Origin of the sequence: Variovorax sp. SRS16 (genome assembly GCF_901827165.1) — a bacterium.
GTDB lineage: Bacteria > Pseudomonadota > Gammaproteobacteria > Burkholderiales > Burkholderiaceae_C > Variovorax.
In genome coordinates, this window is the sequence record NZ_LR594668.1 from 114,274 (window position 1) to 169,733 (window position 55,460).

General features: G+C 61.3%; 56 protein-coding genes and 8 pseudogenes (2 of these 64 only partly in view). 24 read left to right on the forward strand and 40 right to left on the reverse strand.

Going from position 1 to position 55,460, the window contains the following annotated elements:
• The 3 genes in view from E5P2_RS32700 to E5P2_RS32710 are tightly spaced (at most 13 nt apart) and all read left to right on the forward strand, a layout consistent with a single transcriptional unit that may run on beyond the window.
• Positions 1–568 carry the 3' portion of an SMP-30/gluconolactonase/LRE family protein gene (locus tag E5P2_RS32700; protein ID WP_162571244.1) on the forward strand. It extends 407 nt beyond the left edge of the window, so the window shows 568 of its 975 coding nt (coding positions 408–975); the start codon falls outside the window, past its left edge; its stop codon occupies positions 566–568.
• Between the two features lie 13 nt (positions 569–581).
• Positions 582–1,679 carry an amidohydrolase family protein gene (locus E5P2_RS32705; RefSeq protein ID WP_162571245.1) on the forward strand — a complete coding sequence of 366 codons (1,098 nt, stop codon included), beginning with the start codon at positions 582–584 and terminating at the stop codon, positions 1,677–1,679.
• On the forward strand, positions 1,680–2,801 hold the full coding sequence (locus tag E5P2_RS32710) for a CaiB/BaiF CoA transferase family protein (protein WP_162571246.1): 1,122 nt from the start codon (positions 1,680–1,682) through the stop codon (positions 2,799–2,801).
• Positions 2,802–2,810: 9 nt separating this feature from the next.
• Here the strand turns inward: E5P2_RS32710 and E5P2_RS32715 are convergent, their stop codons facing one another.
• The 9 genes from E5P2_RS32715 to E5P2_RS32750 all read right to left on the reverse strand — a co-directional run bounded on the left by E5P2_RS32715 (position 2,811) and on the right by E5P2_RS32750 (position 10,369).
• Positions 2,811–4,127, reverse strand: coding sequence for a CaiB/BaiF CoA transferase family protein (locus E5P2_RS32715; RefSeq protein WP_332107574.1), 1,317 nt, complete (start codon positions 4,125–4,127; stop codon positions 2,811–2,813).
• Positions 4,018–4,851: an enoyl-CoA hydratase gene (locus E5P2_RS32720; RefSeq protein WP_162571248.1), complete on the reverse strand. Its 834-nt coding sequence runs from the start codon at positions 4,849–4,851 to the stop codon at positions 4,018–4,020. Before E5P2_RS32720 ends, E5P2_RS32715 begins: the two co-directional genes overlap by 110 nt.
• Positions 4,848–5,783: a Bug family tripartite tricarboxylate transporter substrate binding protein gene (locus E5P2_RS32725; protein WP_232080961.1), complete on the reverse strand. Its 936-nt coding sequence runs from the start codon at positions 5,781–5,783 to the stop codon at positions 4,848–4,850. Before E5P2_RS32725 ends, E5P2_RS32720 begins: the two co-directional genes overlap by 4 nt.
• 312 nt (positions 5,784–6,095) lie before the next feature.
• Positions 6,096–7,079, reverse strand: a complete 984-nt coding sequence (locus E5P2_RS32730) for an aldo/keto reductase (RefSeq protein ID WP_162571250.1) — start codon at positions 7,077–7,079, stop codon at positions 6,096–6,098.
• 110 nt (positions 7,080–7,189) lie between these two features.
• On the reverse strand, positions 7,190–8,014 hold the full coding sequence (locus tag E5P2_RS32735; RefSeq protein WP_162571251.1) for an amidohydrolase family protein: 825 nt from the start codon (positions 8,012–8,014) through the stop codon (positions 7,190–7,192).
• 45 nt (positions 8,015–8,059) lie between these two features.
• Positions 8,060–8,350 (reverse strand): DUF1330 domain-containing protein, encoded by a 291-nt coding sequence (locus tag E5P2_RS32740; RefSeq protein ID WP_162571252.1) that lies wholly within the window; start codon positions 8,348–8,350, stop codon positions 8,060–8,062.
• A gap of 13 nt (positions 8,351–8,363) precedes the next feature.
• Positions 8,364–8,489, reverse strand: a complete 126-nt coding sequence (locus tag E5P2_RS38235; RefSeq protein WP_269475713.1) for a hypothetical protein — start codon at positions 8,487–8,489, stop codon at positions 8,364–8,366.
• A gap of 42 nt (positions 8,490–8,531) precedes the next feature.
• Complete coding sequence (locus tag E5P2_RS32745; RefSeq protein WP_162571253.1) at positions 8,532–9,341, reverse strand: SDR family NAD(P)-dependent oxidoreductase; 810 nt, start codon at positions 9,339–9,341, stop codon at positions 8,532–8,534.
• 17 nt (positions 9,342–9,358) lie between these two features.
• Positions 9,359–10,369 carry a TauD/TfdA family dioxygenase gene (locus tag E5P2_RS32750; protein WP_162571254.1) on the reverse strand — a complete coding sequence of 337 codons (1,011 nt, stop codon included), beginning with the start codon at positions 10,367–10,369 and terminating at the stop codon, positions 9,359–9,361.
• 192 nt (positions 10,370–10,561) lie between these two features.
• Between E5P2_RS32750 and E5P2_RS32755 the strand changes: the two genes are divergently transcribed.
• From E5P2_RS32755 to E5P2_RS32780, 6 genes are all read left to right on the forward strand, one after another.
• Positions 10,562–11,320 carry an HpcH/HpaI aldolase family protein gene (locus E5P2_RS32755; RefSeq protein ID WP_232080962.1) on the forward strand — a complete coding sequence of 253 codons (759 nt, stop codon included), beginning with the start codon at positions 10,562–10,564 and terminating at the stop codon, positions 11,318–11,320.
• Between the two features lie 4 nt (positions 11,321–11,324).
• On the forward strand, positions 11,325–12,083 hold the full coding sequence (locus tag E5P2_RS32760; protein WP_162571256.1) for a GntR family transcriptional regulator: 759 nt from the start codon (positions 11,325–11,327) through the stop codon (positions 12,081–12,083).
• A gap of 24 nt (positions 12,084–12,107) precedes the next feature.
• Positions 12,108–13,244, forward strand: a complete 1,137-nt coding sequence (locus tag E5P2_RS32765; RefSeq protein ID WP_162571257.1) for an iron-containing alcohol dehydrogenase — start codon at positions 12,108–12,110, stop codon at positions 13,242–13,244.
• 34 nt (positions 13,245–13,278) lie between these two features.
• Positions 13,279–13,887, forward strand: coding sequence for a nuclear transport factor 2 family protein (locus E5P2_RS32770; protein WP_162571258.1), 609 nt, complete (start codon positions 13,279–13,281; stop codon positions 13,885–13,887).
• 51 nt (positions 13,888–13,938) lie between these two features.
• The gene (locus tag E5P2_RS32775) at positions 13,939–14,709 is read left to right on the forward strand and encodes an SDR family NAD(P)-dependent oxidoreductase (protein ID WP_162571259.1); all 771 of its coding nucleotides are present in this window, start codon (positions 13,939–13,941) and stop codon (positions 14,707–14,709) included.
• Between the two features lie 158 nt (positions 14,710–14,867).
• Entirely contained in the window at positions 14,868–15,842 is a 975-nt protein-coding gene (locus tag E5P2_RS32780) for a Bug family tripartite tricarboxylate transporter substrate binding protein (protein WP_162571260.1), read from the forward strand.
• Between the two features lie 113 nt (positions 15,843–15,955).
• Here the strand turns inward: E5P2_RS32780 and E5P2_RS37990 are convergent.
• From E5P2_RS37990 to E5P2_RS32805, 6 genes and pseudogenes are all read right to left on the reverse strand, one after another.
• Positions 15,956–16,069: pseudogene (locus E5P2_RS37990) on the reverse strand ((R)-mandelonitrile lyase); the annotation flags it as partial.
• Entirely contained in the window at positions 16,060–16,887 is an 828-nt protein-coding gene (locus E5P2_RS32785; RefSeq protein WP_162571261.1) for an SDR family oxidoreductase, read from the reverse strand. The pseudogene E5P2_RS37990 and the gene E5P2_RS32785, both read right to left, overlap by 10 nt.
• A 79-nt stretch (positions 16,888–16,966) precedes the next feature.
• Positions 16,967–17,962 carry an aldo/keto reductase gene (locus E5P2_RS32790; RefSeq protein WP_162571630.1) on the reverse strand — a complete coding sequence of 332 codons (996 nt, stop codon included), beginning with the start codon at positions 17,960–17,962 and terminating at the stop codon, positions 16,967–16,969.
• Positions 17,963–18,035: 73 nt separating this feature from the next.
• Positions 18,036–19,019 (reverse strand): aldo/keto reductase, encoded by a 984-nt coding sequence (locus tag E5P2_RS32795; protein ID WP_162571262.1) that lies wholly within the window; start codon positions 19,017–19,019, stop codon positions 18,036–18,038.
• Positions 19,020–19,052: 33 nt separating this feature from the next.
• On the reverse strand, positions 19,053–19,634 hold the full coding sequence (locus E5P2_RS32800) for an NAD(P)H-binding protein (protein ID WP_162571263.1): 582 nt from the start codon (positions 19,632–19,634) through the stop codon (positions 19,053–19,055).
• A 10-nt stretch (positions 19,635–19,644) separates the two neighbouring features.
• On the reverse strand, positions 19,645–20,637 hold the full coding sequence (locus tag E5P2_RS32805) for an aldo/keto reductase (RefSeq protein ID WP_162571631.1): 993 nt from the start codon (positions 20,635–20,637) through the stop codon (positions 19,645–19,647).
• Between the two features lie 102 nt (positions 20,638–20,739).
• Between E5P2_RS32805 and E5P2_RS32810 the strand changes: the two genes are divergently transcribed.
• Positions 20,740–21,648, forward strand: a complete 909-nt coding sequence (locus E5P2_RS32810) for a LysR family transcriptional regulator (RefSeq protein WP_162571264.1) — start codon at positions 20,740–20,742, stop codon at positions 21,646–21,648.
• A gap of 720 nt (positions 21,649–22,368) precedes the next feature.
• Here the strand turns inward: E5P2_RS32810 and E5P2_RS32815 are convergent.
• From E5P2_RS32815 to E5P2_RS32835, 5 genes and pseudogenes are all read right to left on the reverse strand, one after another.
• A pseudogene (locus E5P2_RS32815) lies at positions 22,369–23,306 on the reverse strand (AAA family ATPase).
• 107 nt (positions 23,307–23,413) lie between these two features.
• Positions 23,414–25,360, reverse strand: a complete 1,947-nt coding sequence (locus E5P2_RS32820; protein ID WP_162571265.1) for an integrase — start codon at positions 25,358–25,360, stop codon at positions 23,414–23,416.
• On the reverse strand, positions 25,357–25,965 hold the full coding sequence (locus tag E5P2_RS32825; protein ID WP_162571266.1) for a hypothetical protein: 609 nt from the start codon (positions 25,963–25,965) through the stop codon (positions 25,357–25,359). Before E5P2_RS32825 ends, E5P2_RS32820 begins: the two co-directional genes overlap by 4 nt.
• 179 nt (positions 25,966–26,144) lie before the next feature.
• A pseudogene (locus E5P2_RS32830) lies at positions 26,145–26,375 on the reverse strand (IS6 family transposase); the annotation flags it as partial.
• 18 nt (positions 26,376–26,393) lie between these two features.
• Positions 26,394–26,506, reverse strand: a pseudogene (locus E5P2_RS32835) (transposase); the annotation flags it as partial.
• A 54-nt stretch (positions 26,507–26,560) separates the two neighbouring features.
• Between E5P2_RS32835 and E5P2_RS32840 the strand changes: the two are divergent.
• On the forward strand, positions 26,561–27,583 hold the full coding sequence (locus tag E5P2_RS32840; protein WP_162571267.1) for an IS110 family transposase: 1,023 nt from the start codon (positions 26,561–26,563) through the stop codon (positions 27,581–27,583).
• Between the two features lie 293 nt (positions 27,584–27,876).
• On the opposite strand, the pseudogene E5P2_RS32845 reads toward E5P2_RS32840, so the two are convergent.
• Both E5P2_RS32845 and E5P2_RS32850 read right to left on the reverse strand, forming a co-directional pair.
• Positions 27,877–28,095: pseudogene (locus E5P2_RS32845) on the reverse strand (hypothetical protein); the annotation flags it as partial.
• Positions 28,096–28,139: 44 nt separating this feature from the next.
• Positions 28,140–28,583 (reverse strand): universal stress protein, encoded by a 444-nt coding sequence (locus tag E5P2_RS32850; RefSeq protein WP_162571268.1) that lies wholly within the window; start codon positions 28,581–28,583, stop codon positions 28,140–28,142.
• Positions 28,584–28,710: 127 nt separating this feature from the next.
• On the opposite strand from E5P2_RS32850, the gene E5P2_RS32855 reads away from it, so the two are divergent.
• Positions 28,711–29,808, forward strand: a complete 1,098-nt coding sequence (locus tag E5P2_RS32855; RefSeq protein WP_162571269.1) for an IS5 family transposase — start codon at positions 28,711–28,713, stop codon at positions 29,806–29,808.
• Positions 29,809–29,952: 144 nt separating this feature from the next.
• Here E5P2_RS32855 and E5P2_RS32860 read toward each other — a convergent pair whose 3' ends face one another.
• Together E5P2_RS32860 and E5P2_RS32865 are read right to left on the reverse strand one after the other, a co-directional pair.
• A complete protein-coding gene (locus E5P2_RS32860) occupies positions 29,953–30,657 on the reverse strand; it encodes a CBS domain-containing protein (RefSeq protein WP_162571270.1) in 705 nt (234 codons plus the stop codon).
• Positions 30,654–31,136 carry a DUF488 domain-containing protein gene (locus tag E5P2_RS32865; RefSeq protein ID WP_332107575.1) on the reverse strand — a complete coding sequence of 161 codons (483 nt, stop codon included), beginning with the start codon at positions 31,134–31,136 and terminating at the stop codon, positions 30,654–30,656. The genes E5P2_RS32860 and E5P2_RS32865 overlap by 4 nt, the downstream gene beginning before the upstream one ends.
• A 184-nt stretch (positions 31,137–31,320) precedes the next feature.
• Here E5P2_RS32865 and E5P2_RS32870 point away from each other — a divergent pair, with 184 nt between their 5' ends.
• Positions 31,321–32,211 (forward strand): LysR family transcriptional regulator, encoded by an 891-nt coding sequence (locus E5P2_RS32870; RefSeq protein ID WP_162571272.1) that lies wholly within the window; start codon positions 31,321–31,323, stop codon positions 32,209–32,211.
• A 520-nt stretch (positions 32,212–32,731) separates the two neighbouring features.
• Positions 32,732–33,601: a universal stress protein gene (locus E5P2_RS38440; RefSeq protein WP_443083579.1), complete on the forward strand. Its 870-nt coding sequence runs from the start codon at positions 32,732–32,734 to the stop codon at positions 33,599–33,601.
• 207 nt (positions 33,602–33,808) lie between these two features.
• Here the strand turns inward: E5P2_RS38440 and E5P2_RS32880 are convergent.
• Positions 33,809–33,985: pseudogene (locus E5P2_RS32880) on the reverse strand (IS6 family transposase); the annotation flags it as partial.
• 78 nt (positions 33,986–34,063) lie between these two features.
• On the opposite strand from E5P2_RS32880, the pseudogene E5P2_RS32885 reads away from it, so the two are divergent.
• The 3 genes and pseudogenes from E5P2_RS32885 to E5P2_RS32895 all read left to right on the forward strand — a co-directional run.
• A pseudogene (locus E5P2_RS32885) lies at positions 34,064–34,411 on the forward strand (IS110 family transposase); the annotation flags it as partial.
• A pseudogene (locus E5P2_RS32890) lies at positions 34,411–34,665 on the forward strand (DDE-type integrase/transposase/recombinase); the annotation flags it as partial. The pseudogenes E5P2_RS32885 and E5P2_RS32890, both read left to right, overlap by 1 nt.
• Positions 34,666–35,026: 361 nt before the next feature.
• Positions 35,027–36,150 (forward strand): IS3 family transposase gene (locus tag E5P2_RS32895; protein WP_443083571.1). Its coding sequence is split into 2 segments (ribosomal slippage): positions 35,027–35,282 and positions 35,282–36,150, totalling 1,125 coding nucleotides; the frame shifts between segments, so codons are not numbered across the junction.
• A 78-nt stretch (positions 36,151–36,228) separates the two neighbouring features.
• On the opposite strand, the gene E5P2_RS32900 is transcribed toward E5P2_RS32895, so the two are convergent.
• Positions 36,229–36,549, reverse strand: a complete 321-nt coding sequence (locus E5P2_RS32900; RefSeq protein WP_162571275.1) for a type II toxin-antitoxin system PemK/MazF family toxin — start codon at positions 36,547–36,549, stop codon at positions 36,229–36,231.
• Positions 36,543–36,797 carry an AbrB/MazE/SpoVT family DNA-binding domain-containing protein gene (locus E5P2_RS32905; protein WP_162571276.1) on the reverse strand — a complete coding sequence of 85 codons (255 nt, stop codon included), beginning with the start codon at positions 36,795–36,797 and terminating at the stop codon, positions 36,543–36,545. The genes E5P2_RS32900 and E5P2_RS32905 overlap by 7 nt, the downstream gene beginning before the upstream one ends.
• 273 nt (positions 36,798–37,070) lie before the next feature.
• Here E5P2_RS32905 and E5P2_RS32910 point away from each other — a divergent pair, with 273 nt between their 5' ends.
• On the forward strand, positions 37,071–37,214 hold the full coding sequence (locus E5P2_RS32910; protein WP_162571277.1) for a hypothetical protein: 144 nt from the start codon (positions 37,071–37,073) through the stop codon (positions 37,212–37,214).
• A 48-nt stretch (positions 37,215–37,262) separates the two neighbouring features.
• On the opposite strand, the gene E5P2_RS32915 is transcribed toward E5P2_RS32910, so the two are convergent.
• The 5 genes from E5P2_RS32915 to E5P2_RS32935 all read right to left on the reverse strand — a co-directional run bounded on the left by E5P2_RS32915 (position 37,263) and on the right by E5P2_RS32935 (position 39,879).
• On the reverse strand, positions 37,263–37,634 hold the full coding sequence (locus E5P2_RS32915) for a type II toxin-antitoxin system VapC family toxin (RefSeq protein WP_162571278.1): 372 nt from the start codon (positions 37,632–37,634) through the stop codon (positions 37,263–37,265).
• Positions 37,621–37,830: a type II toxin-antitoxin system VapB family antitoxin gene (locus E5P2_RS32920; RefSeq protein WP_162571279.1), complete on the reverse strand. Its 210-nt coding sequence runs from the start codon at positions 37,828–37,830 to the stop codon at positions 37,621–37,623. Before E5P2_RS32920 ends, E5P2_RS32915 begins: the two co-directional genes overlap by 14 nt.
• 249 nt (positions 37,831–38,079) lie before the next feature.
• Positions 38,080–38,346 carry a BrnA antitoxin family protein gene (locus tag E5P2_RS32925; RefSeq protein WP_162571280.1) on the reverse strand — a complete coding sequence of 89 codons (267 nt, stop codon included), beginning with the start codon at positions 38,344–38,346 and terminating at the stop codon, positions 38,080–38,082.
• Positions 38,330–38,629 carry a BrnT family toxin gene (locus tag E5P2_RS32930; protein ID WP_162571281.1) on the reverse strand — a complete coding sequence of 100 codons (300 nt, stop codon included), beginning with the start codon at positions 38,627–38,629 and terminating at the stop codon, positions 38,330–38,332. Before E5P2_RS32930 ends, E5P2_RS32925 begins: the two co-directional genes overlap by 17 nt.
• Positions 38,630–38,727: 98 nt before the next feature.
• Entirely contained in the window at positions 38,728–39,879 is a 1,152-nt protein-coding gene (locus E5P2_RS32935; RefSeq protein WP_162571282.1) for a site-specific integrase, read from the reverse strand.
• A 126-nt stretch (positions 39,880–40,005) separates the two neighbouring features.
• Between E5P2_RS32935 and E5P2_RS32940 the strand changes: the two genes are divergently transcribed.
• From E5P2_RS32940 to E5P2_RS32960, 5 genes are all read left to right on the forward strand, one after another.
• Complete coding sequence (locus E5P2_RS32940) at positions 40,006–41,049, forward strand: DNA-binding protein (RefSeq protein ID WP_162571283.1); 1,044 nt, start codon at positions 40,006–40,008, stop codon at positions 41,047–41,049.
• A 404-nt stretch (positions 41,050–41,453) separates the two neighbouring features.
• Positions 41,454–41,837, forward strand: a complete 384-nt coding sequence (locus tag E5P2_RS32945) for a hypothetical protein (RefSeq protein ID WP_232080966.1) — start codon at positions 41,454–41,456, stop codon at positions 41,835–41,837.
• Positions 41,838–42,019: 182 nt separating this feature from the next.
• Positions 42,020–42,586, forward strand: a complete 567-nt coding sequence (locus E5P2_RS32950) for a DUF6998 domain-containing protein (protein ID WP_162571285.1) — start codon at positions 42,020–42,022, stop codon at positions 42,584–42,586.
• An 8-nt stretch (positions 42,587–42,594) separates the two neighbouring features.
• On the forward strand, positions 42,595–43,458 hold the full coding sequence (locus E5P2_RS32955; protein ID WP_162571286.1) for a DUF2971 domain-containing protein: 864 nt from the start codon (positions 42,595–42,597) through the stop codon (positions 43,456–43,458).
• Positions 43,459–43,628: 170 nt separating this feature from the next.
• The gene (locus tag E5P2_RS32960) at positions 43,629–44,828 is read left to right on the forward strand and encodes an IS256 family transposase (RefSeq protein WP_162571287.1); all 1,200 of its coding nucleotides are present in this window, start codon (positions 43,629–43,631) and stop codon (positions 44,826–44,828) included.
• A gap of 185 nt (positions 44,829–45,013) precedes the next feature.
• Here the strand turns inward: E5P2_RS32960 and E5P2_RS32965 are convergent, their stop codons facing one another.
• From E5P2_RS32965 to E5P2_RS32985, 5 genes are all read right to left on the reverse strand, one after another.
• Positions 45,014–46,372 (reverse strand): MFS transporter, encoded by a 1,359-nt coding sequence (locus tag E5P2_RS32965; RefSeq protein ID WP_162571288.1) that lies wholly within the window; start codon positions 46,370–46,372, stop codon positions 45,014–45,016.
• 303 nt (positions 46,373–46,675) lie between these two features.
• The gene (locus E5P2_RS32970; RefSeq protein WP_162571228.1) at positions 46,676–47,725 is read right to left on the reverse strand and encodes an IS110 family transposase; all 1,050 of its coding nucleotides are present in this window, start codon (positions 47,723–47,725) and stop codon (positions 46,676–46,678) included.
• A 172-nt stretch (positions 47,726–47,897) separates the two neighbouring features.
• Positions 47,898–48,677 carry a transporter substrate-binding domain-containing protein gene (locus E5P2_RS32975; RefSeq protein ID WP_162571289.1) on the reverse strand — a complete coding sequence of 260 codons (780 nt, stop codon included), beginning with the start codon at positions 48,675–48,677 and terminating at the stop codon, positions 47,898–47,900.
• Positions 48,622–49,371: an alpha/beta fold hydrolase gene (locus tag E5P2_RS32980; protein ID WP_162571290.1), complete on the reverse strand. Its 750-nt coding sequence runs from the start codon at positions 49,369–49,371 to the stop codon at positions 48,622–48,624. The genes E5P2_RS32975 and E5P2_RS32980 overlap by 56 nt, the downstream gene beginning before the upstream one ends.
• Positions 49,372–49,391: 20 nt before the next feature.
• Complete coding sequence (locus E5P2_RS32985) at positions 49,392–50,417, reverse strand: dipeptidase (protein WP_162571291.1); 1,026 nt, start codon at positions 50,415–50,417, stop codon at positions 49,392–49,394.
• 138 nt (positions 50,418–50,555) lie between these two features.
• On the opposite strand from E5P2_RS32985, the gene E5P2_RS32990 reads away from it, so the two are divergent.
• Positions 50,556–51,476 (forward strand): LysR family transcriptional regulator, encoded by a 921-nt coding sequence (locus E5P2_RS32990; RefSeq protein WP_162571292.1) that lies wholly within the window; start codon positions 50,556–50,558, stop codon positions 51,474–51,476.
• Positions 51,477–51,652: 176 nt separating this feature from the next.
• Here E5P2_RS32990 and herA read toward each other — a convergent pair whose 3' ends face one another.
• The 3 genes from herA to E5P2_RS33005 all read right to left on the reverse strand — a co-directional run.
• Complete coding sequence (gene herA / locus E5P2_RS32995) at positions 51,653–53,422, reverse strand: anti-phage-associated helicase HerA (protein ID WP_162571293.1); 1,770 nt, start codon at positions 53,420–53,422, stop codon at positions 51,653–51,655.
• On the reverse strand, positions 53,419–54,654 hold the full coding sequence (locus E5P2_RS33000; RefSeq protein WP_162571294.1) for a DUF4297 family anti-phage-associated protein: 1,236 nt from the start codon (positions 54,652–54,654) through the stop codon (positions 53,419–53,421). Before E5P2_RS33000 ends, herA begins: the two co-directional genes overlap by 4 nt.
• Positions 54,655–54,850: 196 nt before the next feature.
• Positions 54,851–55,460 carry the 3' portion of a hypothetical protein gene (locus tag E5P2_RS33005; protein ID WP_162571295.1) on the reverse strand. It continues 269 nt past the right edge of the window, so 610 of the gene's 879 nt are visible here — the last part of the coding sequence; its start codon lies off the right edge, out of view; its stop codon occupies positions 54,851–54,853.

Below are 55,460 nucleotides of genomic sequence, written 5' to 3' on the forward strand. Positions count from 1 at the left end.
CCTGCCGGACGACCTCGTCTTCGACCGCGACGGAGGCTTCTACTTCACCGACTTCAAGGGCACCTCGACCACCCCCGCGGGCGGTGTCTACTACGTTGCACCCGACTTCGCGACGATTACCGCAGTGCTGCCGAACATGTCCGCGGCGAATGGTGTCGCACTCAGCCCTGACGGCAAGGTCTTGTGGGCTACCGAGTTCTCTGCCGGCCGTCTGCACCGCGCCGATCTGCACGACGCAGTCACCCTTGCACACTTCGGCTCCACGATTCCCTACCATTTCGTGGGCTCCGCGCCCGATTCGATGCGCAGCGATGCCGACGGCAATGTCTACGTTGCCATGTACCACCAGGGGCGGGTGCTGGCGTTCAGTGCTTACGGCATCCCCATCGGGCAGATTCTGCTGCCGGGGCGCGAGGACAACCATTTCCTCGAAAGCACAAGCCTGGCTTTCGTGCCGGGCTCCCGCGACCTCGTGATCGTTGCCAGAGATGAGTCGGGAGGACGCGGATCCATGATATTTCGTGCGCAGGGACTGTCTCCCGGTGCCATCCTGTTTTCCCACCAGTGAGGGTCCGCGACTCATGAACGCCGGAGTGCGCGATGAAAACCCAGGCTTTCGGGGCAACCGGCCGAGAAGTGTGCTCGAACTGCGGGACTGGCATCGCCGCTCTCTCAGTGAGCCAGCGCTGGATCCGGAACTACCCATCGTCGATGCACATCATCATCTCTACGGCGTAGTGACGGACGGCCAACACTATCGGGTCGAAGATCTGGCGCAGGACCTGGCCTCGGGGCACCGCGTGATCGGTACCGTCTATGTCGAGGCCTTCGGGTCCGGATGGTATCCCGGCGGGCCGCCATCACGGCGATCGATCGGCGAAGTCGAGATGATCGTGCGCGAGAGTGCAAACCCGGTGCGCTGCGAGCACGGCGCCTGCCAGCTCGCCGCGGCCATCGTGTCGAATGTCGATCTGACCCTTGGTGACGAGGTTGCCGCCCTGTTGGAAGCCCATGTGCTGGCTGGACAGGGGCGAATGCGAGGCGTGCGTCATCACGCGACGCGCGATGAGGGCTGGATTGGCAGGTTCACGCACAACGCACCCAGGCACCTGCTTGCCGACAAACACTTTCGGCAGGGCTTTGCTTGGCTCGAAAGATCGGGTCTGAGCTTCGATGCACTTGTCTTTCACACGCAGCTTGCGGAGCTTGCGGACTTGGCCGATGCGTTCCCGTACACGCCAATCATTCTGAACCACGTCGGGACCCTCATTGGTGTCCCGGAGTACGGGGTTTCCCGCGCGACGCTTCTTGCCGAGTGGGAGAGGGGACTGCGGGCATTGGCCGCTCGGCCCAATGTCAGCGTCAAGATCGGAGGGATGGGGATGCCCCTCTTTGGATTCGGATTCGAGAACGCTGACAAGCCGGCGAATTCCGGCGAATTGGCGCAGGCATGGCAACCGTTTATCGAGGTCTGTGTCGATGCGTTCGGACCGCAGCGGTGCATGTTCGAAGGCAACTTCCCCATCGATAAGCAGTCGTGCGGCTACACCGAACTCTGGAACGCGTTCAAGCTGAGCACTCGAGGCTGCTCGCACGACGAGCGCAGCGCATTGTTCTATCGAACTGCGTGCAGAGCCTATCGCCTGCCGGAGCTGGAATGTCTCGGCGACGAACGCTGAATGACGAATCCGGACAGTTCACATGACCGCCCAGCTGCAGCTTCCGGCCCGCTGACTGGCGTTCGCATCGTCGAATTCGCCGCCATCGGCCCCGGACCCTTTGCCTGCATGATGCTGTCTGACATGGGCGCCGACGTGGTGACGATCGACCGGCCTGGCCGCAAGCCGGGCGACTCCACCCAGATCGTTGCGCGTGGCCGCACCGTGGTCACAGCCGATCTGAAAAATTCCGTCGACCGCGAGTCCGTACTTTCTTTGCTGGAAAAGGCCGACGTGCTCATCGAAGGCTACCGGCCTGGCGTGATGGAACGGCTGGGCCTCGGGCCCACCGAGGTCGCCAGGCGCAATCCACGACTCGTCTACGGTCGCATGACAGGCTGGGGCCAGGAGGGGCCGCTGGCGTCATCGGCGGGACATGACATCAACTTCATCGCCATCACAGGGGCGCTGCATGCGATCGGCACGGCGGACAGCGGCCCGGTGCCGCCCCTGAACCTGGTCGGCGACTACGGTGGCGGCAGCCTCTATCTGCTCGTGGGCGTGCTGGCCGCGCTGCATGAAGCGCAGAAGTCCGGTCGGGGACAAGTGGTGGATGCGGCCATCACGGACGGTGTGATCAACATGATGAGCAACTGCGTGGGCCGCAGCCTGCGCGGAAGCTTCAGCGAGCAGCGCGGCGAGAACATGCTGGATGGCGGGCATCCCTATTACGGCGTGTATGAAACGTCGGATGGCAGCCATGTGGCGCTCGGCGCCATCGAGCCGCAGTTTTTCGCAGAGTTCTGCCGCCGCAGCGGGGTGCCCGAGGCGTTGCACGACGCGCAACACGACGCCGCGCGTTGGCCCCAGTTGCGCGATGCCCTGGTCCGCATCTTCAAGTCTCGCACGCAGGTGGAGTGGGCCCGCCAGCTGTCGGGAACCGACGCCTGCCTTGCGCCCGTGCTGCCGCTCAGTGAAGCGGCGAGGCACCCGCACAACGTGGCCCGGCACGCTTTCGTAGAGGTCGGTGGCGTGGCCCACCCGGCGCCAGCGCCGCGCTTTTCGCGCACCCCCTCTGCGATCCAGGGCGCCGCGCCGATCGACGCGGTGCCCTTGGTCGACATCGCGAAACGGTGGACCTGAAGCAAAAGGTCAGTCGGCCGGGGCAAGCAGGTGTGAGCCGGAATCGCGCAGCGCCTTCATGATCTCCGGCGCGTGCTGCCCAAGCAGCGGGGCACAGCTGCGTATGCTGCCAGGCGTCTCCGAGAGTTTCACCGGTACGCCCAGCGTCCGGATAGGCCCGGCCTTCGGATGTTGAACAGTCTCCACCATTCGGCGATGCACCATCTGGGGATGGTTGAACAACTGCTCGTGGTTAAGCACCGGACCGCAAGGAATGCCCAGCTTGTCGAGCGCGCTGACCCACCACTCCATCGTGTGCCTGCGTGTGGCCGCTGACAGCAGTTCGATCAGTGCGTCATTGTTCGTCACGCGGTCCGGGACCGTTGCGAAGCGGGAGTCCGTCAGAAGCTCGGGAATCTCCGCCAGGTTGCAGAACATTTCGAAGAAGCGCTGGTTGGCCACGCCGATGGTCATGTAGCCATCCGCGGAAGCGACCATCTGGTAGGGCGACATGCCGCGATGCGCCTGGCCCAGGCGGGGCGGGTTCGTTCCGATGGTGAAATAGTGAGCCGCCTCGTAGACCTGCAGTGCGGCGGCCGCCTCGAGCAAAGACGTCTCGACGTACTGTCCCTTGCCCGTGCGATGGCGTGCCTCGACCGCAGCCAGGATTCCGATGGTCAGATACAGACCCGCGGCGAGATCGCAGATCGGGATGGGAAGCCGGTGCGGTGGCCCGTCGCGTGGCCCGTTGATCGACATGAGGCCGGAGATCCCTTGGGCGATCACGTCGAAACCGCCGAGTCTCGAAGAGGGGCCCGTCTGCCCATAGCCTGAGACGGATCCGTAGATCAACTGCGGGAACCTGGCCTTGAGATCGTCCCAGCCCAGGCCCAGTCGTGTCATGACACCGGGGCGATACCCTTCCAGAAGAATGTCGGCTTCGGCGATCAACTCGAGCAGCGTCGCAAGGTCGGCCGGATCCTTGAGGTTCAACGTGAGGCTCCGCTTGTTCCGGTTGACCATCATCCAGGAAGCGCTTTCGCCTTCGACGATGGGCGGGACACGCCGAAAATCCTCGCCCTGCGGCGGCTCGATCTTGATGACATCCGCGCCATGATCGGCGAGGTTCATCGAGCACAGGGGACCTGCCAACATCTGGGTCAGGTCGATCACTCGCATTCCTTCTAGCGCACCGGCCATGGTTGGCTCCTGTTCAGTGTTCGGTGATTCATGAGGGCTAGCGGCCTTGAAAGACCGGTGCGCGCTTTTCCAGGAACGCGCGGCGGCCCTCGACGTAGTCCTGGCTTTCAATGCAGGCCTGCTCGCGTTCCACGCATGCAGCGCCATGGCTTTGGGACGCTTCGCTGAAGACCGTCTCTACCGCGTGCTTGGCGGCCGCAACCGTGAGCGGCGCATTTGCGGCGATGCCGGCAGCCATGTCCCTGACCGCCGAACGCAGCTGGTCCGCGTCGACCAGCTCATCGATGAGGCCGAAGCGCAGCGCGTCCTGCCCTGGAAACCGGTCCGCGGTGAAGAGGATCCGCTTCGCCGTGGACGGTCCGACCAGACCGGCGAGACGCTCGACCACGCTGTGAAAGCATGCCAGCCCCAGCTTGGCCGCCGGGATCCCGAACCGTGAGCCGACAGCCGCGATCCGCAGGTCGCAGGCGATCGCGAGCGCCAAGCCACCGCCGAGGCAGTGGCCCCTGACCATGGCGATCGTCGGCTTGGGAAATGCCTGCACCTTGCGCAGCGCATCGATGATGAGGTGGTCCTGGTCCTGGGCCGAGTCGCTCTGTGGTCTGCCTTTTTCCGAGATGTCCGCGCCGGCGCAGAAGGCCTTTACTCCGTGCCCAGTGATGACGACACAGCGAAGTCCGGGATCGCTCTCGAAGTTCGCAAGCGCATCGGTCAGATCGCGCCACATGCCGAGCGAGATGGCATTCAGCTTCGACGGGTTGTCGAGCTCGATCCAGCCGACCTTGTCTTCGATCGACACGTTGATCCGACCCAGCGCACCAGTGCTCTCTTTCACAGCCGACTCGGTTGCTGCTTCGATGGACTGCCTCATTCCACGCTGATCTTTCCTGATCGAACGACCTCGGTCCAACGCTTGGTTTCCTCGCGAACGAGATTGGCCAGCTCTGCAGGCTTCATGGCCGATCCTTCGACCCCCTGTGCGTCCAGCGCCTCCTTCGTTGCGGGGTCCTTGAGGATGTTGACGACCTGCTGATACAGGAAGTCCACTGTAGGACCCGGAGTGCCCTTGGGTGCCATCAGCCCATACCAGAAATAAGTTGCGACATTCACTCCTTGCTCGACCATCGTTGGAACGCGCTCGGCCCCCGGCCAGCGGTTCTCGGAGGTCGTGGCGAGTACGACGATCAATCCGTTCTTCATCTGACCCACGATCGTCGGGATTCCCGTCACCACAATATCCACGTTGTTCCCCATCACCGCCGCGAGCGCGTCGCTTCCTCCCTTGTAGGGAACGTGGGTCAGCGTCACCTTGGCTTCGCGCTGGATGGCCTCCATCACGAAGTGGCCCAGCGTTCCCGTCCCCGGGGAGCCGTAGGTCACCTTGCCGGGATTGGCCCGTGCGTATGCCAGCAGCGCAGGCAGCGTCTTGAAGCGGGACTGGGGGTTCGTGACGATCGCGAATGGCGCCCTTGCGAACGTCGTGACGGGAACCAGGTCGTTGGCATGGTCCCACGGAAGCTTCGGATACAGCGCACCGAGCACCGCGTATCCGGGATCGCCGGCGACGAGCGTGTAACCGTCGCCGCGACTCTTGGCGACGTAGTCGTAGCCGATCCGTCCACCTGCACCGGTCTTGTTTTCAACGATGAAACGCTGGCCGGTACGCTCGGAGAGCTTCTGCGCGAACAAGCGCTGCAGCGTGTCGACAGAGCCGCCCACTGCGAACGGATTGACGATCTTGACGGGGCGCTCCGGATACTGGGCCAGAACAGCGCTGCTGGTCGCGAGGAGCAGTGCGCCCATCAAACAGTGAGACATCAACCTGCGAATGTCTCGCGAGCCAAACCTGCTGAACAAGTTGCGCCGGGCAGCGGAGACGGTAACTGTCGTCGTTTGGAAGAATGCGGTTCTCACTTTGTCTCTTTCCATGGATCACTACCGAAACTGAGGCATGCGTACTCGATGGCAACGCAGTTTAGGAAGTACTCTGTCCAGGCGTCCATGGCGATTTTCGGGATGCCGTGTCGTTGTTTTCCGAATGCAGTAGAAACCTGAGAACCCTGGCGCTGATATGCGTCGCTACCCGTCGCTGCGTTGGCTCCCGCGCTTTGACGCTTACCGCCCGATCATCTTTTGTCGATCTGCCGGGTAGCGAGCGCCCTGAATCGTGACGCCGGAGACACCCGCTTCGATTTCCTTCAAATCTTCGGGCGATAGCATGACCTGGGCGGCGCCCGTGTTCTCTTCGAGGCGGTTCAGTTTGGTCGTGCCGGGAATCGGCACGATCCACGGCCTTTGAGCAAGCAGCCAGGCCAGCGCGAGCTGGGCCTGCGTAATCTGCTTGCGTTCGGCGATGCTTGCGAGAACATCGACGAGGGCGCGGTTCGCCTGGCGCGCCTCCGGGGCGAAACGGGGCGACGTGTTGCGGAAGTCCGTCGCGCTGAACGATGTCCGCGCATCGATCGTCCCCGTGAGGAAGCCTTTGCCGAGCGGGCTGAACGGCACAAAGCCGATGCCCAATTCCTCGACGAGCGGGAGAATCTCTCTTTCGGGTTCTCGCCACCACAAGGAATACTCGCTCTGCAGCGCGGTCAAGGGCTGAATTGCATGTGCACGTCGAATGCTGTCGACGCCAGCCTCGGACATGCCGAAGTGCTTCACCTTTCCCTCGCCGATCAGGTCTTTCACGGTACCTGCCACATCTTCCATCGGCACCTGAGGATCGACGCGGTGTTGATAGAAAAGATCGATGCGGTCAGTGCGTAGGCGCTTTAATGCTTCTTCCGCGACCTCCCGGATGCGCTCGGGCCGGCTATCTGGGCCGTTGGCGACCACACCATCGCGGAAGCCGAACTTCGTCGCGATCACTACCTCGTCGCGGATCGGCTCGAGCGCTTCACCGACGACGCTTTCGTTGGCGATGGGGCCATAGGCTTCTGCGGTGTCAAAAAACGTGATGCCGCGCTCGAAGCCGGCGCGGATCAGGGCAATGGCGTCCGCCTTGTCGGTCGCGGGACCATAGGCATGGTTCAAACCCATGCAGCCGAGTCCAAGTGCAGAAACCTCCAGGCCGCTTCGGCCGAGTTGTCGATGTTCCATGATTCGATTCCTTTCGTCGTTGTCATCAGCGGTCGGCTCAATTGTCTTATTGACGTCGGCGCCGCTGAGGAGGGATGAACATTTCAGGTTTGCTGGAAAATCCGGTCGACCTACCAGCCCAACCACTTCTTTACAGCTTCTCCCATCACCAGATCCTTCTCACCGGGACTGCGAAAGAAAGATGGCTCGTCGAAAGCCCGAATCGCAGTCGCGTAGTCGCATGGAAGCCGGCTGTAATCGGTACCCCAGAAAACCCTGTTCGCACCGAACGCATCAATGGCCCGCCGCACGAGCCGAAGAAAGCCGGGGAAAGGGGGGCCCTCCTTGCCGAACCATGCGTATGAAGTCGCTTTGAGACAGACGTTCGGACAGTCTGCCAGCCGCAAGGTTTGATCGAGATCGCGCTCAGGGGCCTGCGGATCGTCTGGGAAGGCGAGGCCCATGTGATCCAAGGCGATGCGGAGCTTCGGGTGAGCCTCTGCGATCTCGAGCAGCGCTGGAAGTTGTGACGGGGGCCAAAGCATGAGCGGTATGTCTCGCGCTTCCGCAAGGGGCCATAGCCAATCGAGAGAACCGTTGGTCAGATGGACTGCATCCTGGTCCAGGAAGCTCAGGCGAACGCCGGTCAGCCCGCGCTCAAGGTCGTCGAGCAAAGTCCGCTGCGCCGAAGGCGCTGCCATTGCCATGCGCCCGAAAACCTTGAAGCGGTCGGAATACTTTGCGGCCGCCTGCAATGCAAAGTCGTTGCTGTCACCGGCCGCGAAGGCAGGCACTAGCAAAGCGCGATCCACTCCCACGGATTCCATCACCTGGAGAATGTCTTCAGCGCCGAATTCGGAAGGGCCATGCGCGTACCTGACGCGCTCGATCGGCCAAGGGTGCTCCGGACTGTTTGCTCTCCAGATGTGGATCTGCGAGTCGACGATCGAAGGCATAGAAATCAATGAGTTGGGGGTGAACGGGACTGCATTCGGCACGCGCTACGAGGCACCGTCGCAAATCATGATGCGGCTGGTAGCCGCGCGTCTTCTGAACTCCGCGGCGCGTTGGTACTCTTCGCTGTTGAACCAGGAGAGCGCAATTTCCTTCGTCGAGAACTCATGGATGACGAGCCTGGACGGCGCAGGCTGACCTTCAAGCATCAAGAAGTCTTGCGCCCGGATGACCGGCTTCGGCGCGAACCTCTGCAAGCTCGGTAGCGCAAGTCGCCTGTATTCATCAAAAAGAACTGCGTCATGGATAGTCATCTCGGCGATGAAGAATGCGGACATCGATTTTCCTATTTCATTTGAGACCCGCGAGCAATCCATCGGCTTGGGATGCCTCGCGGGCAAGCTGGGCAGTGAACTCTTGCGGCGTGACGAAGTCGATCCAACCTTCAAAGCCTTTCGGGTCGCGCTTTTTCGGCAATTCATGTTCATCGTGTGTCTCACGATCTGGATGGGCGCAAGGTCATTGCGCCTTTCCCATACCCATCGGAGCCGCCATCAAGGTCTGAGAGAACCCGCCATCGCAGTTGATGACTTGCGCAGTGACGTATCTGGCGCCTTCGGATGCCAGGAACATGACAACGGAAGCCACTTCGTCAGGAGTGCCGATGCGACTCAACGGAACCCTCTTTGCGCGTTCATTCAGGACTTCCATCGAGACGGCGGCACGTGCGAGCGGCGTATCGATGTTGCCGGGGTTGACGATGTTCACGCGGATGCCGTACTGGGCCCATTCAAGAGCCATCTGATGGCTCAAAGAGACCAATGCGGCTTTGCTGGGTCCGTACGAACCGCCGTTCGGACGCGGGAAGATCCCGCTTAAGGACCCGATGTTGATGATCGACCCATTTCCGCTTTTCTTGAGATGAGGCAAGCAGCATTGGCCAAAGGTCAGTGCGCCTCGAACATTGACTGCGAAACATGCGTCCCAATCATCGAGGGAGCAGTCGGCGAGAGGTTGAGGCTTCAGACGCGCCGCGGCATTCACCACTGAATCGATTCGGCCGAACGCTTCTATCGCGCAGTTCACTGCGCCCAGAATGTCGTCGGCACTGGAGACGTCCAGCGCCACTGATATCGCGCGGCCACCCAGTTGTTGGATTTCCTTCGCAACAGCTTCTGCGGCGGACCCATTGATGTCGCCGACGACGACGTCATATTTGGCACGCGCGAATGCGTTGACGCATGCCCTGCCAATCCCGCTTCCGCCCCCGACGACGAAGGCTACGAGATTCGAAGTCCCGCTTTGCGCGAGTTTTGCATCGGTCTTCATGGCGGTGCAGTGCCGCTTTACGACATCGCGAGTTTTTGTTCGCGCACGAGTGTGGCCGGGACACCGTCGTACAGAACAGGATACTTGGCCATATGCGCCCGACCCCCGGGGAACTGCAGCCAAAGTCGCAGCATGTGGCGTTTCTGTTCGAGTTCTTCGAAGTCGACGAACTCTGTCCGAGAGTGGAAGGTGACATAGTTGTTCAAGAACTGGATGTCGCCCGGCTCCATCTTCATGTCGTACCTGAGATCTGGCCGGGCTGCGACGGCATCGAGGTATTCGAGCGCCTCGTTCTCTTGGCTCGTGTAAGGAACGCCGTTCAGCCGCGACGTCTCGATCATTGCGCGGCGGATGGCGCAGCTCAGGACACCGTTGTCATAGCTGTAGACGGGCAGCCTCCATTCGACGGGCACGCCATCTGCCTCGGTGCTTCTGAGCAAAAAGCCATTGAAAAGGGGAGGCAGCAGATCTGGGCGCGAGGCAAGGATCTCGTTGTAGACGGACATGGAACTGCTCATGCTGCTCATTCCGCCTTCCTTCGCCTGCTTGATGCAAAGCAGGCCGACGGCGTCACCGAGGTCGGTATGGAAGAGGAGCTTCTCGTTGCTCAGATAGCCTCGTACGCCTTTGGTCTCACCAACGGTCGTGATTCGCTTGCCTTCGTCTCTCACGTGCCCGAGGACATCGCCATAGCTGTTCTGCGAGATCGGCTTGCCGACAAGTTTTCCGAGCGCGAGAAACAGCGCTTCGACGGCCGACGTCGGGTACTGTTCGACCGGAAAGCCACGAAGCAACGCAAACCCGGCGCCATGCAGGAGATCGTTTCTGATGGACTGCATCTGGCGATGCAACGCCGGAAACCGCTCAGCGCCGACCTGCTCACTAACGGGATTCGCCCTGCAATATTCCAGTAGAGATGGAAGCTCCTTGGCGGCCGCAGGTTCGAATTGGACCTTCCAGTCGCTTCGCCGCGCAATGTCGCTGGCGTTCCAGACTGCTGGCCCGGTCACTGGTTCCATGGGGATCATGTCGATTTGCTCCTGGTAGTTGAAAGGCGGGTCGCTTGCGAGTGCGCCCCTGCTCGTGCCTGGCTTCCGCTTGGAGTCCGCCGCAGATAGGCGAGATGTCGCGGCCGTCTTGGATCAAGCAGATGATCAATCCTACATCCAACGTTGCAAACTTACAAACTTATTGTGTATGATCCGCTACCGGAGAAATTTATGATCCCTGTTCGCTTCCCACCCACAACCTCAGGCGCAGTTCGCGCCGGGGTGATCGTGAATTTCGACTCAATCCACTTTGTCGACATGGTGGCCCTCGCAGGCTTCGACTTCGTCTTGCTCGATGCAGAGCACGGGCCGCTTACTCCCTCGAGCGCGTACGGAATGATTCGTGCGGCCAACAGCCACAGGCTGGCCGTCTACGTGCGAACGCCTGGCCGGGACGCTCATGAGATCCAGCGCTACCTGGACCTCGGGGCGCATGGCATACAGGCCCAAGTCGACAATGCCGCCCAGGCGCGACAACTCTGCGAGCGGGTCTTCTATCCGCCCAAGGGGTGCCGCGGCCTCTCGCTTTCAACGCCTGCGGCCGCGTTCGGGGCGGGAGCGACCGCCGCAGCCTATCTGCACGATTTCAATGCGAAGGCTTCGGTCTTCGTGACCGTCGAAAACCGATCCGCGCTTGCGGAGATAGAGGCTATCGCCGCAACCGAACACCTGACGGGGGTATGCATCGGTACGGGCGACCTAGCCCTGTCCCTCGGTGTGCCTGGCGTTCGCGATGCCCCCGAGGTTGTTGACGCCGTTTCGCGCATCGTCAACATTTGCCGCGCACGTGGGATCGAAGTATTGGTCCCCGCGACGGATAGCGCGTCGGCCCGAATGTCTCTGGAACTTGGAGTCACTGGACTCCAGTTCCCTGCGAGCGTTTTGGTCATCGAGAAAGGAAAGCAACTCCTGCGGGACATGCGGAGCTAACCCCATGAATCAGAATAAAGTTTCTGCTTCCGAGAGCAAGAAGCCAGAGCCGCTTTGGGTTTCCATTGCGGCGGCGCTACGAGAGCGAATTTGCAAGGGCCAGATCGAAGAGGGGCGCGGACTGTCCGATATTGGGTTGGCCAACGAGTTCAAGGTAAGTACCGCCGTCGTGCGTCAATCCATGAGAAAACTTGTGGAAGAAGGGCTTTTGACGCGAACCCGGGGAATAGGCACCTTCGTGAATCGCAACCCGCTCGAGGGCTCGCTCACGCTGGACCGTCTGGATGCCTGGGACCTGCAAGGCCATGTCACTCGCATCGAGGTGGTGGAATGCAAGTTCGTGCTCGCCAATATCACCATTGCTGCGGGACTCGGCATCAACCTGGGCGACACGGTTCTTTATCTCCAGCGTCTACGCTTGGCAGACGAGCTTCCCGTCACCGTGGACTATCGCTATATCCCATCCGATCTGGCAACTCCACTCGACCGCTCGGCGTTCGAGGAAGAAGCAGTCTGGCGAGTGCTCCAACGCCACAAGGGCATCACTCCAGCCAAATCGCTTAGGGCGATCAAGGCATCCGGGGCTTCGACCGAGGTGGCAAATCTACTTGGGCTCCCGGTAGGCGCTCCGGTTCTGGAGAACGAAGTCCAGGTCGTCGATAGCAAATCGCGGCTTGTCATCCTCGGCACAAGCTTCTACCACCCGGATAGGTTTATCTACCGCGATGAGATCGACGCGACCTTGGGTCTTCGCAAGGTATGAGTCGGAACTAACTACTTCCCCAAAATGGCCCTCATTCAGTACATCACCCAGATCAACGTTGAAGCTGGCGCCTTGAAGCTGCTGGCTGCCGAATGCCAAAGAGTAGGAATCAAACGTCCCATGATCGTGAGCGATCGGGGAGTTGTCGCGGCGGGAATCGTCGACAAGGTTCTCAAGATGCTGCAAGGTGTCGATGCGACCGTGTTCGCCGAAACTCCTTCGAACCCCACCGAGGCCGCAATCAGATTGGCGACCTCGCAATGCAAGGCGTCCGGTTGTGATGGGTTGATCGCCGTCGGCGGCGGTTCATCGATCGATTGCGCCAAGGGCATTGCCATTGCTGCAACACATGAAGGGCCACTCAAGAGCTTCGCAACGATTGAGGGTGGTACAGGTCTGATCACGGCCAGAGTTCTTCCCATCATCGCCATCCCCACGACCAGCGGCACAGGGAGCGAGGTCGCACGCGGAGCGATCATCATCGTCGATGACAAGCGGAAGCTCGGCTTTCACTCGTGGGACCTGGTTCCGAAGTCTGCAATTTGCGATCCGGAGCTCACTCTCGGCCTGCCGCCACTTCTGACTGCCGCCACTGCGATGGATGCCATCGCTCACTGCATCGAAACCTATCTTGCGCCTTCCTTCAACCCACCGGCGGACGGGATCGCCCTGGATGGATTGGGAAGGGCTTGGGGCAACATCGAGCGCGCTACAAAGAACGGAGCCGACATCGACGCTCGGCTGAACTTGATGTGTGCTTCCTTCCAAGGTGCGCTCGCATTTCAGAAAGGATTGGGATGCGTGCACTCGCTCAGTCATAGCCTGGGTGGACTCCTTCCCGGGCTGCATCACGGCACGCTCAACGCCGTGTTTCTTCCCACGGTGCTGCGCTTCAATTCTCAAGCGCCCTCGGTCCAGAAGGATCGCCGGATGGAGGAATTGGCGAGGGTCATGGGCGTCAATTCGCCAGACGCCGTTCCCGGTGCCATCCGGGACATGAGTGCGAGGCTTGGTTTGCCTGTCGATCTTCGAAGCATGGGTGTCGAGCGCAAGCACTTTTCTGCAATCGTTTCGGGCGCTATGGCTGATCACTGCCACTTGACGAATCCTCGTCGCGCGACCGCCGACGACTACATGGGCATGCTTGAGGAAACCCTCTAGGGCATTTTTCATCAATACGAAAGAGAGACGATGAATGGACAACACAGAGTTGCAGCGGCAAGTCCGGCGCCTCGCAGCCGAATCCGAGATCAGACAAACCATCTACCGCTACTGCAGGGGAATCGATCGGCGCGATTGGAAACTGATGGAGTCGGCCTTTCATCCCGATGCGACCGACAACCATGGCGTCTATAGCGGCACAGCAACCGGCTTCATCGAATCCACAAAGCCAAGACATAACTTCATCACGATGTCGATGCACAACATCACCAACATCATGATCGAATTCAAGAGCGATCGCGAAGCCCTTGCCGAGAGCTATTGCATCGGAGTTCATCGGTATTCCGCTGAGGGAAGTGCCGCTTTGGGCGCGATCGTCGGTGATGCCCCTGGGCTGCAGGGAAAGGGAGTTGAATTGACGATGTGGGTCCGCTACCTCGACATCATGACCAGGCGTGATGGCGCTTGGAGAATTGCAGAGCGCCAGGTCATCTGGGAGGGAATGCGTTCGGCCGCGGTCGACGCCAGCGCTCCGCCATTGGATTCGAAGTGGGTTCTTGCGTGCCGGGATTCCTCGGACCCTGTCTTTGCGAGAGGCAGGGAACTGGGGTTGCCATCTGCGGCCGGTAGCAGCCCCGCCTGACACCGTTCACGCTTTTGACCGTGACAGTTTCGGAAAACTCAGGAGTGGTACATGGATCTGCAGCTTAAGAATCGCCGCTGCCTTGTGACAGGCGCGAGCGCCGGCATAGGCCTCGGAATCGTCGAGGCGTTGGCGCAGGAGGGCGCGCTGGTCGTGGCGACTGGCCGTCGCGGAGACAAGCTCGGCGAGATCGCCGATTCATTGGCACTAAAAGGATGTGCCCGGCCCGCGGTCGTCACAGGAGACATCACGGATGCAGGCGCCGTAAAGCGGATCGCTGCCGAGGCGGCCGAGGCGTTTGGACCGATCGAGATTCTCGTGAACTGCGCGGGAGGGTCCAGACCTGTGACGCCCGAAGCCGGAGACGACGCCTGGGAAGAATCGTTCTACCTCAACTTCATGGCTGCACGACGCATGACAGCAGCCGTGTTGCCACCGATGAGGAAGGCGAAGTGGGGACGCATCATCAATATCACCGGACTGATGGAACCGCGCGCCCTGACACCTGAGCACGGCGCGCTAAGTGCCGGCGTCGCAATGAAAGCCGCGACGCATCTTTGGGCCAAAGGTCTTTCCAGGGATCTGGGCCGCGATGGCATCACTGTCAACAACGTCCCGCCAGGACGCATCGACAGTGAACAGGTGGAGCGCCTCTATTCGGATGAGTTTCGCCGGGAGGAAAGCCGCAACATCCCTATGGGGCGGTTCGGTCAGCCGCGCGACATCGGGGTCCTGGTCGCGTTCATTGCGTCGCCGCTCGCGCAGTACATCACGGGAACCGTGATTCCGGTTGATGGCGGTCTCAGTTTCTACGGCGCCTGAGAATTCGATCAGAACTATTTTGATTTGGGCGTGCAGGCGCCCCTGAGAGGCTGCTGCGCTCTGAAATTCCACGTTGCGGGTTGAACGCGATTTTCGCTCAGAGCTGTTTTTTTTGGTGACTTAGATGTCATCACGAATTTTATTCTTAGGAGACAGACATGAATCATTTGCGCCGTTCGATTCTGCTGGGTTTGGCCTCAGTCCCGACGCTCGCCTGCTATGCGCAGGCACAAAAGTATCCCAACCGACCCGTTCGCCTGATCGTTCCTTATGGTGCCGGGGGCTCCGGCGATGCGGCAGCACGCTCTGTCGGAGAGGGGCTGGGGAAATTGTGGGGCCAGACCCTCATCATCGACAACCGGCCTGGCGCCAATGAGATCGTGGCCGCTGATCTGACGGCAAAGAGTCCGCCTGACGGGTACACATACCTCCTCGCCAGCGAGGCTACGCCCAGCGTCAATCCGTTCCTCTATTCAAAGCTGCCATACGACCCGAAAGATCTGGTGCCGGTCGGCCGCATGTTGACTTCGCAGTATGCGCTCGTCGTTTCCCCAGATTTTCCCGCCAAGACGCTGAAAGAGTTCGTTGAGGAAGTGAAGCGGCATCCGGGAAAATACAACTTTGGATCGCAAGGTATCGGCGGTCCCAACCATCTTGCCATGTCGTGGTTCGAGAATATGACCGGAATGAAGATGGAACACGTTCCGTACCGCAGCCTTCCACAAGGGATTCAAGAGGTGGCGGCCGGGCGGGTGGAGGCGATGTTCGGACCTATCGGAAGCATCTCACCTTTCATTAGAAAAGGACAATTGAAAGCGATCGCTGTATCCGGGAAGGTTCGACAACCTGAGATTCCAGATGTTCCGACGTTCGCCGAATCCGGCTTTCCTGATTTCGAGGCTTCGTTTTATCTAGGCGTTTTTGCGCCCGTCGGGACCCCCTCGGACATGATTCATCAGTTCTCCCGAGACATGAACAAGGTGATCTCCGATTCAGCTTTTCAAAGAAAGTATTTTCAGCCTCAAGCGTACGATGCAATTGGCGATACGCCCGAACAATTTGCCGAGTTCCTCAAGAAGGACCGCATAAGAGCCCAGGAAAGAGTCAAAGTCTCCGGCGCCAAGCTCGATTGATGCGACGCAAATTCGGTTTCTAGCAGCGGCGGCGGCTTCAAGGGTCGTTTGCTGGTGCTTTTGCCTCGCCGACGGCAGGACCCGCGAGGTATTCCGCGTCGGTCATTTTTTCCAATCGGTTCGCCTTCGCATTGCGTCCAGCCGCAGCCTGCGGTGACGATCAGAGTCTGTCCGGGCGGATGGGTATGCCATGTGGAACGCGCCCCCGGCTTGATAGTCACTTCGGAGCGAGTTCGCCAAACCAATAAGTAGCAGTCACTCCGCCGTCCATGAGGAAATCGCTGCCCGTGATGAATCCGCCGTCCGGGCCCATGAGCAGCGCCCCGACTGTTCCGACTTCGTCGGGCGTGCCCCCGCGCTTCGCCGCCGATGCATCGATCATGCGCCGGTATCCTTCACCTCGAGGACCGCTCAATTCGTCCCTGGCGAGGGGGGTGAAGATGATGCCGGGGCTGATCGTATTCACCCGCGCGCCGCGCTTGCCCCACCGTACCGCCTCGGCCATGACCCGCAGAGAATTTCCGCGCTTGGAGAGCTGGTAGGCGTGAAGCGAGTCCTTCACCTGATCGGGCTGCAGCATCGGCAGTGCGAGCAATTCCTCGGTGGGCGTCATCGCGAGAGCCGTGTTCTGCTCGGTGGTCAAGCCTGGCAGCCGATGCCCGGACTGCGACGCGATCACCACGCCAGCGCCGCCCTGTGCGATGACGTTGCCGAACTCTTCCAGTACGAGGGCAGTGCCATACAGGTCGATATGAAGGATCGTCGCCGGTGTTGCCTGTGAGGGGGACACACCGGCGGCGTGGATCAAACCGGTGACATTGCCGAGCGCGGTGGCTGTTTCGACGAGTGCGTGGACCGACGCGCGTGAGGACACGTCGACTGTCGCGGTACTGATGTCGAAGCCAGCGTCGTTCAGAACCTTCGCTGCCGCGTCCGCATTTTCCTGCTTCAAATCTGCGAGCAGGACATGCTTGCCTGCGCTGACACGGCGCGCAATCGCCTGACCGATGGATCCGGCTCCGATAACGACAATGACATTGGTCATGGGTAATTCCTGTTCCTGGAAAAATATAGGTTTACTTTTCTTAGTATTTCGGCATACCGAGGGTTGAGCGATCAGTGCATCAGCCGCCCGTCATCCGCAGCACAGCTTCGGGCAACCGAGCGCCCTGTACCGTCACCTTCGACGCGACCGCATCGATCACCCGCAGGTCTTCGGCGGTCAGTTCGACCGCCACTGCGCCGAGGTTCTCTTCGAGCCGATGCAGCCTGGTCGTTCCAGGAATGGGCACGATCCACGGCTTTTGCGCCAACAGCCAGGCGAGTGCGATCTGGGCCGGTGTCGCGCCCTTGCGTTGCGTCACTTCGCGCAGCAGATCGACCAGTGCCAGGTTTGCCTTGAGGGCTTCTGGCGCCAGGCGCGGAACGCGAGAGCGGAAGTCGGAACTGTCGAACCGTGTGTTCTCGTCCATCTTGCCGGTCAGGAAACCCGCGCCCAAAGGGCTGAAGGGCACGAAGCCGATGCCGAGCTCTTCGAGTGTCGGCAACATTTCGGTTTCCGGTCCCCGGAAGAACAGGGAGTATTCGCTCTGGACCGCTGTCACCGGCTGCACGGCATGCGCGCGCCGAACGGTGGCCGCAGCGGGCTCGGACAGCCCGAAATGCCTGACCTTGCCTTGTGCGATCAGATCCTTGACTGCGCCCGCGACATCCTCGATCGGCACGGCCGGGTCAACGCGGTGCTGGTAGAACAAATCGATCGTGTCGATCTTCAGACGCTGCAGCGAAGCTTCCGCGACCGCCTTGATGTGCTCGGGGCGGCTGTCCAGCCCGCCCCGGCGCTCGGCGGTCTCCTTGTCGAGGTCGAAGCCGAACTTGGTGGCGATTGCCACCTGCCCCTTGAACGGCGCAAGTGCCTCGCCCACCAGTTCCTCGTTGACGAACGGGCCATAGACCTCCGCCGTGTCGAAGAACGTGACGCCTTTCTCGACGGCCGCACGGATCAGCGCGATCATCTCCCGCTTCTCGCCGGGAGGGCCGTAGTTGGCGCTCATGCCCATGCAGCCCAGGCCGAGCGCCGAGACTTCAAGCGTGCTGTTTCCAAGTTGACGTTTTTGCATTGCTTTTTCTCCTTCAGGAGTCAATGGTCTGGTCGAGGTGCTTCGTCTTTCCGGAAGCCTCACGGGAGGGAACTCATTGACCCACGAGCTTTTGTCGGTCCGCCGAGTAGCGCGCGCCTTGGACCGGAACACTCGAGACAGCCGCTTCGACTTCCTTCAGATCCTCGGGGGACAACGCTACCGAGGCAGCGCCGGCGTTTTCTTCGAGGCGATGCAGCTTGGTCGTGCCCGGGATCGGCACGATCCACGGCTTTTGAGCCAACAACCACGCCAGTGCAAGCTGGGCAGGGGTGACCTGCTTGCGCGCAGCGATTCCAGCCAGAACGTCGACCAAAGCACGATTCGCCTGGCGCGCCTCCGGCGCAAAGCGCGGGACTGTGTTGCGGAAGTCTGTCGCGCCGAATGAGGTCTGCGCGTTGATCGCGCCTGTCAGGAAGCCTTTGCCCAGCGGACTGAAGGGCACAAAGCCGATGCCGAGTTCTTCGAGCAATGGAAGAATCTCCTTTTCGGGCTCGCGCCACCACAACGAGTACTCGCTTTGCAAGGCTGCGACGGGCTGCACTGCATGCGCGCGCCGGATGCTGTCGGCACCTGCCTCAGACATGCCGAAATGCTTGACCTTGCCCTCATGGATCAGGTCTTTGACAGTTCCAGCCACGTCTTCCATCGGAACCTGGGGATCGACGCGATGCTGGTAGAAAAGGTCGATGCGGTCGGTGCGCAGGCGCTTGAGCGCTTCTTCGGCAACCTCTCGGATGCGTTCCGGCCGGCTGTCGAGACCCTTGCCGGTCGAACCATCGCGAAAGCCGAACTTGGTCGCGATCACGACCTGGTCACGCACGGGTTCAAGCGCTTCCCCGACCACACTCTCATTGATGAAGGGGCCGTAGGCTTCAGCGGTGTCGAAGAACGTAACCCCGCGTTCGAAGCCCGCGCGGATCAGCTTGACGGCGTCAGCCGTATCGGCGGCAGGTCCATAGCCGTAGCTCAGGCCCATGCAGCCGAGTCCGAGGGCAGAGACTTCCAAACCACTTTGACCGAGTTGTCGTTTTTGCATTACTAATTCCTTTTGGGTTGTTCGTTCATTGGCTCAGGTACTCACGCCGAGGCTGCACCGGACGTGCAGGGTTGGCGAGAGAGCCAGCTTCACGATCAGGTCCGACAGGCTGTTCAACGACACGTCGTGTCCCTGGAACGGCTCGCCCTTCTGTGTGATTCGATAGTCGACCTTCGAGTCTTGCGTGAACCAGCCAGGACGCAACACCGTGTAGTCGAGGCTGGATGTCTCGATGACCGTGGCGGAGTCCCGATAGGGGTCGAGCAAGCTGCGGTACTTCTCGCCCGGCACCTCGCCATAGATTCCCATCGAACTGATGAAAATCAGTCGCTTCAATCCGGCCGCATGCATCGCAGCCACAATCGTTCGGGCCTGCTTCGCCATGTCGCCGGCCAGGTTGGCATAGACCACATCCTGCCCGTTCATCGCAGCAATCAGAGCTTCACGGTCGGTCGCATCGCCTTCGACGATGGAGGTCCGCGCCGGATCCGGGTTGTTGAGACGACTGGCGCGACGCAGGAACAGGGTCAGATGTGCATCTGTACGTTCCAGGAAGAAGGTTGTCGTGTGGCGCGCGAGCTGCCCGTTGGCACCGAGGATGAGGACGCGGGTCACCGTGTTCTCCCTATCGATCTGCAATCGCGGTCAGGCCTTCCGATAGCGGAGCGCCCTTCACCTCGATGGCAGAAAAGGCCGCATCGATTTCACGCAGATCGTCTGGGCTGAGGTCAAGTTCGGAAGCGGGCAAGTTGTCGTCCAGGTGCTCCAGCTTCGTCGCACCGGGAATCGGCACGATCCACGGTTTTTGCGCGAGCAGCCAGGCGAGCGCGATCTGCGCGGGCGAACTGCCCTTGCGCGCAGCAAGACGGCGCAGGAAATCAACGACTGCGAAATTGGCCTTCAGCGCTTCAGGCGTGAAGCGCGGAAAGCTGCTGCGCAGATCGCTTGGATCGTCGAACTTGGTGTCCGGCGTGATTTGGCCGGTCAGGAAACCCTGGCCCAGCGGTCCCCACGAGACGAAGCCGATCCCGAGCTCTTCGCAGAGCGTCAGCAGTTCTGTCTCTGGCTCGCGCATCCACAGCGAATAGTGATTCTGGATGGCCGCAACCGGGTGCACGGCGTGAGCGCGGCGGATGGTGCTCGCACTGGCTTCCGAGAGGCCGAAATGCTTGACCTTGCCTTCGGCGATCAGCGTCTTGATCTCCCCGGCCACGTCCTCGATCGGCACAGCCGGATCGACGCGGTGCTGGTAAAGCAAATCGATGCGGTCCGTGCGCAGGCGTTTCAGCGAGGCTTCCACCACGTCGCGGATGTGTTCCGGGCGGCTGTCAAGCCCGACCATCGCACCGTTCTCATCGAGCTTGAAACCGAATTTGGTCGCGACGACCACCTGATCCCGGATCGGCTCGATCGCCTCGCCGACCAGAAGTTCGTTCGTGAACGGGCCATAGCCCTCGGCGGTGTCGAAAAACGTGACGCCACGCTCGAAAGCGTTGCGGATCATGCCAATCCCTTCCTGCTTGTCTGCGGCGGGGCCGAGGCCGAAGCTCAGGCCCATGCAGCCGAGGCCCAGTTCCGAAACGGTGGGGCCGTTGCGACCCAATTGACGAGCCTTCACGGCGTTTTCCTTGTCTTGCGTTGGCATGCACTGAATCTAGGCCTGTTGACATTCAAATACTAGACTGCTAAATAGATATTCAGTCATTAGAGGATTTAATCAATGGCAGGTTTTGACGATCTTGCAGCCTTCGCGGCCGTGGTCCGGGCCGGGAGCTTTACCCGTGCAGCCGCACAGATCGGCATCACCCAGTCGGCTCTCAGCCAGACGATCCGGACGCTTGAGCGAAGGCTTGACCTGAAGCTGCTGAACCGAACGACGCGAAGCGTCGCACCCACGGAAGCAGGGGAGCAGTTGTACCGAACCGTGGAGCCGCGCCTTGCCGAGATCGAAGCCGAGCTTGCGGTACTCGGGGAAATGCGCGGCAAGCCTGTCGGGACCGTTCGGATCACGGCCACCGAGCATGCCGTCCGGTCGTTGGTCTGGCCGAGGCTTTTGCCGTGGCTGACAAAATATCCCGAGATCAAAATCGAGATCAGCAGCGACAACCGCTTTGCAGATATCGTGGCCGAGCGCTTCGACATCGGCATTCGGCTCGGCGGCGATGTCGCCAAAGACATGATCGCAGTGCGCATCGCGCCAGACATGCGAATGGTGGTGGTGGGAAGCCCGGCTTACTTCGCACGCCGACCCGAGCCTCAAACGCCGCAGGAGCTTAGCGACCACGATTGCATCGGTCTGCGACTGCCGACTTACGGCGGCTTGCTGACGTGGGAGTTCAAGCACGGCGAACGAATCACGACTGCCCACGTGAAAGGTCGTCTCGTGTTCAACAGGAGTGACCTGATGGCCGAGGCTGCGATGGGCGGTCATGGCCTGGCCTGGCTCCCGGCCGATATGGTCAGCGACCATGTCGCAGCGGGGCAGTTGCTGACCACTCTCGATGACTGGGCGATCACTTTTCCCGGGTATCACCTCTACTACGCAAGCCGCCGTGCTTCCCCTGCATTGACTCTTGTCGTTGAGGCATTGCGCCATGCAAAAAGCCGAGCGCAGCTATGTGAGGACTGACGCCTGAGCCATTCGTTGGCGTAGAAGAAAGTAAATCCGTTCCGAACGCGACGGTAAAAGTGAGACTCTCCTTGAGCCGAGGAGCCTTGCGGCCGGCAAAGCCGCATCCAGCAAAGGCATGGCCACTTTGGAAAGTAAATGTGTGATACTGCTGGCACCGCCCGAAAGCCGCTGGCGCGTAACCGCGTGAGGAATAGCAGCTGCGGCAATGTTTGCAGCGAAACGGCGCATCCAGCAACATCGCGTCGAGCCGGTAGACCGATCGCCGACCGCAATGTCGACAGACATCGCGCAGCACTTCACCGTGGATCGGACAACGTGCATACCGCTCCAGTTGGAACAACCGGCTGTGATACGCCGTGCTGACGCAGCAAGGGCAGAATCGCAGGAATGGACTCGCGTCGTTCGCGGTGCTGCAGATGCTCTCGCGCACGAGGCGCCAGGAGATGCAGAGCAATCGCGCGACCCGCTTGACGTCGATGCCGGCAGGCGCGACACCGTCGTAGGGATCGACTGGACAGTCCCTCAGCTGCGTCACCACCAGGTGCCCTGGCAGCCGGTTCATGTGAGCGAACTTCCAAAGTAGGCCGACCACCAACTCGTACGGCTGGATCCAGTTCCGCTGAAACACGTACCCAAGGTGCGGGCCCAGCACACGCTCGTCCAGGGTCAGAATCGGCAGTGTCATTTTCCCGGCACTTTCGTTGCGGCGCCGGAACGTCACGCGACCGTGGTCGTCAGCGTATTGCTGACGGCCTGTCGCGACTGGATGTAGCCGCAACTGCGTACGGCCATGTCCCAGAGGGCAGGATCGGGCGATAGCCCGGTGCGTCGTGCAACGCGCTGTCCTTGAGCACGATCTCCACGGCACGGGTGAACGATTCCATCGGAATCTCAAGCGACCCGGGAAGTGCGTGCCTGTGATGCAACCGTTCGAAGACGTCCCAGAGCAGTGGCGCATCGTCGACGAGGCAATAGCTCCCGGCCACAGCCTTCGGCAGATAGAAGCGCGTGAAACTCCAATCGCTCGTGCGCGGGAAACAGGTTTGATCGTAGCCATTGAGGCTGGTCGCCACGTCGCGCACGTTGCGGATGCCGAAGAAGGCCAGTTCCTCGACCATGAGTCGCGCCACGATTTGCGTCTTCTTCGCGTGTTGCAGGGCCGTCTTCACAGCCAGCAATTCCTGCTGGCCGACCAAGAAGGTGAACAGGCGGATCTGAAGCCGATCCAGATGGTCGTGCACATCGCGAAGCCACTCGTACTCGTTCTCGTCGTAGCGTTGCGCTTCGTCGCAGAATAGTGCCACCGTGCCGCCGCCGTTGCCCGCGCAGGCCTCCTTGATCTTGTTGATCAGGCGCATGCGCTTGGCGGAGTTCGAGCCGCTGTTGGGCTCCGGATGGCCGACGGCCTCCAGAAAGTTGGCGAAGAACGGCCCCTCGGCGTGCCGTGGCTTGTGTTCGGCCTGTGCGTGATACGTGGTGAGCTTTGGCTGGGTCTGCGCCAACAGCAAGCGCAGATATTCGATTGCGCGCGTCTTGCCGATGCGGGAGGGCCCGTAGGTCAGCGCTCCGGTGATGCGATAGCGCAGGCACCTTTGAACCAGATCCGAAAACGCCTGAATGGCAGGCGTGGCGATGCGGTAGCTACCAGTCTCGATCGGATGCAGGATGGGGTCGATCGGCCGGGCCACAGATGCCGATGTGGACGGCGTTGGCTTGCTGTTCACGATGGTTCTCCAGTCATCTTGATCGCGAGAACGACCGGTCAGATCGAACCCACGATGCCGCTACCGATGCGCAGGCGCTCGGGCTCGATGCGCTGACGCGGGGAGGGCGCATCCATGCTTGGCGTTGCGGAGTGGAGCGCCTGGGGCGGCAGTTCTGAAATGCTGGTCGGCCCCGCCGCGAGCGTGCGCAGCGTCTGTGTGAAGTCGCTGGCCGCGCGACGCGTACGCTTGGCCTTGACCAGTTTGTGCTGGACGTATTCCTGTAGGAACTCCTGGCTGAACGCGCTGGCCAGGCGTTTGCGCCCACGCAGTCGCAAGATCTCCTGGCGCAGTTTCAGGTCGTGTGCGATCTCACCCCAGGCGCCCTGGGCCTTGAGCACGCCGATCTCCGCCCCATCCGCACCGAAGGCGCGCACCGCGCGCAGATCCTGGCTGTGATAGTAGACGCGCAGTTCCTGACCGAGGAGCGCGGCGGTGCTTGCCAGCATGGCGTTGGTGTAGCGCACCCCGAAGAAATTCACGTGCGGGCGCTGCCCCTGGTGAAGGTAGCCGCGTACAGTCACCCGTCGGGGCGTTTGCATCAGGCAGAGCGTGCGTCGCTTGGCCTCGGGCAACCAGCTGAGCATGGCACCATGGCGACGCACAGAGTGCTCCATGGCTTCGAGCGGCGTGCGTCCATTCAGGCCGTCGTGAGGACTGGCGTTGTAGGTTGCCATGGCGGCCTCCAACAGTTCCTCGATCTCCGTCAGCGAGACGAACAGCCGCAAGTCACCGCCCGGATGCGCCAGCGCGCGACGCACGTCCCGCGCGTTCGATCCTGTGTAGCCTGGCAAGCGGGAGGACAGGCTCGAGGCGATCGAGCCAAAGAAGCGCTCGATGTAGGGGCGATCGTCCAGCGTGTGCGCAGGTCCGGCGTCGATGAAGCAGCCGATGAACTCGGTCAACGCGTGGCGCACGTCCTCGGAGAGGTTCGCCTTCGCGTTGTCGAGCTTGATCCATTGCCAGGTAACGTAGCCAAGCTCAGGCATCTTCCCTGAGGGAAATCCGCCGAGCGCGCCATAGCCGACACCGGGCAGGGTGAAGGAACGCGGACAATGCGGCTCAAGGGCGGCCTCGACGGTACGGATCACGTCGTATCGCGAGTACTCGCGACTCAGGCTCACGTGATAGCCCAGCACGGCGCGACTGTAGACGTCGATGATGACCAGCAACCACAAGCGCTCGATCTCGAACTGCTGCTCAAAGCCCAAAGGGTCGCGCACGACCACTTTCAATCGCACATCGAGGCGGTGACCGTCGAACTCGACGACATCGAATGCTTGCCGCGCGACAGGAGCCGACACGTCACTGGGCATGCCCTTGAGATGGGTGGCACCTGCAAGCCGTGCGCCGCGGGCGAAATTGCGCAGGCACTCGGCGCGTACCACCTTGGAAAGGGATCGAATCCCCATGCGCTGTGCACTAAACGGGTAGTCCGCTGCGGTGAGTCCGGCGTCGCTGCACTGGCGCAGGAAGTCGATGTGGAGATGCTTCAAGCCGCGAAGCCGCAGCCGGAGCCCGTCCGTGGTGGATGTCTGCTCGATAGTGACGCGTTTGGCGCGGACTTGCCGAGCGAGCCATTCCGCGATCGCCGGATGGCGCTGCATCAACTCGTCGAACGCGCCTGCGGCGCCGGACCCATTGGGGCGCAGCCGAACTTTGGCGATGCGTTGATACGGCGCGACGCGCGCGTACGGCACGAGTGCGCGCCATCCGAAGACGCGACCGTCCTCGTGGGGCGCGAGGCAGTGATCAAGAAGGCGATACAGATGCCCGCGCTTGACGCCGGTGCTGGCTTCGATCGCCGTCAACGAGGTGTTTGTGACGTACAGCTCGATGGCTTGACGTCGAGCGAAATAGTTCGTCCGCTGAGGATTGCGTAGCGCGGAAGCGTCGAACGCCGGCCAAGAGGACGGATCGAGTTCGCGAGCAGTTCGGCGATTCATGAGGCGGGCCCGAAGATCGTGTCGGGCGTCAATGGCTGGCTGTGCAGCGACGGTGCGATCAGGCGGCCCTTGCGCAGTAGCTCAAAGACCGCACCGCGCACAACGGGCGGATCGCCCATCGCGAACGCGCGCTCCAGGCGGGAGAGGGCCATCGGTTCGCGCACGCACTCTTGTACAGAATCCGCCAATGCGCCTGAGTGCCAGGCTCGTGTCGAAACGATCGTTGGCAGCATGCGCTGCCAATTGTCGATCAATGTCGCCGCGGCGGCGAGGTCCGCTGCCGCAACGCGTTGCACGGGGATGTCGCTCGCAGTGGGAGCGAGTTCATCCTGCTCGTCATCGACGAGCAGCAACTGTTCGCCGGCGTCACGCTGAACCCAGAAATCGACGACGCGAGACCCGGGCGCAGGACTCGAGCGAACAGGGCGTTCGCAAAGTGACAGAACCGCCGGATCGACTTCCAGGCGAACCCACTGACGAAATGTCGACCGATTGAACAGGCGGACCCGCCTGCCAAGCTTGGGACTGAAGCCTTCTAGCATCGGCGAACCACGCGGACGTGGCGCGTCCAGCGGCGTCGAGAAGCGTGGCGCGAAACCCCTCATGATTCAACGCCTTACGTAGCCCTTGCGCGCTTGGATTTGCGAAGTATCAAATTTTGTTTGCGCGGTTGCGAAGTATCAGATTTGCTTTCTTTCTTGTGACGGTAAATCTGTGACTGCCGGGGTGGCCGTCATAGGCAAGCGGCGTGCGTTGCCGGTATCAGATTTACTTTCTTCTACGGCCGACGAAACACCTTGGCCAACACGGGCAGCATCTTCCGTGACCAGCGGTGGACGGTGGCGTGGTCGACCAGCACCCCGCGCTCGGCCATCATCTCTTCCAGGTTGCGCAGGCTCAAAGGATAGGCCGCGTACCAGCGAACGCACACGAGCATGATCTCCAGCGGGAAATGCAAACGCCTGATGACCCCTCGCAGGGTTGAGTTCGCAAGTTGGACGTGCAGCGGCACCATGGACTGGATTGTGGCTGACCGGCTTATCGCGACAGAACCCGCAAACTCCCGGTACAGCGGCACGTCGTGCAGCGCCTCCTCCATTGCGGGGTCGCTCAGCCCGAACCACTGCTAATGAGATGGACCCGACGCCACCCTTCGGGGAAACTGGGCATCTCGTCAACCGCTGTTGCTGGAGGTTCGTCATGGAAATCGAAATTCTCGGCATCGACCTGGCCAAGCGCGTCTTTCAACTGCACGGCGCTGACCGCCGTGGCCATGTTTTGCATCGCGCCAAGGTTGGGCGATCTGCTTTCATTGACGCTGTGCAAGAGCTTCGACCTCGTGTCATTGCCATGGAGGCGTGCAGCTCGGCGCATCACTGGGCTCGACGTTTCCAGGAGTTGGGCGTCGAGGTACGCCTCATCAGTCCGCAGTACGTCAAGCCCTTCGTCAAGACGAATAAGAATGATCGCAATGATGCGGAGGCGATCGTCGAGGCCGCTTCTCGGCCAGCTATGCGCTTCGTCACGGTGAAGTCGGTCGAACAGCAAGATATTCAGGCGGTGCATCGCGTTCGCGAATCGCTGGTGCATCAGCGCACGGCTCTCATCAACCAGGTCAGAGGCCTGCTTGGCGAGCGTGGGATCACGATCGCAAAGTCACCCACAGCCTTCAGACGTGCCATGCCTGACATCCTCAAGGAAGGTGAAGGCGAACTTACCCGCTTCTGTCAGACGCTCATGATGGAGCTCTTCCAGGAATTCCACGCACTCGAAACGCGGATTGCTCTTGCTGAGACCTACATCAAATCGTTCATGAAGCAATCAGCCCTGTGCAAGAAGATCTCGGCCGTGCCGGGCATCGGACCGATCACGGCCACTGCCATTGTGGCAGCCGTTGGCGAGGCCAAGGAGTTCAAAAACGGCAGGCATCTCGCGGCCTGGCTCGGCCTTGTGCCCAAGCAGTATTCATCAGGCGGGAAGTCGTGCCTCAGAGGCATCAGCAAACGTGGCAACACCTACCTGCGCACTTTGCTGATCCAGGGGGCACGCGCAGTCTTGATTTACGTGGCCAGCAAGAATGATGCGCGAAGCCGCTGGCTGCAAGAGTTGATCTTGCGACGCGGGTACAACCGAGCGGCCGTGGCGCTGGCCAACAAGAATGCTCGGCTCGTGCAGGCACTGCTGAGCGGCGATGCACGATACGCCGAAGCTACCGCAGCCTGATCTGCCAACTGCTGGCAGAACCGAATCCAAGTTTCCCATCTGGATGGAGGAGAAGAACCCCAGCACTGGTTTGCGATGCCTCTCGAGCGCGATGACGAAATTGGTTGAACCAGCGCCCCGTGATCCTGTACTACTTGCCGGCTGAGCACGTCTCAAGCCGCACTGCTGATAAGGACGGGGTGCGCGGATCTCATCAAGGCTGCGGGCGTGTATCGGTCGCCCACCAAGCAAGCCGAATACATGTGTGCAGACTGTTTCTCATCATCAACGAGAGCTTGCAAAAGGCGTCGGGTCCATACATGAAGGTAGTGAATGCGCAGCATCGTCTCGATCGCAAATGGCGGGCGACCCGTCTTGGCCCGCGGGCTGTACGGCTCAACGATCTGCACCAGCGCGCCCCAGGGCACCACCCGATCCATCCCATCGAGAAACTCGCGCTTGCGCGTCTTCTTGGTCGAAAGGTTCAGGCCCAGGCCGAGCTGATTCGGGGGAGTTACGCGTTTGGCAATCATGGGGCCAGATCATGCACATCGCGCGCCGATTTTGCAGACCATCCCTAACGGATAACCAGCACTGGCACCTTCGAATGAGCCAATACCTGGTCCGTCTTGCTGCCGATCGCCAAGCGTGCGAATCCCGAACGACGATGAGAAGCCATGACAATCAGGTCGCTGCCATGCTTGACCGCGGCTCCGACGATCGCGTCGGCAACGCAATCCGAGATCGCTATTGCTGTCGTCAGGCGTACTCCGTTCGCCTCGGCGAGTTCCACAAATACCTGCAGGGTCTGCTGTGCAGCGCCCACAGAGCGAGCCTCGGCACTGGCAATTTCGGCCGGCGAGAACGCCGCCATGCCGTCGAAGTAGTTCATCGCGTACCGTGGTACGACCTTGAGCGCCACCAGCTTCGCATGATGCTCGGCGGCCAGATCGATGGCTTCGTTCATCGCCTTGTCGGAAAAATCGGTACTGTCGACCGGTATGAGGATACTTTGAAACACAGCGCCTCTCTTCAATATTCATCAATCTGCAAAAGTCGACCTAGCAGGCTGCTGAAATACCTCACCGGATGGTCCCCCGAAATTGGGCCTGAGGCGTTGTCTTTGCAGACCCACGAAACCTGCTCCGATGCGCGGACCTGACACATTCACCGAAGGCTTGTTCACCATGAGACGGCTGGACGACTTCGTTCCTGCCGACCATCCGCTGCGCCGCATCCGGGTGATGGTCAACGAGGCGCTGGCCAAGATGGACGAGTTGTTCTCTCGGATGTACGAGGCCGACGTCAAGGGCGGCCGCCCGAGCATCGCGCCGGAGAAGCTGCTGCGCGCGATGTTGCTGCAGATCCTGTTCAGCATCCGCTCGGAGCGCCAGCTCATGGAGCAGACGCAATACAACATGTTGTTTCGCTGGTTCATCGGCCTGGCGATGGACGACGCGGTTTGGGTGCCGACGGTGTTCAGCAAGAATCGCCAGCGCCTGATCAAGCACGACGCAGTGGTCGCCTTCTTCAACGAAGTGCTGGAGACGGCCGAGAACAAGGATTGGTTGTCGGGTGAGCACTTCAGCGTCGACGGCACGTTGATTCAGGCCTGGGCCGGGCACAAGAGCTTCGTTCGCAAGGACGGTGACGACGGTGGCGGCAGTGGCGGGGACTTCAAGGGGCAGCGACGTAGCAACGAAACGCACGAGTCGAAGACGGATCCCGATTCGAAGCTGTACCGCAAGGGCAAGACGGCCAGCGAGCTGCGCTACATGGGTCACACGCTCACCGACAACCGTCACGGCCTGGTCGTCAACGCGATGGTCACGCAGGCCGACGGCTTCGCCGAACGGGAAGCGGCCAAGGTCATGATCAGGGACGCGCGCCAAGCCACCGCGAGTGCGGATACCGAGGTCACGCTCGGCGCCGACAAGGGCTATGACGCGGCCGAGTTCATCGAGGCGCTGCATTGCATGAAGGTCACGCCGCACGTCGCGCAGAACAAAGCGGGGCGTCGTTCGGCGGTGACCGACGAGATCGCCCGGAGCGAGGGCTATGCGATCTCGCAGCGCAAGCGAAAGCTCATCGAGCAGGGCTTCGGCTGGGCCAAGTTCGTCGGCCCCATCCGGCAGGTGATGGTGCGCGGCATCAAGAAGGTCGACCAGTTGTTCGTGCTGACGATGGCCGCCTACAACCTCGTGCGCATGCGGACCTTGGCAGAAGTCCGTCCGGTGGCCTCGTAGAGGGGAAACGGGAGCCGAGAACGGGCCCGCGAAGCGCGATAACGGTGACGGCAGCGAGCCTGAAACCCCGAAATCGTGCAACCGCCCACTTCAGGACGCCGGATGACTGCCGCGCGACTGGTACTTCAGCGGCCTGCTAGGGCTTCAAAACATCGGCTGCCAATCCCCGTATGTCATGCGCCTATCCTCGACGCTTCGTACACCCGGGATGTTCTCGGCGGCGATGCGCGCCGCCTCGCGATCGGATGTTCGCTGCACGACGCCAACGTAGCTCACGACGCCTTCCTGCACGAACACGTTCGACCATGTATCGGACCACCATGGCTGCGCGTTCAGCTCTGTCAGTAGCTGCTTGCGGATCGATTCGTCATCGACGCGTGACGTCGCGGAATCTGCAGCGAGGGCCGAGCTCTTCGAAAGTGCGCGTACGAGGTCGGCGCGGGTCACCAATCCGGCCATCTGTCCATTTCTCATCACCGGTATCCTGCGAATGTGACGCGCTTCGAAGATGACGGCGATCTGGGCCACGGGGGTATCGTCGGAAACTGAGACTACGTCCCGATTCATGATGTCTCTGGCGTGTCCCCCATGTGCCTTGACGTAGGCACCCGGCGCCGGATCCAGTCGCGTCAAGCGCTGCCACCAAGTTCGATAGTCGGTCCAGTGGTCAGTGCCGATCTCGTATCGATGGAGAAGATCCCCGTCACCGATGAGACCTACCACCTTCCCATCTTCGACGACCGGCACACCGCTGATGCGATGCACCAGGAGTACCTCGACGATCTCGTGCAGACTCGCGTCCGGCCTGACCGAAATGACAGGCGTGGTCATGATGTCGCTGGCTTTCATGGTTGCGCTCCTTTGCGTATGCGGCGCGAGAAGCGCCTTTCGATGATGGTGTCGCGCAGCACGACACAATGACTGTGCAGGATGTCGCTCGCATCGCAGAGCAGCGTGAGCTGTCCGCGCGTTCGAAGCTCCACCAGCAGATCCAACAGGTCTTCATGCAATTGAATCTCGGCTCTGTACCGCAGCGAGAAGGCTGGCCACCTGCTCGGATCGCTCCCGTACCAGCTTTGCAGGCGCGTGCTGGGTGCGACCTCCTTGAGCCACAGATCGGTAATCAAACCTTCTCGGGCCAAGCCCCGAGGCCAGTGCCGATCAACCAACACGCGCATGCCATCGTCGACTGCCGGATTTTCCCGAGCTGACTTGACAGCGAGCGTACGCCTCGAGCGGCCATGAGGCAGTGCTCGAACGGACGGTGGTGGCCCTGAAAGACGCGTGAGCAAGGTGGTCAACATAGGCCTCTCTGCCTGGGGTTTCATATATCGATGGTTTTTCGTCAACAAGCCAGCCGACCGGCGATTGCCCGAAGTTTGGGCGCTGCTCTCGATGTGCGGGCGTTTTGAGGATCTCTTGAGTCAATCCTGATCCTGTCGTCAATCAAAGTAAAACGACATTTATTGCCAGATAAATGCAATACTTTCGCATTTAATGATAGGAGAGCGCATGGACCTCATCCTGGCTCAGACTTTTCTTGAAATCGTGCACACGCGCAGCTTTCTGCGCGCCGCCGAGCAGTTGCATGTGACCCCTACCTCGGTAAGCGCCCGGGTGCGCACCTTGGAGGAGTTGCTAGGCCGCGTCCTCTTCGTCAGAAACAAAGCTGGCGCCGCGCTGACGCCGGCAGGCGAGCAATTCCTGCCGCACGCGACGAGCTTGATACAGGTTTGGGAGCGGGCACGCCACCAGGTTGCGGTGCCAACCGGACGACGCGCCGTGCTCTCTGTGGGCTGCGATGTCAGCCTCTGGGATCCGCTCTTGCTGCAGTGGCTCCTGTGGATGCGGTCAGCGGCAGGACATTTGGCCATCCGCACGGAAGTTGGAGTCCCTGCCGAACTGCTCGACAAGACCGCCTCCGGTGTCTTGGACATCGCCATCGTCTACGCGCCGCAGCAACGTCCCGGCCTTCGCGTCGAACTGTTGATCGAGGAAAAGCTCGTCATGGTCACCACTTCGAAACGCCCGCGGATTCCCAGCCCATTGGACTACGTCTACGTCGACTGGGGATCAGACTTCGCCACTCAGCATTGGCTCGCGTATCCGGGCCTGTCCAATGCTGCCGTCAGGGCGGGGTTGGGGCCGCTTGGGCGGGAGTACCTTCTGGAAGCCGGAGGTACTGGATACTTTCGCCTCGATGTCGTGCGAACTCACCTTGAAACTGGTCGTTTGCGAAGGGTGCCGGATACGCCTGAATTTCTGTACCCGGCCTATGCAGTCTATGCAGTCGGCGCCGACCCAAAGCTCGTGAATCCGGCGCTGGCTGGCTTAAGACAAGTGACCAGGCCGCGACAACCACCAGCCAGCCCCGCTCGTTCGCGCACGAGATCACGCGCTTGACCGTCGGCGCGGTTTCCTCAGAGCAGGTCGGCCCGAGCCCTCGCCCAACTGAGCCATCGTGAATCTCTATCTGGCAGGGAGTGTGTGGGCTTGGTTGCCGATGGCGCTCCGGTTTCGTAAGATGCCCTCATGACTTTCCTAGATGTCTCCCTCGGCACATTTGCAGCTGTCTTGCCTCTCCTGACAGGGACGATTGTGTTGGCCCGAATGGCGGCAGGTGCGGCGAGGTTTCGTCAGCTGGCCGCACATTCCTCTGCCCGGCGATTCGCTTCTCCCTTCTCAGCGCAATCCATCAATCGCCGGGCCTAAACCCCGCGCGATAAGTTTGAAGGTGGGCTCCATCGCTCACCGGCGCGCACACGCATGGCGATGAATGCGCGGTGAAAGTCGCTGCGTTTCCGTTCCAGCCCAAAGTCAGCGTCGATCACACAACCTGAATCGGGGCGTTTCATTCTCGTCAACCAGTCGCTCCGTGCAGTGCGAGAGGTAGGTTTTTGCTCGTCCAGGAATGACCATGATCATGAATTCAATACTTGCCATCACGGACTTCTCGACGCAAGGAGAGCAAGCCCTGGAACGTGCTGCGCTTGTTGCCGTCGAGCGCCGCGCCCAGCTTCGAATCATGTACTTCGTCGAGGTGCCGAATCTGAATCTTCCGGACCCTTTCGAGCGCCTCGCGCAGCGCGCACGACAGCTGGCTCGACGCCATGGCATCATCGTTGACGCCGTATCCCGTACTGGTGGAACCGTGGATCACGTCGTGGAAGAGGGAACTTGTGCCGACCTGCTTGTCATCGACCAGCGAAGCCGGCGCAACCTCAAGACGTTCTGGCAAGGGACAATAGTCGACCAACTGATGCGTCGTTGCCGATGCCCGGTGCTCGTGGTCAAAAGAGAGGCATCCCGACCGTACGGCCACGCGCTTGTTGCCGTCGACTTCAGCACAGAATCGAAGGAACTGGTGAGATACGCCTGTGCCTTCGTCGAATCGGAGCTCGAGCTCTTTCATTCCCAGACTACGCTGACCGAAACTGAAGAGTTTCGGCAGCACGCGCAGAGTTGGCTGTCCCGGCTTACGGAGCCGTTCGATACGCGTAAGAACCGGGTGACGTCCGTCGTTGGGCACGGAGATCCTGCGCGCCAAACCGCCATCCAACAGGAGGGCATTGGGGCTGACTTGGTTTTTGTCTGCAAGATCAAGCATTCGACGCTTGTCCACTTTCTATCCGGCAGTTTCGCGCAGCGGCTCTTGAGCTTGGCCACAAGCGATGTCCTGGTCATGCCCCATGGCCATCGCGCATCCTCACGCGCCGAGGCGAAGCGCAGGATCGGCGCTGAGCCAAAAGAAAATCGGGTCTCATTCCCTGTCGTCAGGCGAAGGGCGCTTTGACCAAGTTGTCATCCATGGGCCAATAGCGCCCGAGGCAGCCAGGTCGGTGCTGTCGCGGCAATGCCGCACGGTAACCTGCGGCGAGAAGAAAAGCGAAGCTCCAGCGAGGATCGACGCTCTGGGCAAGGTGATCAAGCGAATGCACTATTCGTTGGGGCTTTGTCACGTTAGCGATGGCGGGTTGAAAAAGGGCTGGAGGTGGATCTCTCAGAAGGCGGCGCACGGATTTTGGGCGACGTCGGTGCAAAGGCGCCAGGCGTCGAAGCGCGCGGCCAGTTGCTTGCGGTAGAGCGATGCGCGCAACAGATGGTGCTTGAGCGCGAAGTGCTGGCGGATGGGACCGAAGCTCGAGAGAAAGGCCTGCGAGCGCTCGGGCCGGCGAAAGATGCTATGTGGGACTACCCGAGCGAGACCCGGTTAGCTAAAACGGGATCTCTCAACCTCTACGCAAAGGAGCCGGAAATGTCGACAACCCAAGCAGTCCCACAAATCAAGGACACGGCGATCGCGGGCGACCTGTACATGAGCTTCGAGCTCGGCGACAAGAAGTGGACGTTGACGGCGAGCGGTGGCGGCCGCGGCCCGAGCCGATACAACGTGGACGCCGGCGACACGGCCGCAGTTGCGCACTGCATCGTCAAGGCCCGGGAGCGTTGCAAGCTCGAGCCGCAGGCCCAGGTGCACTCGTGCTACGAAGCCGGTCGCGACGGCTGGTGGCTGCACCGCTGGCTGATCGAGCAGGGTGTCGACAACATCGTGGTCGACTCCTCCAGCATCGAGGTGAACCGACACGCCAGGTGGGCCAAGACCCAGCACTCGATCTGGTCAAGCGCGAGTTCATCGCCGGCGGCCCCAACGAGCTGTGGGTCGCCGACATGACTTACGTGCCTACCTGGGCGGGCGTCATCTTCCTGGCCGTCGTGCTGGATGTCTGGAGCCGGCGTATCGTGGGCTGGGCCATCGGCGAGCATATGACCGCCGATCTCGTGCTTGCGGCGCTGAACATGGCGCTGCAACAGCGCAGGCCCGACAGCGTGATCCACCACAGCGACCAAGGCGCCCAACCCGCGCCGGCGTCACAGCGCACTCGGACAGATCTCGCCGGCAACGTTTAAAAAGGAACTACAACGCAAGTCCAAGCAGCCGCCTCGCTTCGAACACGACTTGACCACCGTCGGCGTCTGCGTGGCATGCGCCACACCGCCGGTGGACATACATGGACGCCTCCATACATGGACGCCTCCAGTTTGCAAGGCTCTCTTACGTTTCCGGCAACAGGGAAAGGTTGCAAACATACATCCGGCCTTCGGACGCAAGCGCGCTTCGGCCCTGATGGAATTGACGTCTCCCCCGAATTCCGGACTTTTCAAAACTGGAGGTAAGGTGGCTTGTTCGGCCGGCCCGCGAGGGCAGGAAGGAGAAGCGATGAAGAGATCGAGATTCAGCGAAGAGCAGATCGCCTATGTGTTGCGGCTGGCCGATTCGGGCACGCCGGTGGTCGATGTGTGCCGCCAGATCGGTGTGTCCGAGGCGACCTACTACACATGGAAGAAGAAGTTTGGCGACCTGGGCGTGACCGAGCTCAAGCGCCTGAAGATGCTCGAAGACGAGAACGCACGCTTGAAGCGCATCGTGGCCGACCTGACCCTGGACAAGCAGATCCTGCAGGAGGTCGTCCGAAAAAAGCTCTGAAGGCTGCCAAGCGGCGCGAGCTGGCAGCCTGGATGCAGGAGCGCTTCAAGGTGAATGTGCGGCGGTCGTGCCGGCTTGCGTTGCTCCGCCCGTCGGTTTGGTATCAAAAGAGCGAGGCGCGCGATCAAAGCGCGCTGCGCCTGCGCATCAGGGAGATCGCCATGGACCGTCCACGCTTCGGCTATTTGCGGGTGCTGGTAATGCTCAAGCGCGAAGGTTGGGCGGTCGGCAAGAAGCGGGTCTATCGTCTGTACCGACTGGAAGGGCTGCAGCTTCGCATGAAGGTCAAACGCCGCAAGCGCATCAGCCTACAGCGCGGTCGCCCCGTGCCGGCGACGGGTCCCAACCAGCATTGGAGCATGGACTTCGTCCATGATCAGATGCTCGATGGACGAGCGTTCCGCGTGCTCACGGTGATCGATCAGTGGAGTCGCGAGAGTGTGTCTCTAGAGGCCAACTTCCGGCTCACGGGTCGATGCGTTGGGAAGGCCCTCGACCAGGCTGCCGTCGAGCGTGGCTGGCCCAAGGCAATCACGGTGGATAACGGCACAGAGTTCACCTCGAAAGCGCTCGATGAATGGGCCTGGCGACGCGGAGTGAAGCTCGATTACACGCGCCCCGGCAAGCCTACGGACAACGGGCTGATCGAATCGTTCAACGGTCGCTTGCGCGACGAATTCCTGAACGTCAACGAGTTCATTACGATGCAGGATGCGCGTGAGAAGTTGAAGGCTTGGCAGCATGACTACAACCATCACCGCCCGCACGGATCACTGGGCCACCTGACCCCCAGTGAGTTCGTCAAAAAGAGGTCAGATCAACAAGCCGAAAACCGCCCAACTCCAGTTTTGAACTGACCGGATAAGGGGGAGACGTCAATTCGACTTGAGAATCAAGTCCCAACCCGTCCGCGCAACAGGGGCAAGTCCAGTCCCTTACTCAGCGAAAACTTCCTGCAGCGTACTCAAGGTCGCCGTCAGCGTCTTCGAGGATACCGCACCCAATTTCTTGGCCAAGCGCACCTTGTCTACCGTCCGCACCTGATCCAACAGAATCAAGCCCTTGGTGCCGCCATGCGTCACCGCGACCCGGAACGGAGCCGCAAAGCCCTTCGAGGTCATCGGTGCAACGATGACCGTGCGCAGATGGTCGTTCAACTCAGAAGGCGACACCACCACGCAGGGGCGCGACTTCTTGATTTCGCTGCCTACTGTGGGGTCAAGATTCACCAGCCAGATATCGCCGCGCTTCACCAAGCCAGCTCCGCGTCTACCTCGTTCCCAAACTCGCCCATTACTAGTTCGTCGCCGCCCTTCGCGGCCAAGGCCTGTGCGGCCTCGGCCCAGCCTGTGCGCACCGGTAGGGCCGCCTTGCGCAGGACGATGGCACCGTCCTCGACTGTCATTTGCGCGATCTGGTCATCGCCGAGGCCGGCTTGTGCCAGAAGGGGTTTGGGCAGTACGACGCCCTTGCTGTTGCCGATGGTCCGAATGGTGACTTGCATAGCTTCTCCAGTGACAACAATGTTATTACATTGTTGCCGCCACGTCAAGTCGGGTACTCCATGGCGCCCGGCGAAGCGGTGCCGCGGCTGCCGTTCAGAAGGAGAGGGTGCAAGCGCCAGTGCTACGAAGCCCCTGACCGCGTTGTTTCATCACTCGGTCAATAGTCCTCTGCCTGCGAATACAGTCTCTGGACGTTGCATTGTGCTCATCCATTCGGATGGCTTCCTGCCTCGCGCAGCAGTGTAATTTCGCGCTCGGACGGCCCTTGCTGGTTGCTGGTCGACGTGTCCTGCTACCTCAAGCGGCACTATCCAGATGCCCTCCTGGCGGCCTTGCTCAACAGCCAGCTGATGGATTTCTATACGTCCGCGCAGCTGGCATGCGATGCGCGCGAGCACGTCCTGCGTAACCTGTAAGCCTTTGACATCGATCAACCACCTCGGGAACAGCAAGCGACGCGACGCTCAACGGGAAGCAAAGGCTGCCAGATCGAGACGCAGGGCGGCCTGCAGAAGGCGCCGATCGCGCGTCCAAAGTCTGGTCCCGGCGGCGAGACGGGTCGCCGCAAGAAGGTGGAGATCGACATAGCCGATGCCGATGCCGAAGAGTTTTTCGTTGTCGAGAAACGCCATCACCTCGACGTGCTGTGCCAACGGTATCTCCGGCAGCGCCTGCAACGCGCCGACAGTCTCATCTCTCTGTGGCAGGCTGCCCAGTGCGATCTCGGCGACGATGTAGGGGTGCATGAGAATTTCACCTTCCTCGAGCAGCGACTGCAGTTGCGAATCGCTTCGAGCGAGATGATCGATCCACACTGAGGTGTCAACGAGGATCATCGGCGACCTCTCCTCGCCGGCGCGGGGGCGCTTCAAGGTGCGGCGCACTTCCCCCCAATCGCGCCAGCCGTCGAGCCGCCTCCCGCTGCACCAAGCTCCTGAGCGCTTGCTGGATGAGCGCGGAGTTTTCCTGGATGCCAGTGAATGTTCGTGCCTGGCTGAGCAGCTCGTCGTCCAACGTCACGGTGGTGCGCATGCGTTTCTCCTAATTTGCATCAAATATAGCATCAACTGGAGCCATATTTGATGAATCTCCTGTTTTCGGCAACGCAGGCACATCGATGCGCAGCGGCGTCTCAGCGCGAAAGTGCCTTCGGGCGGTGGCCGGTAAATTGCGGCGCGATGCGCGCGATGACAGGACCGTCGAAATCCCAGCTCAAGCATTTGCCCATCTGATGGTCGGGCTCGGATGATGGGAGAGGCCGCTCCCGCAGGACTCGTCGGGTCAGTGAGTGTGCAGTTTTTCCTGCAGCCAGACCTTGATCAGCGACTGGTAAGGCACATCGCGGGCATTCGCCGCCACCTTGATCGAGTCCAGCAGGTGCTGAGGCAAGCGCAGCGAAATCGTCTTGGTCGTGGGTTTCAAGTTGGGCAGCGTAGCCTTCTTGGCCTTCGACCAGTCAAGGTAGTCCGTGGAGTCATGCTTTTCCCAGTACGCACGTTCTTGCGCTTCGGTGGTGAACGTCGGGATCGCTTTAGTCTGCTTGTTCATAGATGGCTCGCTCCTTTCGGTGCATGTCCCTGGCTGAAATGACGCGGATCAACAGGCTCGATTGGCGCAAAGTGAACGTGATGTGCAATGGGCGTCCGTCATCGGTTTTGCCCAAGGCGTGGAGCCGGGGTTCCCGATGGCTGTGGACGGTATCTTCCAAAAGCAGCAAGGGCGCGTTGAAGAAGACTTGCTCGGCTTCGGCCATGGAAACACCATGCTTTTCGTTCTTGCGGGCGTTGCCCTCATCCCAGTTGAAGCCCGTCACGCCGCTCAGGTCAATCATGAATTGTATATTACCATCATGTACACGCCTGCTTCACCACAGTGTGCGCCATGGTATGCGCGAGGACAGGAAAGTTCTCGAAGGCGTCAATGTCGCCTTCACTCCTCGTCGAGCATCCGGCTGGCCTTGCTGTTGAGCGAGCTCTCGGCGCGGAAGTAGCCCATGACCGTCGCGACGCTGTGGTGTCCGGTCATGGCCATGGTCTCGGGCAATGACATGTTCTGCTTGCCCGCTTCGGTCACGAAGCCCGCGCGCAGCGAGTGCGCCGAGAATTTCCCCTCCACACCGGCCAGTGCGCAGCGCTTTTTCACGATGTCGCGCACGGCCGCGGGTGCCAATGGCTCGCCGAGGTGGCCGCCTTTGCGGATGCGGCGAAAGAGCGCGCCTTCCTTGATCCCCCGTTCCTTCAACTCGGTGAGCCAAGCCTGCATGGCCAGCGCCGCGCTGCCCACGAGAGGCTTCACGTCCTCGGGACGCTCGACACCCGCCTGGTTGGTCTTGGAGTGGGTGAGGGTGTACAGATAGGAGACTGAGGCGGAGCGCGCCTCGATGCGCCGAAGGTTCTCCAGCGTCGCTGACGCGACCTCGGAGCGCCTGCGCCCGCCGGTGGCCCAGGCGAACAGCAGCAGCGCGCGATCGCGCTTGCCGCGCAAGGTCTCGTCGCAGGTGGCCAGGAGCGCCTGCAGAGGATCCTTGGTGAGCGCGCGTTGCTTGGCCGGGCGCGCTCCGCGCTGTGCGTAGGCACGGCGCGTCTTGCCGAGCAGCTCGCGCACCAGCGGATCCGCGCAAGGATTGGCTTCCTTGGCCAGCTGATGCGCCTTGGACAGCACGGCCATGCGGTGCACGAGCGTGTTGAGCGCGGGCGCGCCCAGGCGCGTCTTGTAACCGTTGGCCACCAGCGCCTGGTCGACGTCAGGGGGCAACTCGCTGATCAAGGCGATTTTCAATCCCGTTGACAGGCCCGCTTCGCCATCGACGTCGGCCTTGCGCGCGGCATGGTCGACGATGAATTGGATGACGACCGGCACCGGCACGGGCAGGTGCAGCGGCTGGCCGTAGCGCGCGGCATACCAGGCGGCCCAGTAGCGCATCGCCGAGCCGTAGGAGGCGCGCGTGTTGGCCGATTCGCCCTCGCGCATCAGCGCGCGCGCCGCGTCCTCGGCCATTTGGTGAAGGCGTGCCGGATCGAGCGCAGGCCGCCGCTCGGGCGTGGGGATCAGCGCTGATGCCGGGGCGGGCTGAATTGGCATAGATTCATATGTAAGATGTATGATCTGCTACATCATACATAAATAAGTCACGATAACTATCCCTTATCGAGGGTAAATATTGGGCTAGGCAGGGCGGTTGTTTACGGAAAGTACGAGGGTCACAACATGAACGAAATTCGACAAACACCCTCCCGCGGCATCCAGGAAGACGACGTCTTCAAGGCCGCCGACGGGCTGCTTTCCGAAGGCCTGCGGCCCACCATCGAGCGCGTGCGCCAGAAGATCGGGCGGGGATCCCCCAATACCGTGAGCCCCATGCTCGAACGATGGTTTGCGTCGCTGGGGCAGCGCCTTGCCGGCGGCACTGTCCCGGCGGCAGGAAACGACGCGGACGGCGTGCCCGTGAGCGTCAGAAACGCCACGCGGCTGCTCTGGGAGACCGCGCGGCGCGAGGCCGAGGAAGTTCAGCGCGGCGAACTGGCATCGGCACGCTCAGAGCTCCAAGAACGCGGGAACGCGCTGGTCGAGGCGCAGGCAGCGCTCGCGCAGCGAGAGGATGCGTTCGCCCAGGCGCGGGTCAGCCTCGATTCGGCACTGGCGTCCTCACAGCAGGCGCGTGAAACCCTGGAGCGGCAGCTCAAGGAGCACGCCATCGAGGCGCACCGGGTGCGCATCGGCCTGGACGACGACATCAAGCGGCTGACTGCCCTGCTCTCTCAGGCGGGCGAAACCCAGCAACGGATACGTCGGGAGCACGCCGAAGCAGTGGCCGCGAAGGACCAGGATCTACGCCAAGCCGAAGCGCGCCATGCCGCCCAGGAAAGGCGCATGCTGGCCGAGGTGGACCGGGCGCGGCAGGCGGCGAAGCAACTGGAGGCCGAGGCCGCCAAGGAGCAGCAACGGCGTATCCAGAGCGAGGAAGCCGCGGCGCTGACACTGGAGGTTGGGCGTCGGACCTTGCGCGCAACCGAGCAGGCCGCCCAGCAACTCGAACGTGAGCTTCGCGATCAACTTGCCAAGCAGACAACGCTTGTGGCGCAAGTCCAGCTCCAGGCCGAAGGGCTGCAGCAACGACTGGATGATCTTCATCAGCAGCTGAGTGAGGAAAAGGAGATTCACGAGCGCACGCGCGTGCTGCTGGCCACCGCGCTGGCCAACATGCACACCATCGCAGGCGCGCGTCGTTCATCTCCCAAAAAGACGAAGTAGCCTGTGCGGCCCCGTCGGTGCCCCGTAGTAGGCCTCAGAGGGTTGGAGCATCGCGACATCGGAAGCAGGCTTTAGACTGGTTGCGGAAGTTCGATGCGTGCGAGTTAGATGTCTGAGTCAACGCTGATAGCAGTCATCCGCGACCGAATCGGCTCAGACACGCAATCGTGCTGACGTTTAGACGTTGTCCGCCCGAATCTATGAAGGTAGGCGGGACGCGGCCTACCCGGCAATGAGCGAGCATTCCCCTCTGAAAACTACGCGCGGACGCGCGTAGACCACCCGGACACGGTAAGAGCGGGCGTGCCGGCGAGGCCCAATGATGAGGGCTTTAGACTCAGCACATGCACATCCTTGGTCCCGGACGTTCCGCATTTCTTGAGTTTCTCAGGAATTTGACGCCGATGGCTCTGATGACTTCGATTGCGTTGGTCGCATGGGCTCGGCTTGACTTTTCGCGATTGGACTTCGGCAACTGGCTACCGACGATGGTGTTCTACATCTGTGCGCTGACTGCCGTGTTCTCTCTATACGCCAATCTCTCTAGCTTTCTCGACAAGGCATTCCACCCTCCGTTTGCCCTAGGCCGGTTGGCGCGGAAGCTCAAGGGACGTGGCTATACGATGAAGAAGTCAGCTCTGGCGTCAATCGTCTTGGTTTGGAGATCGAAGCCCTTCGTGTATCTTGAAGTGCTGGTCGTTGGCGCGGTCGTCTACGCTGCTGTGATCGCCGCCAGCATGTCGGCGGTCAGCGTGGCGATTGCGGCTTTGAAGAACGGGGTGCGATGACACGGCGACAGCGTCCGAGAATGGCGCGGCGCGGATGGTTTTCCAACCGTAGTGCGCGCCCGCGGCTGAAACCCGGCAGCCATCTTGGGGTTTGCGTCGCATCGGCGCGCGATGTTGCCGACTCACAACGCCAAACCCAGGTCTTGTCGCAACAATTGGGCAGGAGCGGACGAGGAGGAATCGTGAGCGATTGGGATTTTTTGCACGACATGCACGACCGTGGCTACAGCGCCGAGGACATTGCTGACGCTGCCGCCTGCGGCTACGCCCCTTGGGAAGCGAAGTACATCGACAGGGAATGGGCCGAGGAGCAACTTGAGGGCGAGCCAGGGGAAGACGCCGCCTCAGTTCAGCCTGTCCGGAGCAGAGAAGGCTTTCCGTTCAGCATCCTGAAGCAGACGGAAATCTTCCAGGACTTGGTCGATTGCGCCGAGCGGCACTTCGAAAACACAGGCCGATACCTCCAGGTCTGGGGCGAACTAGGCGAAATCTACGCAGAGATCAAATTTGGGCTTCGCCGCCATGCGACCCATGCGCCTGGCTCTGACGGCACGATTGACGGGAAGCGTGTTGAGGTCAAAACCATCTCGCCCGAAAAGACCGGCGACCATGTGCTGGTCAAAAGCCAGGGCGATTTTGAGAAGTTGCTGATCGTCCGCATCGATCAGGACTTTCAATTTCAAGGCAAGCTCATCGACCGCAGCGAGTTGAGTGGCGGCGCGGGCAAGTACCTCAAGGGACGGCTTTGATACTCCCCATGATCTACGGCTTGCGGGATCACGAGCGGTACGTTTACCACTACACCAAGCTCGCAACCGCTCGCGATTTCATCTTGAAGAATCGAAGCTTGCGGCTTGGTAGTTTTGCGAATACGAACGATCCGAGGGAGTCGAAGGATTGGACGTTCAACCTATTCAGCCGCAAAGGCATTGATTTGGGCCAGCACGACTTTGAGAAAACATCGAAATGGCTGTCGGCCGCTCTCAAGTCCAACACAAGGTTGCTGTGCTTCTCGCTTGATCGGCCGCCACTGACTGGGGATCACACGAAGGACATTTTCAGTCGCGGCTTGGCGAAACCGAGGATGTGGGCCCAGTACGGCGGCACTCATACCGGAGTCTGCCTCGTCCTCGACAGGGCCAAACTTGTCGAAGCTGTGGAGGCGACGTATCCAGGCTCCATTCACATGTGCGGGCCGGTCCAGTACAAGGACCAATCATTCATACGTTCGCTCGATCCACATGAGTTCGCGATTGATGTTGACCAATTGGAGGCACTTGGCCAACCCGGCTATGTTGGCGCGCATCTGAAGGCGCACTATAAGACTTTGTTCTTCTCAAAGCTCATGGATTGGCGCGACGAATCGGAATGGCGAATCGTGGTCTTTGCCAATACGGATGAAGACCTGTTCCTTCCGATTGAAAACTCTCTTGTCGGGGTCATTCATGGCGCTTCAACTTTGCGCAAAGACTCTGAGTCGTTGTTCGGGTTGACAGACTCATGGGGCGTCGAGCACATGGGCCTCAGATGGAACAACAGTGCGCCGTGGTACGACCTCGGCAGTGCCTCCTGGTCGGCATCTGATCGAGCGATCCAAGCGCGATTGGCGAAACGCGGGTGATGTCCCAGGAAGTGGTGTAAGTCTTCTTTCACTCGTTGCACGGCAAGGCGCGTAGGGCGTAGCCCGAAGCGGCTTGCCGTGCAACGGCCGCTCTCTTCGGGGGTGGTCATCGTGAAGTCCGGATAAGTTTGAGGTGCGACCCACCAAACCTGTCCACAAAGGAAATCACAATGACCACCGCCACTATGGCATTGGCCGAGCTCGCCGAAAAGGGAGCCGACGTCGACGTCCTGCGCCAGATGGTGCAGTTCATGGCCCAGCGCCTCATGGAGCTCGATGTCGAGGGCCGCTGCGGCGCCGCCTACGACGAGAAGAATCCCGCCGAACGTCTCAACAGCCGCAACGGCTACCGCGAACGGACCTGGGACACTCGTGCCGGCAGCGTCGAGCTGAAGATCCCCAAGCTGCGCCAGGGCAGCTACTTCCCCGAGTTCCTGGAGCCCCGGCGCACCGCCGAGAAGGCGCTCACCGCCGTCATCCAGGAAGCCTACGTGCAAGGCATCTCCACCCGCTCGGTGGACGACCTGGTCAAGTCGCTGGGCATGAGCGGCGTCTCCAAGAGCCAGGTCAGCCGCCTGTGCGGCGAGCTCGACGAGCGCGTCAACGCGTTCCTGGGCCGCCAGATCGAGGGCGACTGGCCCTACCTGTGGATCGACGCCACCTACGTGAAGACCCGCGAGGCTGGGCGCATCGTGAGCGTGGCGGTCATAGTGGCCGTGGGGGTGAACACCGACGGCCAGCGCGAGGTGCTGGGCCTGAAGGTTGGAGCCTCCGAGGCCGAGCCCTTCTGGACCGACTTCCTGCGCGGCCTGAACCGCCGGGGTTTGCGCGGCGTGAAGCTCGTGATCAGCGACAGCCACGAGGGCATCAAGGCGGCGGCTGCGAAGGTGCTGAAGGCCACCTGGCAGCGTTGCCGGGTCCACTTCATGCGCAACGCCCTGGCGCACGCCGGCAAGACGCAACGGCGCATGGTCTCGGCCGCCATCGGCACGGTGTTCGTGCAGGACTCGGCCGATGCAGCGCGAGCGCAATGGCGCTCGGTCGCCGATCAGCTCAGAGACAAGTTCCCCAAGCTTGGCGCCCTGATGGACGACGCGGAGAACGACGTGCTGGCCTTCATGACATTCCCACGAGCGCATTGGACGCAGATCTACAGCACGAACCCTCTGGAGCGCCTGAACGCCGAGATCAAGCGACGCACGAACGTGGTGGGCATCTTCCCCAACGACGCCTCGATCACGCGGCTCGTCGGCGCGATGATGCTCGAGCAGAACGACGAGTGGTCGCTCAATCGGCGCTACATGCAGTTGGAGGGCTTGCAGACCCTGAGCGATACTGCGCCCACTCGGCTGTCCGCAGTGGCTCGCTGAGTACCGTGTATCTCAGCCTTCTCCGGGCTGTGAACCTACACCACGGAATGGGACGCGACCCGGACAATCGTGGTCGACACTCGGAACGACTGCAGAGCGCCAGCCTCCAGTCATTCCCATCTGCCGGCCTGAAGGACCGCAAACGCTGCGAAGCCGCCGCCCGCCCTACTCGCCTCGACTTGCCGCTAGTGCCCGGCCTTGGGGACTGCCACAACGTGGCCGGCATTGCCGCCCGCCCGCGGACCGCCCATCGCCACGACCAGGCCCGCCGACAAGACCGCAGGCACGGCCAACACCAGGAAGATGGTGCTGTTCGGCAGTCCCGCGCGAATAAGCTCCGCCCCGACGATCGGTCCGATCATGGACCCCAAGCGACCGATACCGAGGCCCCAGCCGATGCCGGTCGATCGCAGCGCGGTCGGGTAGTAGCTGGCAGCCAGCGCATTGATGGCCGACTGGCCACCGACGATGCAGAAGCCCGTGACGACCACGGCCGCGAAGAGTTGCAGGAGTTCGATGCCCGGACGGCCGATCAGGAGGATGGCGATTCCCGCGACGACAAAGCACGGAATCAGCACCCGCCGGAAGCCGGCCTGATCGATGACGAGCCCGAGCAGCACGGCACCGACCGCGCCGCCCGCTTGCAGGGCGGTTCCCGCGAGCACGGCATTCGACAGTGACAGTCCGGCGTCGCGCACGATGGTCGGCAGCCAGTTGGACAGGAAGTACAGGTTCAGCAGGTTGAGCAGGTTCACGCCCCAGAGCAGCAGCGTCATCTTCGCGCGGCCGTCGGTGAAGAGCTGCCTGATCGGCGCGCCCTTGCCGGCCCGTTCGTTGACCCGGTAGCCGGCCTTGCCCGAGCGATGGAACGCGGGATCGATGCGACGCAGCCAGCGCTCGACAACGACATCCCTGCCGCGCAGCACCAGGAACTGCAGCGACTCCGGCAGGTGGAACACCATGGCGACCGCGACCGCCAGCGGCAGCGAGCCACCGACGAGGAAGACGGCCTGCCAGCCCCAGCGCGGCATCACGGCAGCGGCGACGAATCCGGCCAGCACCGCACCCACGGTGAAACCCACCGAGACGACCATCAGCACGGTCACCCGGCGCCGCAGCGGCGTGTATTCACCCGCCAGCGCCATGGCGTTGGGCAGCACCGAGCCGAGCCCGAGGCCGGTGGCGAAACGCAGCATCATCAGCTCCGGCAATGTCCGCACCTGCGCCGTCGCGAGCATGCAGAGTGCGAAGAAGAAAGTCGATCCGATGAGCACCGGGCGCCGACCGATGTGGTCGGCCAGCATGCTCAGCAGCAGCGAGCCCACCAGCAGGCCGGCCAGCCCGGCGACGAACACCGGTCCCAGACTGGCCTTGTCGATCTTCCAGTCCTGCACGATGGCGGGCGCGACGAAGCCGATGACCTGGACGTCGAAGCCGTCCATCAGCACGCTCAGCCCGCACAGCAGGAGCGCGATCCCCTGGAAGCGACTGAACCCGCCATCGTCGATCAGCTGGCAAACGTCGGTTTTTTCGCTGACTTCCATTTTTGTCTTATATGGACGCCTCCCGTGTGGCAAGCGAGTTCTTGAAGTTCCGGCTGGCGGTAATGACTGCGGTCTTATATCCGGCCTGTTTGTGCAGATCGGACCGAAGCCCGCCCACTGGCCTTGATGGTCATGCGCAAGGTCGGTGCTCATCTCCGGTACGGGCTTCGCACAAGGCTTGCCCGGACAAAAATTCAGCTTTACCCGACCCGCGGTCCGACCGCTTCACCATCACTTCATCAACTCGACTCACGCACTCTTTGCGGCATCCACTCCTATAGGTTGTTGTCTCAGGTTGTTGATCTAAGCCGCCTGCGCTTGCGCGCCGCAGCCACTGGGCGGAGTGCTCTTCCACTCCGATCGGTACGCCCGCCCGTGCGCCAGGAGCGCCCAGGCCGTGCGAGCCATCTTGTTGGCCAACGCCACCACCGCCACGTTCAGCGGCCGGCGTCGCAGCAATTCTTCAAGCCACGCGGGCTTGGCCTTCGCGTGCGTGATCACCGAACGAGCGCCGTGGATGAGCAATGTCCTCAGGTAGGGGTCGCCTCGCTTGCTCAGGTGGCCCACGCGCGTCTTGCCGCCCGTGCCACTGTGCGCAGGAACCAGCCCCAGGCTGGCTGCGAACTCGCGCCCCGAGCGCCAGCCGCTCGCATCGCCCAGCGTGGCGGCCAGCGCCGTCGCACCGAGCACGCCGATGCCGGGCACTTCGCGCAGCGTGCGCGCCTGGTCGATCCGGCGTTGCTGCTCGGCAATCTCAACTTCAAGCCGATCGATGCTGCGCTCGACCTCCTTGAGCGTTTCGAGCTGCAGGTCAGCTAGCCGGCGCATCAGCGGCGACAGTTGATCGTCGATCTCGGCGCGCTTGACCCCCATCGTCTTCAGTCCGGCCTTCTTGCCGCCCGGGAGCACGACACCGAACTCATACAACAAGCTGCGCAGCATGTTGATCGTGGCGGTGCGCACGCTCACCCAGTGCGACCGTGCCCGGTGCAGCGACATCACCGCTTGCTGCTCGATTGTCTTGACCGGTGCCCGACGAATGTCCGATTGCTGCGCCGCCAGCCAGATCGCTCGCGCATCGGCCGCGTCGTCCTTGTTGCTGCGCACAAACGCACGCACCTGTCGCGCCGGCAGCAACTCCACCTGATGTCCGAGACCACCCAGTACGCGCGCCCAGTGGTGCGCACTGCCGCACGCCTCCATCGCCACGCGCGCCGGCTGCCGCTGTGCGAAGAATTCGCTCAGCCTGGATCGAGGCAGCTTCCTGCGCCCGATCTCACCCGTCTCGCCATCAACCCAATGAAGTTGCATCACGTTCTTTGCAATGTCCAAGCCATACGTCGTACGATTCATCTCGGGGCCTCCGTCTGTAAGTGGGTAGTTCGAACTTCCACTTTGGCACTCGATGCCGTCGACTGCGAGGCCCCCTTCATCACCTGTGTCTCCACCGTTCGCGGTCGATCAGCGAGGGGGAGGCGTCCATACCATCTCCAGTTGTTGTGGGGGCGCGCGCCGCCCCTGCCAGTCAACGGGCGCGCAAGGGCGACACCTCGAGTCCGGCCACCCGGTGCTGCTCGATCAGGGCTGCGACGCGACCCGTGGCCTTGGCATCGCGGACGAACTGCTGCACGAAGAGGGCGCCCTCAGGGTGCTGCGCGTCCGAGCCCACCGACTGCTGCACCGTCATGAATGCCCCCGGCAGAATCCGGCTGCCGGGCCACGCCTGCTGGTCGGAAAGCAGCTTGGGGACCAGGCTGGCCAGCGCGTCGATGCCGCCACGCCTGAAGTACTCGAAGGCCTCGTCGAAGGTGGCGCCGTGCACCAGGCTGGCATGTTGCAGGTGGCTGGCCAGCCAGAGCGCGTAGGCGCTGCCGCGAAAGGCGGCGATCCGATGCGGCTTCCGGTCCACCTCGTCGGCATGCCGCAGCGTGGATCCCGGCGGCACCAGGTAGCCTGCCTCGATGTCCACGTAGGGCTCGGTGAAGCGGATGCGGTCGGCGCGCGCCGGGTCGGCGCCGATGAACGCGACCGTCCAGGCACCGCTGCCGGCGGCGCGGACCACTTCGGCCGGTGTGTCGTAGGCCATGAACTCGATGCCAACGCCGAGCGCGCCCGCCATCGCGCGCGCCATGTCCGGCGCCACGCCGCGCCATTCGCCGGCTTCCGACCGGCCGGACACCAACAGGAAGTTGCTGAGATTGAGCGCGGCGCGCAGGACACCGTCCGGCGCCAGTTGTCGCCCGGCCACTTCAGGCAGGCCGAGCGTCGGCCAGGAGGAATTGCTTGACGAGTCTTGTGTAGACATGGGGTTGATCCACTTCGATGTTGTGAGCCGCATCGTCCACCCAAACGAGCCGGGCGTGCGGAATCGCCGCCTGCACCAGCCGCGCGCTCTCCATCGGCACGATGCCGTCCTGGCGCCCGTGCAACAGCAGCACCGGCAGTTCGAGCTGGGCCAGGCGCGCGACCAGCGCGTCATCGCACGCCAGGCCGGCACCGTACTCGACAGCCAGCCGGCGATTGGCGGCGATGACCTCGTCCGACTTGGTCTCGGCGCGGCGGCGCTCGGGATGGGCATAGGTCCGGGCCAGTTGGGTGGCCGGGTCGGCTGCAGGCCGGGGCATGCCCCGCGGCCAGAAGCCCGCGGGACACTGCAGCACGAGCGATTCGACGAGCGCCGGACGCTGGACCGCGAGCCAGCTCGCGACCCAGCCGCCGAAGGAATGTCCGGCCACCCGGACCGGTGCGCCGATCACCGTGTCGATGAACTCGCCGATCCAGCAGCCGAGCAGCGGGACCATGGCCGCGACCCGCGGCGGCGCCGTGCCGTCGAACCCGGGCAGCGTCGGTAAATAGAGGGTGAAGCTCTGCATCAGCTCTTCCAATGCCGGCGTGATGCGCACGCCGCTCGCAGGATGCAGGCAGAGCAGCGACGGCCCCTGGCCGCCGACGAGATAGCGGATCTCGCAATCGGCCAGCGGGGCAAGCAGGTTCTGCATGGCCACCACGTTCCCGCCACCTAGCGAAGCACGGTGTCGAGCACGCGCAGCAGGTTGCCGCCGAGGATCTTCCGCACGTCGGCCTCGACATAGCGGCTGCGCAGTTCGGCGCCGAGGAAATCGGCCGCGAGCGCCTTCGGTCCCAACTGGTCTTCCATGCGATAGATGCGGTAGTCGGCGCCGAATTCGCGCGCGCCCTTGCCCGCCACCGAGTCGTAGCCCGGCAGGTAGGGCTGGATGCGTCGCGCATCCTTGGCCGATCGGTGCCAGTCGTCCTGGGCGCAGACGCCCACGTGGTCGACGCCCACCAGTTCGATCAGGTAGGCGATGTGCTTCATCAGATTGGGCATGCCGCCGGCGATGCGGGCATCCGGACAGATGACGCCGCCCTTGGCTGCCGCGGCGACGATCACCTCGTCGGGGGCGGCGCGCCGGATGGCGCTGTTCTTCACGCCGGCCCATTCGACCTTGGGGCCCTTCACCATCAGCTCGCGCGCCATCGAGTGCGAGAAGATGGCCGGATGCTCGGACAGCGCAATCGCGTCCATGGCCGTCTTGTCGCCGACATGGGACAGGTCGAGCACGACACCGCGCCGGTTCAGCACCCGCACCGCCTGTTGGCCGATCTGGCTCAAGCCGGAATCCTGGGGCGACGAGAAGCCGCAGCCGTAGTAGCTGTTCTCGCGAAAGGCCAGGGTGCTGCAGCGCAGGCCCATGTCGATGAAGGCCTCGAGGAAGTTGATGCTGTCGCTGAAGGGCTTGGGATTCTGCAGGCCAAGCAGCACGCCGACCTTGCCGGATCCCAGGCGGCCCAGGTCCTCCCGGCCCTGCACGATGAACGCACCGGCGTGCGACTCGACGACGCGCTTCACGGTCTGGAGATTTTCCATCGCCTCCAACGTGTCGTCCCATGTGTCGTTGGCGGTGCAGCCGGCCAGGGTCACACCGAGGCCGATGCACTCGTCCATGAATGCGCTGCTCAAGTCCTCGAACCACGAGGCGCCGACGGCGTTGACGATCGGGACGATGTTCTGGTTGGTGTTCACGGTGTCTCCTTGGGGTGCAGGTGTGCGGGAACGCGATGGGCCAGAGACTAGCCGGCAGCTCCGTACGGCGATAGACAAGCATTTGCGATTACGATCAGGAAAATCTTTCACCAGAAAGCGATTCGAATTGCGATGCGTATGAAGTTTCAGCAACTGAGCACGCTCATCGCGCTGGTCGAGGCAGGCAGCATTCGCGGCGCTGCACGGGCGCTGAACCTCACCCAGCCGGCGCTGACGGCCCGGGTGGCGGAGCTGGAACGGGAGGTTGGCGCGAGCCTGGTCAATCGCTCGGCGCATGGCACGACATTGACCCCGATCGGGCGTGCATTGCTGGTGCACGCCAAGATCATCGACAACCAGATTCGGCGTGCCGAGGACGAGATCGCGCAGCTGAGCGGTCGCGGCGTGGCGTCGGTCTCGATCGGCGCGTCGCCGCTGGCGGCGGTCGAGATCCTGGCGCCGCTGCTGCTGCCGCTGGCGCGCTATGACGCCAACGCGCACCTGCGTGTCATCGAAGGGCAGTTCCAGGAAATGTCGATGGCGCTGCGCGAAGGCGCGCTGGACCTGGTCATCGCCCCGATACCGCTGGGCAAGCCTGCCAACAAGACCTTCCATTTCGAGGAGCTCGTGGCCTACCCGATGCATGTGGTCGGCAGGGCCGGCCATCCGCTCGAACGATGCAAGCGGCTCGCAGGACTGCAAAGCGCCAAGTGGGTGGTCGGCGCGGCAACCCACAACAAGCGCTCGACGCTCGAGGAGCTTTATATCCAGCACGGAATGCCGGCGCCGACCATCGCCGTGCACGCGGACGCGATCACGCTGGTCCTGGCCAGCGTCACCTCGAGCGACCTGCTGGCGCTCCTGCCGCCGCCGCTCTACACCGGCTGGCCGGACAGGATCCGGCCGCTGCCGATCGAAGACGCGATCCGTCCTCTGCGCCTCGGGTTGATCACGCTCGCGGGCACGCCCCTGACGCCGATTGCCGAGCGCTTCGTCGCGCTCGTGCGGCAGCGGTCCGCCCTGTTGGCGAAATCATTGGCGGCGCGTCGACGACGTTAACCGTTGATGGGGATGGCAGAGCCGGCGACCGCTTGCGCCGGAAACTTGAGGTGCGGCAATTGATCGCGGCCGGCAGGATTCAGCCTGGCCATGATCCGTCAAATTTTGGGACGTAGAAGGAGCGTTTCCTTCAGACTGATCGCGGTTGTCCGACCGAACCGTCCAGAAATGGAAGATCACTCTTTTAGCCAGGTCTTCTTGATGCCCGCGAAATCCAGCTTCTTCCATTCCTCTTTCCACAGTTGGTAGTACGGAATGTCGGTGGACGACGGAGCTGGGCTGCACTGCGCGACCTTGACCAACGAAGGCATGACCACCGCTTCGCCGATGAGCAATGCCTCTCCAGCACTCAAAGTCGGCAACTTCTCGCACAGGTTGCCTAGCGTGTCCGGTAGCAAGCGCGATACGTAGCTTTGATCACTCGGATTCGTCAGCCGCATGGCGAGGAAGTTGCTGCACTGCGAGAAGATCGTCTCGGAAATCTCCGATGGCCGTTGGCTTGAAAGCAGGGGCGTGACGCCATACTTCCGCCCCTCCTTGGCGATGCGCTCGATCGAAAACTTCGAGGCCCTGAACCTGGCAAGGTCGCTGTTCGGCACATACTTGTGCGCCTCCTCGTAGACCAACAGGAGTGGAGCATCGGTGTTGATTGGCTCGTTTGCCTTGGTCCTCATCACCTTGTAGTGATAGCCGTATTCGAACAGGATTCGGGAGATCAGCGAGACTGTGATACTGAGCACCTCGAAGGGCACGCCGCTCAGGTCGACTACGGTGACGTTCGACTGCTTGGCTCCATAGCCAAGCAGGCTCATCAGCGTGCCTTCGAGAGTCGCCGTATCCGCTGCTGGACCAAACAGAAACTGAAGCCGATCTTGGGCGACCTTCGACTCGAAGCGAGCGAAGAACTTGTCCAGCGACTTGTCTGCGTAGCTGCCAGCCGTGATGCTCTGAGCCTTTGTAGGATGGAATGCCAGTCGGTCCTCGAAATACTTGTCGAGGCGCTGATCTGCGTCCAACTGTAGGCCGTGGGTTTGATCTGTCTTGCCTTCAGCGAGTAGCGTGTAGGAGCCGTCCGCAACCATGTACCGCGCCTCGTTCTTCGAGTTCACGGTCTCGTTCTTGATATTGAACAGCGCGTTCAGCACTTGGCGAATATCGAACTTCAGGGGACTGTCGTAGAAGACGAACTTTGCCCCAGCGTTATGCCTCTTCTTGTTCTCGGTGACTAATTGGCGAAACACCGCCGATTGGTTGTAGTTGTCGCGCTCGCCGGTATCCAGGAGCACCTCTTCGAGCTCTTCGCTGTTGAGGAGCCAATATGGAAGAGTTAAGCTACTCGCATCCAGAAAGTTTGCGTCAGGGAAGGCCGACCTGTACTCGGAATGGATATCGAAGATGACGACGTGCGAATTGTTCAACGCGTATTCGCCATTCTTTGCTCCAACCGCTGACTGGATGATTTTTGCGATCGTATGTGACTTTCCTGCGCCCGTTGAGCCGACAACAGCAATGTGTTTGTTGAAAAACCGATCACCGTCCACCGGCACCTTGATTTCAGCATTCGATGCCAACGAGCTGAATACAAACTTCTTGGCAGGATCCACCGAGTCTTCGAAGATCTTCTTGATGTCGGCTTCCGTCGCCGGCGCTACTCCGGTTGGCGGGATAGTGAGCGTGTCGCCTCCGCGGATGAATTTTCCGTCGGCGATGATGCCAAGCGGCAGCGCCTCAATGACGTGGCGGCGCTCCGACTTGTCCGTCACCTCAATACAGAAGTTCTCAATGATTGCTATCAGCGCGCAGTCTTCACTATCGGTGATCCGAAGGTATGAACCTACCCGGATACTTTTTCCGTCAGAGAACGCTGAAATGTCGCTTACAGAGATCTTCACCTTGTCAGGGAAGACGGCAATAACTTCTGCCTTAATTTCGCTGGAATTACTCATGCCTGCATGATCTCCTGTATAAAATACGAATTGCCACTCTTGATTTCATGGTGAGCTATGCTCTTGGGAAGATATGCATTTTCCAAAGGCGCGACTTTGAAGAGGTCATAGATTGCAACTACTGATCCGGTAATCGCGGAAGCAGTTTTTGCCAATTCATCCGGCGATGGGATGAATTTGACCCGATAAAGATTTTCCTTTGTCGAATCGGCGACAAGTGTTGCCGCAGAGAAATCCGCTCCATGGAACGGGTAGCCGTCGCTGAACTTTACCCCTTGCTTAAGCAGATTCGCCTTGAGTTCGATCAAATCCCTTGGAGCAACGCCCCGCAACAGCACATATGGACAAAACCTATCCTGTTGCGGGGTTCTCCCATGCTCTTTGTGCGAGAAGAATTCTCCGATCTTGACGAGCATCGTCGTCGCCTTGTGTAATTCATACTCACCGGTTATATCAATTACAAAGATCCTCGATGCTTTCTGCATTTTCGGCGTTGGGGATTTAAAAAATTTCCGCCTAATCAGTTTCGCATAGTAGTCGTTGCCGAATTTCTGCTGCAGCCACAAGCTGAATATTATTTCCTTACGGTTGACAGCCGTGAGAAATCCGCTTCTTGCAATTTTGCGCTTTGTCTCGTCTGCTTCGACCGCCAAGGCCTGAATCACGTTTATAGCGTTCGGATAGTAGAAAATTTCAACATCTGCGGCACTACAGCCTTGAATTTCCGCAATCAGAAGCCTGGTGATTTTCTTTTGCTGATCTTCATACGATAGCGCATTCGGATCAATATCTAGCAGCGCTTGAAAATCGGCAAGCTGCGCAGGCGTTATCGAAAGCTCTTCATGGACCTTATGCTCTATTTTTTCGTGCGTGTAGGTCAGCAAGTTCTCTTTTAAAAAGGCAGCAGTGAGAGGAAGGGTGAGTTTATGTTGACCGCCTTTATAGTGTCCAAAAAGTCGGTATCTAAAGGTTTGCCTGCTCGGGCATCCAGCCTTATGGTAGTGCCTTAGCATGTGAATGACCGAATCCTTGATCACCGAATGATTATATTCCGTTCCCTCGTAATACTTGCACTGGACGAATGCGCTCTGATCTCCGTCGTCTAGGTCAATATCTTCGATACCCTCAACTGTCACGCTTGCCTGCTTAGACGCTTCGAGCAGGCGCACGATCGTCTGGTCGAACTGGTAGAAGTAACCTTTAATGGTCGCAGTTGCAGAGCGGTCTTTCATAGCTTCTCTTCAGTGATTTGGTGCGCGAAAGCGAATTACGGGGGTCGGGTGGCCGGCTACTTGAATGCCATCCGCTAGGCCTCATCGAGCAATTCATACGTCGTCACGAGCCTGCTCAGAAGGAGATGCTGCCAACCAACCGGGAAGTGTCTTGTCCCAGGCGAACAGTGCATCGAGATGTTGAACGTCGATTAGGTCATGGGGCCGACTCCCTCAATCCAAGTGCGCGCAGCCAGGCATCGACCTGACCGAAGGCATCCTGCTGCCACTGCTCTGGGTTGCGGTCTCCAAGGACATCCGTTTCCTCGACGAAGCGACGTACACACGTCGGCCCAAAACCCTCGACGGTGTCGAACTTGCCCGCAATGAAGCCGTACCCCGCAGCGCCACTGGCATGACCGAGCAGTGGGCGGCATTCCTCGGCGAGCGCCTCGGGGCCTCCCGGATAGTTGCGGATGCAGTAGTAGATGTCGTAGGCGTCCTTCTGTTTGTAGCGTCCCTCGATTGCATGGCCCTTCATGGCCAGCAGGGCTGGGATCGAGCAGACGGCGATCTCGACGCGGTTCGTACCGCCAGCGGGCATCGAACCGGTGATCGCCACCAGCTGGTAGAAGCGAAGGGCCAGATCGGCACCGTCCGCTCTTTGCACCGCAAAGTCGCTGATCAGCGGCGGCACGTTCTTGACGATCTCGGCGTTGCGGGGCATTAGGAAATCGACAATGACGTCAATCGGAGCACCGCCATCTTCGGTGCGAACTTGGCGAACAAGCTGAAAGCGCCGAAGCTCGCGACGCTGCTCATAGCCA

Coding starts and splice junctions, on each gene's coding strand:
- E5P2_RS32705 (WP_162571245.1), top strand. CDS start 582: ATGAACGCCGGAGTGCGCGATGAAAACCCAGGCTTTCGGGGCAACCGG.
- E5P2_RS32710 (WP_162571246.1), top strand. CDS start 1,680: ATGACGAATCCGGACAGTTCACATGACCGCCCAGCTGCAGCTTCCGGC.
- E5P2_RS32715 (WP_332107574.1), bottom strand. CDS start 4,127: ATGGCGCTGCATGCGTGGAACGCGAGCAGGCCTGCATTGAAAGCCAGG.
- E5P2_RS32720 (WP_162571248.1), bottom strand. CDS start 4,851: ATGAGGCAGTCCATCGAAGCAGCAACCGAGTCGGCTGTGAAAGAGAGC.
- E5P2_RS32725 (WP_232080961.1), bottom strand. CDS start 5,783: ATGGGCGCACTGCTCCTCGCGACCAGCAGCGCTGTTCTGGCCCAGTAT.
- E5P2_RS32730 (WP_162571250.1), bottom strand. CDS start 7,079: ATGGAACATCGACAACTCGGCCGAAGCGGCCTGGAGGTTTCTGCACTT.
- E5P2_RS32735 (WP_162571251.1), bottom strand. CDS start 8,014: ATGCCTTCGATCGTCGACTCGCAGATCCACATCTGGAGAGCAAACAGT.
- E5P2_RS32740 (WP_162571252.1), bottom strand. CDS start 8,350: ATGTCCGCATTCTTCATCGCCGAGATGACTATCCATGACGCAGTTCTT.
- E5P2_RS32745 (WP_162571253.1), bottom strand. CDS start 9,341: ATGAAGACCGATGCAAAACTCGCGCAAAGCGGGACTTCGAATCTCGTA.
- E5P2_RS32750 (WP_162571254.1), bottom strand. CDS start 10,369: ATGATCCCCATGGAACCAGTGACCGGGCCAGCAGTCTGGAACGCCAGC.
- E5P2_RS32755 (WP_232080962.1), top strand. CDS start 10,562: ATGATCCCTGTTCGCTTCCCACCCACAACCTCAGGCGCAGTTCGCGCC.
- E5P2_RS32760 (WP_162571256.1), top strand. CDS start 11,325: ATGAATCAGAATAAAGTTTCTGCTTCCGAGAGCAAGAAGCCAGAGCCG.
- E5P2_RS32765 (WP_162571257.1), top strand. CDS start 12,108: ATGGCCCTCATTCAGTACATCACCCAGATCAACGTTGAAGCTGGCGCC.
- E5P2_RS32770 (WP_162571258.1), top strand. CDS start 13,279: ATGGACAACACAGAGTTGCAGCGGCAAGTCCGGCGCCTCGCAGCCGAA.
- E5P2_RS32775 (WP_162571259.1), top strand. CDS start 13,939: ATGGATCTGCAGCTTAAGAATCGCCGCTGCCTTGTGACAGGCGCGAGC.
- E5P2_RS32780 (WP_162571260.1), top strand. CDS start 14,868: ATGAATCATTTGCGCCGTTCGATTCTGCTGGGTTTGGCCTCAGTCCCG.
- E5P2_RS32785 (WP_162571261.1), bottom strand. CDS start 16,887: ATGACCAATGTCATTGTCGTTATCGGAGCCGGATCCATCGGTCAGGCG.
- E5P2_RS32790 (WP_162571630.1), bottom strand. CDS start 17,962: ATGCAAAAACGTCAACTTGGAAACAGCACGCTTGAAGTCTCGGCGCTC.
- E5P2_RS32795 (WP_162571262.1), bottom strand. CDS start 19,019: ATGCAAAAACGACAACTCGGTCAAAGTGGTTTGGAAGTCTCTGCCCTC.
- E5P2_RS32810 (WP_162571264.1), top strand. CDS start 20,740: ATGGCAGGTTTTGACGATCTTGCAGCCTTCGCGGCCGTGGTCCGGGCC.
- E5P2_RS32820 (WP_162571265.1), bottom strand. CDS start 25,360: ATGAATCGCCGAACTGCTCGCGAACTCGATCCGTCCTCTTGGCCGGCG.
- E5P2_RS32825 (WP_162571266.1), bottom strand. CDS start 25,965: ATGAGGGGTTTCGCGCCACGCTTCTCGACGCCGCTGGACGCGCCACGT.
- E5P2_RS32840 (WP_162571267.1), top strand. CDS start 26,561: ATGGAAATCGAAATTCTCGGCATCGACCTGGCCAAGCGCGTCTTTCAA.
- E5P2_RS32855 (WP_162571269.1), top strand. CDS start 28,711: ATGCGCGGACCTGACACATTCACCGAAGGCTTGTTCACCATGAGACGG.
- E5P2_RS32860 (WP_162571270.1), bottom strand. CDS start 30,657: ATGAAAGCCAGCGACATCATGACCACGCCTGTCATTTCGGTCAGGCCG.
- E5P2_RS32865 (WP_332107575.1), bottom strand. CDS start 31,136: ATGAAACCCCAGGCAGAGAGGCCTATGTTGACCACCTTGCTCACGCGT.
- E5P2_RS32870 (WP_162571272.1), top strand. CDS start 31,321: ATGGACCTCATCCTGGCTCAGACTTTTCTTGAAATCGTGCACACGCGC.
- E5P2_RS38440 (WP_443083579.1), top strand. CDS start 32,732: ATGAATTCAATACTTGCCATCACGGACTTCTCGACGCAAGGAGAGCAA.
- E5P2_RS32905 (WP_162571276.1), bottom strand. CDS start 36,797: ATGCAAGTCACCATTCGGACCATCGGCAACAGCAAGGGCGTCGTACTG.
- E5P2_RS32915 (WP_162571278.1), bottom strand. CDS start 37,634: ATGATCCTCGTTGACACCTCAGTGTGGATCGATCATCTCGCTCGAAGC.
- E5P2_RS32920 (WP_162571279.1), bottom strand. CDS start 37,830: ATGCGCACCACCGTGACGTTGGACGACGAGCTGCTCAGCCAGGCACGA.
- E5P2_RS32925 (WP_162571280.1), bottom strand. CDS start 38,346: ATGAACAAGCAGACTAAAGCGATCCCGACGTTCACCACCGAAGCGCAA.
- E5P2_RS32930 (WP_162571281.1), bottom strand. CDS start 38,629: ATGATTGACCTGAGCGGCGTGACGGGCTTCAACTGGGATGAGGGCAAC.
- E5P2_RS32935 (WP_162571282.1), bottom strand. CDS start 39,879: ATGCCAATTCAGCCCGCCCCGGCATCAGCGCTGATCCCCACGCCCGAG.
- E5P2_RS32940 (WP_162571283.1), top strand. CDS start 40,006: ATGAACGAAATTCGACAAACACCCTCCCGCGGCATCCAGGAAGACGAC.
- E5P2_RS32945 (WP_232080966.1), top strand. CDS start 41,454: ATGGCTCTGATGACTTCGATTGCGTTGGTCGCATGGGCTCGGCTTGAC.
- E5P2_RS32955 (WP_162571286.1), top strand. CDS start 42,595: ATGATCTACGGCTTGCGGGATCACGAGCGGTACGTTTACCACTACACC.
- E5P2_RS32960 (WP_162571287.1), top strand. CDS start 43,629: ATGACCACCGCCACTATGGCATTGGCCGAGCTCGCCGAAAAGGGAGCC.
- E5P2_RS32965 (WP_162571288.1), bottom strand. CDS start 46,372: ATGGAAGTCAGCGAAAAAACCGACGTTTGCCAGCTGATCGACGATGGC.
- E5P2_RS32970 (WP_162571228.1), bottom strand. CDS start 47,725: ATGAATCGTACGACGTATGGCTTGGACATTGCAAAGAACGTGATGCAA.
- E5P2_RS32975 (WP_162571289.1), bottom strand. CDS start 48,677: ATGTCTACACAAGACTCGTCAAGCAATTCCTCCTGGCCGACGCTCGGC.
- E5P2_RS32980 (WP_162571290.1), bottom strand. CDS start 49,371: ATGCAGAACCTGCTTGCCCCGCTGGCCGATTGCGAGATCCGCTATCTC.
- E5P2_RS32990 (WP_162571292.1), top strand. CDS start 50,556: ATGAAGTTTCAGCAACTGAGCACGCTCATCGCGCTGGTCGAGGCAGGC.
- herA (WP_162571293.1), bottom strand. CDS start 53,422: ATGAGTAATTCCAGCGAAATTAAGGCAGAAGTTATTGCCGTCTTCCCT.
- E5P2_RS33000 (WP_162571294.1), bottom strand. CDS start 54,654: ATGAAAGACCGCTCTGCAACTGCGACCATTAAAGGTTACTTCTACCAG.